Source organism: Actinoplanes rectilineatus (genome assembly GCF_000962825.1).
GTDB classification, from domain to species: Bacteria; Actinomycetota; Actinomycetes; order Mycobacteriales; family Micromonosporaceae; genus Actinoplanes; species Actinoplanes rectilineatus.
This window is the reverse complement of record NZ_JZKF01000035.1, coordinates 1-55729: the sequence shown is the minus strand read 5'-3', so window position 1 is coordinate 55729 and position 55729 is coordinate 1. Positions and strand designations below refer to the sequence as shown.

At 71.7% G+C, this 55729-nt stretch carries 53 protein-coding genes and 1 pseudogene; 22 read left to right on the top strand and 32 right to left on the bottom strand.

What is annotated here, in order from left to right; translation table 11 throughout:
• Nucleotides 1–410: 410 nt before the first annotated feature.
• The gene (locus WH85_RS25040) at nucleotides 411–737 is read right to left on the bottom strand and encodes a TraR/DksA family transcriptional regulator (RefSeq protein ID WP_045744469.1); all 327 of its coding nucleotides are present in this window, start codon (nucleotides 735–737) and stop codon (nucleotides 411–413) included.
• Between the two features lie 349 nt (nucleotides 738–1086).
• Between WH85_RS25040 and WH85_RS25035 the strand changes: the two genes are divergently transcribed.
• The 4 genes from WH85_RS25035 to WH85_RS25020 all read left to right on the top strand — a co-directional run bounded on the left by WH85_RS25035 (nucleotide 1087) and on the right by WH85_RS25020 (nucleotide 5427).
• On the top strand, nucleotides 1087–1743 hold the full coding sequence (locus WH85_RS25035) for an HAD family hydrolase (RefSeq protein ID WP_052720783.1): 657 nt from the start codon (nucleotides 1087–1089) through the stop codon (nucleotides 1741–1743).
• A gap of 638 nt (nucleotides 1744–2381) precedes the next feature.
• Nucleotides 2382–2585 (top strand): transcription antiterminator/RNA stability regulator CspE, encoded by a 204-nt coding sequence (gene cspE, locus WH85_RS25030; RefSeq protein ID WP_045744435.1) that lies wholly within the window; start codon nucleotides 2382–2384, stop codon nucleotides 2583–2585.
• A gap of 478 nt (nucleotides 2586–3063) precedes the next feature.
• Entirely contained in the window at nucleotides 3064–3456 is a 393-nt protein-coding gene (locus WH85_RS25025) for a hypothetical protein (RefSeq protein WP_052720779.1), read from the top strand.
• A gap of 210 nt (nucleotides 3457–3666) precedes the next feature.
• Nucleotides 3667–5427, top strand: coding sequence for a proline--tRNA ligase (locus tag WH85_RS25020; RefSeq protein ID WP_045744434.1), 1761 nt, complete (start codon nucleotides 3667–3669; stop codon nucleotides 5425–5427).
• Here the strand turns inward: WH85_RS25020 and WH85_RS25015 are convergent, their stop codons facing one another.
• Nucleotides 5428–5814, bottom strand: coding sequence for a winged helix-turn-helix transcriptional regulator (locus WH85_RS25015; RefSeq protein ID WP_045744433.1), 387 nt, complete (start codon nucleotides 5812–5814; stop codon nucleotides 5428–5430).
• A 109-nt stretch (nucleotides 5815–5923) separates the two neighbouring features.
• Here WH85_RS25015 and WH85_RS25010 point away from each other — a divergent pair, with 109 nt between their 5' ends.
• A complete protein-coding gene (locus tag WH85_RS25010; protein ID WP_045744432.1) occupies nucleotides 5924–6754 on the top strand; it encodes an enoyl-CoA hydratase/isomerase family protein in 831 nt (276 codons plus the stop codon).
• Here WH85_RS25010 and WH85_RS25005 read toward each other — a convergent pair.
• The 6 genes from WH85_RS25005 to WH85_RS24980 all read right to left on the bottom strand — a co-directional run bounded on the left by WH85_RS25005 (nucleotide 6745) and on the right by WH85_RS24980 (nucleotide 13700).
• Entirely contained in the window at nucleotides 6745–7728 is a 984-nt protein-coding gene (locus WH85_RS25005; protein ID WP_157411204.1) for a Clp protease N-terminal domain-containing protein, read from the bottom strand. The two genes, WH85_RS25010 and WH85_RS25005, sit on opposite strands and share 10 nt — an antisense overlap.
• A 79-nt stretch (nucleotides 7729–7807) precedes the next feature.
• Nucleotides 7808–8965, bottom strand: a complete 1158-nt coding sequence (locus WH85_RS25000; protein WP_045744430.1) for a cytochrome P450 family protein — start codon at nucleotides 8963–8965, stop codon at nucleotides 7808–7810.
• Nucleotides 8966–9190: 225 nt separating this feature from the next.
• Nucleotides 9191–10561 carry a GH1 family beta-glucosidase gene (locus WH85_RS24995; protein WP_045744429.1) on the bottom strand — a complete coding sequence of 457 codons (1371 nt, stop codon included), beginning with the start codon at nucleotides 10559–10561 and terminating at the stop codon, nucleotides 9191–9193.
• Nucleotides 10558–11337 carry a carbohydrate ABC transporter permease gene (locus tag WH85_RS24990; protein ID WP_245674083.1) on the bottom strand — a complete coding sequence of 260 codons (780 nt, stop codon included), beginning with the start codon at nucleotides 11335–11337 and terminating at the stop codon, nucleotides 10558–10560. The genes WH85_RS24995 and WH85_RS24990 overlap by 4 nt, the downstream gene beginning before the upstream one ends.
• 122 nt (nucleotides 11338–11459) lie before the next feature.
• Entirely contained in the window at nucleotides 11460–12371 is a 912-nt protein-coding gene (locus tag WH85_RS24985; RefSeq protein ID WP_045744427.1) for a carbohydrate ABC transporter permease, read from the bottom strand.
• A 63-nt stretch (nucleotides 12372–12434) separates the two neighbouring features.
• Nucleotides 12435–13700, bottom strand: coding sequence for an ABC transporter substrate-binding protein (locus WH85_RS24980; protein WP_045744426.1), 1266 nt, complete (start codon nucleotides 13698–13700; stop codon nucleotides 12435–12437).
• A 205-nt stretch (nucleotides 13701–13905) separates the two neighbouring features.
• On the opposite strand from WH85_RS24980, the gene WH85_RS24975 reads away from it, so the two are divergent.
• Both WH85_RS24975 and WH85_RS24970 read left to right on the top strand, forming a co-directional pair.
• Nucleotides 13906–14901 carry a LacI family DNA-binding transcriptional regulator gene (locus WH85_RS24975; RefSeq protein WP_245674080.1) on the top strand — a complete coding sequence of 332 codons (996 nt, stop codon included), beginning with the start codon at nucleotides 13906–13908 and terminating at the stop codon, nucleotides 14899–14901.
• Between the two features lie 26 nt (nucleotides 14902–14927).
• Entirely contained in the window at nucleotides 14928–16301 is a 1374-nt protein-coding gene (locus tag WH85_RS24970; protein ID WP_052720778.1) for a S28 family serine protease, read from the top strand.
• Between the two features lie 45 nt (nucleotides 16302–16346).
• Here the strand turns inward: WH85_RS24970 and WH85_RS24965 are convergent, their stop codons facing one another.
• Together WH85_RS24965 and WH85_RS24960 are read right to left on the bottom strand one after the other, a co-directional pair.
• Complete coding sequence (locus tag WH85_RS24965) at nucleotides 16347–17363, bottom strand: hypothetical protein (RefSeq protein ID WP_045744424.1); 1017 nt, start codon at nucleotides 17361–17363, stop codon at nucleotides 16347–16349.
• A gap of 61 nt (nucleotides 17364–17424) precedes the next feature.
• The gene (locus WH85_RS24960) at nucleotides 17425–18711 is read right to left on the bottom strand and encodes an MFS transporter (protein ID WP_045744423.1); all 1287 of its coding nucleotides are present in this window, start codon (nucleotides 18709–18711) and stop codon (nucleotides 17425–17427) included.
• A gap of 122 nt (nucleotides 18712–18833) precedes the next feature.
• Between WH85_RS24960 and WH85_RS24955 the strand changes: the two genes are divergently transcribed.
• Nucleotides 18834–19448 (top strand): 5-oxoprolinase subunit B family protein, encoded by a 615-nt coding sequence (locus WH85_RS24955; protein WP_045744422.1) that lies wholly within the window; start codon nucleotides 18834–18836, stop codon nucleotides 19446–19448.
• A gap of 38 nt (nucleotides 19449–19486) precedes the next feature.
• Nucleotides 19487–20353, top strand: a complete 867-nt coding sequence (locus WH85_RS24950; protein WP_052720782.1) for a 5-oxoprolinase subunit C family protein — start codon at nucleotides 19487–19489, stop codon at nucleotides 20351–20353.
• Between the two features lie 216 nt (nucleotides 20354–20569).
• Here WH85_RS24950 and WH85_RS24945 read toward each other — a convergent pair whose 3' ends face one another.
• Complete coding sequence (locus tag WH85_RS24945) at nucleotides 20570–21259, bottom strand: GntR family transcriptional regulator (RefSeq protein ID WP_045744420.1); 690 nt, start codon at nucleotides 21257–21259, stop codon at nucleotides 20570–20572.
• A gap of 18 nt (nucleotides 21260–21277) precedes the next feature.
• Nucleotides 21278–21604, bottom strand: a complete 327-nt coding sequence (locus tag WH85_RS24940) for a hypothetical protein (protein ID WP_157411203.1) — start codon at nucleotides 21602–21604, stop codon at nucleotides 21278–21280.
• 196 nt (nucleotides 21605–21800) lie between these two features.
• On the opposite strand from WH85_RS24940, the gene WH85_RS24935 reads away from it, so the two are divergent.
• The gene (locus WH85_RS24935; RefSeq protein WP_245674079.1) at nucleotides 21801–24056 is read left to right on the top strand and encodes a putative bifunctional diguanylate cyclase/phosphodiesterase; all 2256 of its coding nucleotides are present in this window, start codon (nucleotides 21801–21803) and stop codon (nucleotides 24054–24056) included.
• A gap of 3 nt (nucleotides 24057–24059) precedes the next feature.
• Here the strand turns inward: WH85_RS24935 and WH85_RS24930 are convergent, their stop codons facing one another.
• Nucleotides 24060–25016 carry a serine hydrolase gene (locus WH85_RS24930; RefSeq protein ID WP_245674078.1) on the bottom strand — a complete coding sequence of 319 codons (957 nt, stop codon included), beginning with the start codon at nucleotides 25014–25016 and terminating at the stop codon, nucleotides 24060–24062.
• A 215-nt stretch (nucleotides 25017–25231) separates the two neighbouring features.
• Here WH85_RS24930 and WH85_RS24925 point away from each other — a divergent pair, with 215 nt between their 5' ends.
• Nucleotides 25232–25810 carry a DUF4232 domain-containing protein gene (locus tag WH85_RS24925; protein WP_045744417.1) on the top strand — a complete coding sequence of 193 codons (579 nt, stop codon included), beginning with the start codon at nucleotides 25232–25234 and terminating at the stop codon, nucleotides 25808–25810.
• On the opposite strand, the gene WH85_RS48990 is transcribed toward WH85_RS24925, so the two are convergent.
• The gene (locus WH85_RS48990) at nucleotides 25746–25994 is read right to left on the bottom strand and encodes a hypothetical protein (RefSeq protein ID WP_083449241.1); all 249 of its coding nucleotides are present in this window, start codon (nucleotides 25992–25994) and stop codon (nucleotides 25746–25748) included. The two genes, WH85_RS24925 and WH85_RS48990, sit on opposite strands and share 65 nt — an antisense overlap.
• A 504-nt stretch (nucleotides 25995–26498) precedes the next feature.
• Here WH85_RS48990 and WH85_RS24920 point away from each other — a divergent pair.
• From WH85_RS24920 to WH85_RS24910, 3 genes are all read left to right on the top strand, one after another.
• The gene (locus WH85_RS24920; RefSeq protein ID WP_045744416.1) at nucleotides 26499–27158 is read left to right on the top strand and encodes a response regulator transcription factor; all 660 of its coding nucleotides are present in this window, start codon (nucleotides 26499–26501) and stop codon (nucleotides 27156–27158) included.
• Between the two features lie 3 nt (nucleotides 27159–27161).
• Nucleotides 27162–28208: a sensor histidine kinase gene (locus tag WH85_RS24915; RefSeq protein ID WP_045744415.1), complete on the top strand. Its 1047-nt coding sequence runs from the start codon at nucleotides 27162–27164 to the stop codon at nucleotides 28206–28208.
• A 77-nt stretch (nucleotides 28209–28285) separates the two neighbouring features.
• Nucleotides 28286–29497: a mannosyltransferase family protein gene (locus WH85_RS24910; protein WP_045744414.1), complete on the top strand. Its 1212-nt coding sequence runs from the start codon at nucleotides 28286–28288 to the stop codon at nucleotides 29495–29497.
• Nucleotides 29498–29652: 155 nt separating this feature from the next.
• Here the strand turns inward: WH85_RS24910 and WH85_RS24905 are convergent, their stop codons facing one another.
• Nucleotides 29653–30465, bottom strand: coding sequence for a Rossmann-fold NAD(P)-binding domain-containing protein (locus tag WH85_RS24905; RefSeq protein ID WP_045744413.1), 813 nt, complete (start codon nucleotides 30463–30465; stop codon nucleotides 29653–29655).
• Complete coding sequence (locus WH85_RS24900; protein WP_045744412.1) at nucleotides 30462–31439, bottom strand: NADP-dependent oxidoreductase; 978 nt, start codon at nucleotides 31437–31439, stop codon at nucleotides 30462–30464. Before WH85_RS24900 ends, WH85_RS24905 begins: the two co-directional genes overlap by 4 nt.
• Before the next feature lie 71 nt (nucleotides 31440–31510).
• Between WH85_RS24900 and WH85_RS24895 the strand changes: the two genes are divergently transcribed.
• Nucleotides 31511–32494, top strand: a complete 984-nt coding sequence (locus WH85_RS24895; RefSeq protein ID WP_045744411.1) for a GlxA family transcriptional regulator — start codon at nucleotides 31511–31513, stop codon at nucleotides 32492–32494.
• A gap of 143 nt (nucleotides 32495–32637) precedes the next feature.
• On the opposite strand, the gene WH85_RS24890 is transcribed toward WH85_RS24895, so the two are convergent.
• Nucleotides 32638–33528: an AraC family transcriptional regulator gene (locus WH85_RS24890; RefSeq protein ID WP_045744410.1), complete on the bottom strand. Its 891-nt coding sequence runs from the start codon at nucleotides 33526–33528 to the stop codon at nucleotides 32638–32640.
• Between the two features lie 115 nt (nucleotides 33529–33643).
• Here WH85_RS24890 and WH85_RS24885 point away from each other — a divergent pair, with 115 nt between their 5' ends.
• The 3 genes from WH85_RS24885 (at nucleotide 33644) to WH85_RS47390 (ending at nucleotide 36552) form a co-directional block, all read left to right on the top strand.
• Nucleotides 33644–34807, top strand: a complete 1164-nt coding sequence (locus WH85_RS24885) for an alpha/beta hydrolase fold domain-containing protein (protein WP_245674077.1) — start codon at nucleotides 33644–33646, stop codon at nucleotides 34805–34807.
• Nucleotides 34798–35556 carry an SDR family NAD(P)-dependent oxidoreductase gene (locus WH85_RS24880; RefSeq protein WP_045744409.1) on the top strand — a complete coding sequence of 253 codons (759 nt, stop codon included), beginning with the start codon at nucleotides 34798–34800 and terminating at the stop codon, nucleotides 35554–35556. Before WH85_RS24885 ends, WH85_RS24880 begins: the two co-directional genes overlap by 10 nt.
• 144 nt (nucleotides 35557–35700) lie before the next feature.
• Entirely contained in the window at nucleotides 35701–36552 is an 852-nt protein-coding gene (locus WH85_RS47390; protein WP_052720777.1) for a hypothetical protein, read from the top strand.
• 46 nt (nucleotides 36553–36598) lie between these two features.
• On the opposite strand, the gene WH85_RS24870 is transcribed toward WH85_RS47390, so the two are convergent.
• The 7 genes from WH85_RS24870 to WH85_RS24840 all read right to left on the bottom strand — a co-directional run bounded on the left by WH85_RS24870 (nucleotide 36599) and on the right by WH85_RS24840 (nucleotide 45267).
• Nucleotides 36599–37450, bottom strand: a complete 852-nt coding sequence (locus WH85_RS24870) for an LLM class flavin-dependent oxidoreductase (protein ID WP_045744408.1) — start codon at nucleotides 37448–37450, stop codon at nucleotides 36599–36601.
• 44 nt (nucleotides 37451–37494) lie between these two features.
• Nucleotides 37495–38913: an FAD-dependent monooxygenase gene (locus tag WH85_RS24865; RefSeq protein ID WP_211275436.1), complete on the bottom strand. Its 1419-nt coding sequence runs from the start codon at nucleotides 38911–38913 to the stop codon at nucleotides 37495–37497.
• 247 nt (nucleotides 38914–39160) lie between these two features.
• On the bottom strand, nucleotides 39161–40693 hold the full coding sequence (locus WH85_RS24860) for a class I adenylate-forming enzyme family protein (protein WP_045744406.1): 1533 nt from the start codon (nucleotides 40691–40693) through the stop codon (nucleotides 39161–39163).
• A complete protein-coding gene (locus WH85_RS24855; RefSeq protein WP_045744405.1) occupies nucleotides 40690–42030 on the bottom strand; it encodes a protoporphyrinogen/coproporphyrinogen oxidase in 1341 nt (446 codons plus the stop codon). The genes WH85_RS24860 and WH85_RS24855 overlap by 4 nt, the downstream gene beginning before the upstream one ends.
• Entirely contained in the window at nucleotides 42027–42965 is a 939-nt protein-coding gene (locus tag WH85_RS24850) for a UbiA family prenyltransferase (RefSeq protein WP_045744404.1), read from the bottom strand. The genes WH85_RS24855 and WH85_RS24850 overlap by 4 nt, the downstream gene beginning before the upstream one ends.
• The gene (locus tag WH85_RS24845; RefSeq protein WP_045744403.1) at nucleotides 42962–44095 is read right to left on the bottom strand and encodes a DegT/DnrJ/EryC1/StrS family aminotransferase; all 1134 of its coding nucleotides are present in this window, start codon (nucleotides 44093–44095) and stop codon (nucleotides 42962–42964) included. Before WH85_RS24845 ends, WH85_RS24850 begins: the two co-directional genes overlap by 4 nt.
• Entirely contained in the window at nucleotides 44092–45267 is a 1176-nt protein-coding gene (locus WH85_RS24840) for a DegT/DnrJ/EryC1/StrS family aminotransferase (protein ID WP_045744402.1), read from the bottom strand. Before WH85_RS24840 ends, WH85_RS24845 begins: the two co-directional genes overlap by 4 nt.
• A 134-nt stretch (nucleotides 45268–45401) precedes the next feature.
• Here WH85_RS24840 and WH85_RS24835 point away from each other — a divergent pair, with 134 nt between their 5' ends.
• On the top strand, nucleotides 45402–45938 hold the full coding sequence (locus WH85_RS24835; RefSeq protein ID WP_045744401.1) for an EF-hand domain-containing protein: 537 nt from the start codon (nucleotides 45402–45404) through the stop codon (nucleotides 45936–45938).
• A gap of 39 nt (nucleotides 45939–45977) precedes the next feature.
• On the opposite strand, the gene WH85_RS24830 is transcribed toward WH85_RS24835, so the two are convergent.
• From WH85_RS24830 to WH85_RS24800, 7 genes are read right to left on the bottom strand one after another with little or no spacing between them, the layout of a single operon-like run.
• Nucleotides 45978–47282, bottom strand: coding sequence for an NAD(P)/FAD-dependent oxidoreductase (locus WH85_RS24830; protein WP_045744400.1), 1305 nt, complete (start codon nucleotides 47280–47282; stop codon nucleotides 45978–45980).
• Nucleotides 47282–47689 carry a DUF6917 domain-containing protein gene (locus WH85_RS24825; protein WP_045744399.1) on the bottom strand — a complete coding sequence of 136 codons (408 nt, stop codon included), beginning with the start codon at nucleotides 47687–47689 and terminating at the stop codon, nucleotides 47282–47284. Before WH85_RS24825 ends, WH85_RS24830 begins: the two co-directional genes overlap by 1 nt.
• Nucleotides 47686–48594 (bottom strand): Gfo/Idh/MocA family protein, encoded by a 909-nt coding sequence (locus WH85_RS24820; protein ID WP_045744398.1) that lies wholly within the window; start codon nucleotides 48592–48594, stop codon nucleotides 47686–47688. The genes WH85_RS24825 and WH85_RS24820 overlap by 4 nt, the downstream gene beginning before the upstream one ends.
• The gene (locus WH85_RS24815) at nucleotides 48591–49691 is read right to left on the bottom strand and encodes an Ldh family oxidoreductase (RefSeq protein WP_045744397.1); all 1101 of its coding nucleotides are present in this window, start codon (nucleotides 49689–49691) and stop codon (nucleotides 48591–48593) included. The genes WH85_RS24820 and WH85_RS24815 overlap by 4 nt, the downstream gene beginning before the upstream one ends.
• Nucleotides 49688–50920: a M20/M25/M40 family metallo-hydrolase gene (locus tag WH85_RS24810; RefSeq protein ID WP_045744462.1), complete on the bottom strand. Its 1233-nt coding sequence runs from the start codon at nucleotides 50918–50920 to the stop codon at nucleotides 49688–49690. Before WH85_RS24810 ends, WH85_RS24815 begins: the two co-directional genes overlap by 4 nt.
• Nucleotides 50911–51744, bottom strand: coding sequence for a sugar phosphate isomerase/epimerase family protein (locus WH85_RS24805; RefSeq protein ID WP_045744396.1), 834 nt, complete (start codon nucleotides 51742–51744; stop codon nucleotides 50911–50913). Before WH85_RS24805 ends, WH85_RS24810 begins: the two co-directional genes overlap by 10 nt.
• Complete coding sequence (locus WH85_RS24800) at nucleotides 51741–52877, bottom strand: Gfo/Idh/MocA family oxidoreductase (protein WP_052720775.1); 1137 nt, start codon at nucleotides 52875–52877, stop codon at nucleotides 51741–51743. The genes WH85_RS24805 and WH85_RS24800 overlap by 4 nt, the downstream gene beginning before the upstream one ends.
• Before the next feature lie 95 nt (nucleotides 52878–52972).
• Here WH85_RS24800 and WH85_RS24795 point away from each other — a divergent pair, with 95 nt between their 5' ends.
• Entirely contained in the window at nucleotides 52973–53440 is a 468-nt protein-coding gene (locus WH85_RS24795) for a carboxymuconolactone decarboxylase family protein (protein WP_045744395.1), read from the top strand.
• Here WH85_RS24795 and WH85_RS47385 read toward each other — a convergent pair.
• The gene (locus WH85_RS47385) at nucleotides 53418–54377 is read right to left on the bottom strand and encodes a class I SAM-dependent methyltransferase (protein WP_083449237.1); all 960 of its coding nucleotides are present in this window, start codon (nucleotides 54375–54377) and stop codon (nucleotides 53418–53420) included. The genes WH85_RS24795 and WH85_RS47385 overlap by 23 nt on opposite strands.
• Before the next feature lie 28 nt (nucleotides 54378–54405).
• Between WH85_RS47385 and WH85_RS24785 the strand changes: the two genes are divergently transcribed.
• Nucleotides 54406–55194 carry a DUF3050 domain-containing protein gene (locus WH85_RS24785; RefSeq protein ID WP_045744394.1) on the top strand — a complete coding sequence of 263 codons (789 nt, stop codon included), beginning with the start codon at nucleotides 54406–54408 and terminating at the stop codon, nucleotides 55192–55194.
• A pseudogene (locus WH85_RS53145) lies at nucleotides 55191–55729 on the top strand (hypothetical protein); the annotation flags it as partial. The gene WH85_RS24785 and the pseudogene WH85_RS53145, both read left to right, overlap by 4 nt.

The following is a 55729-nucleotide window of genomic DNA, read 5'->3' as shown; positions in this document are numbered from 1 at the left end:
CCTCGAGCGAGGACAGTCACGTTTACGGCGGAGCGGAACCGGTTAAAGCCGCCACCTCCCCCGTCTCCCCCCGGCCCACCTCACCCCGCCCCCGTCGTCGGCGGCGGCGGCGGATCGAACCCAGCCGTCATCGAAGGCTCGAACAGGCGCCTCGCCGAACCGTCCCCGACGGCTGAACCGACCCCGGCCGTCGCCCAGGGCTCGAACGGCGCACGTGGGCAACCCTGGACGACGGCCGAGCGGACCCAGCCGTCACCGAGGGCTCCAACAGGCACGCGGGAGAGCCATGGACGACGGCCGGGCGGACCCCGGCCGTCATTGGCGGCTCCAACAGGCACGCGGGAGAACCGTGGACGACGGCCGGGGGAACGTGTCCTGCGCCTACCCCCACATGGGTGGGCGGCCGTGAACTATGCGCAGCTCATGCAGTGACGCGCGAAGGGCCGGATCGCGAGCCGCTCCGCACCGACCGGCTGGGCACACCTCTCACAGATCCCGTAGGTCCCGGCGTCCACCCGCAGCTGCGCCTCGCCGACCTCGCCGATCCGCTCCCGGGCGGCGTGGAGCAGGGCCGTGAGCTGGGCACGCTCGAACCCGATCGTGGCACCTTCCGGATCGTGCTCGTCGTCGGCGTTGGAGTCCCGGGAAGCCGCGAACAGCCCCTCCAGGTCCCGTCGCAACGTGTCCGCCTCGGCCGCCGCCTCCGCCCGAAGCCGCACCAGCTCGTCCCGAACCATCCCCGCGCGATAACCGCCGCCTCTCTCCCCCACCCGCCGTCGTCCACAGCTGTCCAACACCCGTGTGGGAACCCTCAGCAACGGCCGGGTTCACTCAGCCGTCGCCCACGGCTCCCCCACGTGCCCACTGAAGCCCTCACCGACGGCCGGAACCACCCGGGCCGTCGCCCACGGTCGTCCCGCATGCACGTGGGCGCCCCCAGGAACGGCCGGAACCACCCAGCCGTCACCCACGGTCGTCCCGCATGCACGTGAGCACCCCCAGGAACGGCCGGGGAATGCAGCGGGGGAACGAGAGGACAGGGCTGCCGGCACCCCGGGGTGAGAGGCGGCACGGGAGACTGTGGAGGTGACGATCAAAGCTCTGCTCTTCGACTTCGACGGACTGCTGATGGACACCGAGACGACGCTGTTGGTGAGCTGGCAGTGGGAGTGGCGGCGGCACGGGCTGGAGCTGGACACGGCCGCGTTCTTCGCCGACCACGGTGGGGACGTCAACGAGGCGCGGTACCGGGATCTGGCGGCGGCGGTCGGGGCCGCCTACGACCAGGAGGCCAGCCATCAGCGGAGGTCGGACTACCGGGCCGGGCTGAACGCGGCCCTCGACCCGGCTCCGGGCGTCACCGCCTGGCTGGAGGACGCCGCCGAGTTGGGGTTGCGGCTGGCGGTGGCGAGCAGTTCACCGGTCACGCACGTCGGGGCGATGCTGGAACAGGCCGGCCTGCGGGAGCGGTTCGAGGTGCTGGCCACCGGGGACGAGACGGCCGCGCACAAGCCGGATCCGGAGGTCTACCTGCTGGCGTTGCGACGGCTCGGGGTGCCGGCGGAGGAGGCGGTGGCTTTCGAGGACACCGCGCACGGGGTGGCCGCGGCGAAGGCGGCCGGGCTGCGGTGCGTGGCGGTACCGAACGCCTACGCGGACCGGGACCGCTTCACCGCCGCGGACGTGCTGCTGACCAGCGCCGCCGATCTGCCCCTGTCGGCCCTCCTGGAGCAGCTGGACTGAACGGCGGCCTGCCGGACCGAACGGCAGCCCGCCTGGAGCAACTGGCGCCCCGCCGGAGCAGTGGGGCTGACTAAAACACGTTTCGCGGCCAGCGTCCGTGTGGTGAGGCGCCCAGCACGTCCGTAATCACCACACGCCACCACGGGCGTGGTGACTTGGTGCGCGCAGCGCGGCTGCAATCACCACACCCCACCACGGGTGTGGTGAATTCGGGTGTCCAGCGCGCCTGAAGTCACCACGCGGACGGGCTTCGGCACCCTGACCACGAAACGTGTCTGGCGGACCTGCCGGAGCAGCTGAAGTGGGGACGTGCGGGCCGCGGGCCGGGCACTGCTGTCGGTGGCGCGGGCGCGCGCACGCGTACCCCTGAAGTGGTGTTGATCTTGGGCTTGGCGGCGATCTCCAACCGGGTGGGGGACCCGGCAAAACTTCGTGCCTGATCGTCGTGACGGACCGTCGGACTGTGCTATCTTCGTTGCGTTGCAGTTTTGATTTCCTTGGACGATCTTGGCGCCTGATGGGTGATCTGAAACCCCGTCCTGGCGCTATTTTCGTTTGGCGTGTCGGTTCCGGCGCGGGTCATCAACGCAGCACTGAGAGTCCGCACGGTGCGGACTCCCACCTGCAAGGGAGCAGACATGACTACAGGTGTCGTGAAGTGGTTCAACGCTGACAAGGGCTTCGGCTTCATCACCCCCGACGACGGTGGCGCTGACGTCTTCGCCCACTTCTCCGCGATCCAGTCGTCGGGCTACCGCAGCCTCGACGAGAACCAGCGGGTGGAGTTCGACATCACCCAGGGCCAGAAGGGCCCGCAGGCGGAGAACATCCGCCCGCTCTGATCCATCTCGGCGGAACGGCGGTCCGGCTTTCGCAGCGGGCCGCCGTTCGGCTTTCCGGGACGGTGAGGTGACCCGTTCGCGGTTCGGCCCGCTGCCCGGCTTTCCGGGACGGTGAGCAGGCCCGCCGCGGTTCGGCTCACGGTCCCACAGCTCGGCCTCGACCGCCCCGCGCGACTTTCCGTCACGCGGGGCGGTCTGCGTTTTCCGGGCGTCGGCAGCGCAGCTCGTACATCCGCGCCGGTCACACCATGGCCGGCCGCGCCGACCCGTTCGCCGCCTTCGCCCTCGCGGCGGACTTTCACGAAGGCGCCACTGCGGGAGGACCCCTGAAAGGTTGAAATCGCCCCCGCCAAGTCCCACCGCTCCCCCGCGCGCCACGCCGTGGGACCACGATCTGCCGCCTGCCTCCGGGCCTCGACAGGAGCCTCCGGGACACTCGGAGGGTGGAATTCGGCGGCACGGAACGGGGACGAGACTGATGGGTGACGTTCTGCGGGACATCGAGGCGCTGGCGGCGCTGCTTCCGGCGGCACAGCGGGGTGCTCACGCGTACGCGAAGAAGATCGATCTCTTCTCCGGCAGTGACGAGGTGGCGGCGGCGCACCCCAGCGGGCGGGCCTATCTCGCGGCGGCCCGGCTGGCGCTGCTGCAGAGTGAGGCGGCCGAGGCCCTGCAGGAGATCCGGGACCGGGCGGTGGATCTGGACCCGGCGGCGCGGCGGCCGGACGACGCGCTGAGCTTGGAACTGGCCGACATCATGATCCGGCTGTTGGAGTTGTCGGAGTTCCTGGGTGTCGATCTGGGGGCGGCGCTGGTCGCGAAGACGGCGGATACGGTGGGCGGCTACCGGCACGGCGGTGTCCGGTTCTGATCCGCGGTGCCGCCGGAAAAATCGGATGCGCACCCCGATAGAGTTCATGGGGAGAACGCGGGAGGTGGTTGCGATGTGCGGTGTGATGCCGGGTCCGCGACCTATGCCGCCGGGAGCCCTTCCGCGACGCTGATCTCCGCCGCGCCGTCTGGGTGGTCCCGGCTTTACGCCGCTCATCCGATCGCGTCGCAAAGGGATTCAGTCATGAGGATGTCGAAGGCATTCGGCAGCACGTTGCACACCGCCCCGGGGCACTCCGAGTCGGAGGGGCATCAGCTTCTCCTGCGGGCGGCCATGGTGCGCCAGGTCGGCGCCGGGATCTTCTCCTATCTGCCGTTCGGGTGGCGCACCATCCGCAAGATCGAGGCGATTCTGCGGGCCGAGATGGAGCAGATCGGCGGGCAGGAGGTGTCGCTGCCGGTGGTCAATCCGGCCGACCTGTGGAAGGAGAGCGGGCGCTACGCCAAGATCGGGCCGGAGCTCGCCCGATTCACGGACCGGCGGGACCGGGACATGGTGCTGGCGATGACCCATGAGGAGGCGGCGACGACGCTCGCGCGGACCGAGATCGCCTCCTACCGGGATCTGCCGCGTGTGGTGTTCCAGCTGCAGACGAAGTTCCGCGATGATGCCCGGCCGCGGGCGGGGCTGATCCGGGTGCGCGAGTTCATCATGAAGGACGCGTACAGTTTCGCCGCCGACGAGGACGGGCTGGCGGAGCAGTATCGCGAGCAGTTCCGTGCGTACCACCGGATTTTTCGCCGTTGTGGGGTTCCGGTCCGGGCGGTGCTCTCCGACGTGGGCATGATGGGCGGCAGCATGGCCCACGAATTCATGTACCTGACGCCGATCGGCGAGGACACCCTGCTGCTGTGCGACGGCTGTGGTTTCGCGGCGAATCGTGAGGTGGCCTCGTTCCGTGAGCCGGTTCCGGTGGCGGGCGCGATCGCCGAGATCGAGGAGGTCGCCACGCCGGGCACGACGACGATCGATCAGTTGACCGCATTGCTGGGCGTCACGGCGGCGGAGACCGCGAAAATGGTCTTCCTGGCGGCCGAACGCGAAGACGCGGTGGAGTTCGTGGCGGTGGTGGTGCGCGGCGACCGGGAGGTCAACGAGACCAAGGTGGCCAATCTGGTGCGCGCGTCCGCATTGCGGCCGATGACCGAGGCCGAGATTCAGAGCATCGGAGCCGTTGCGGGGTACGGGTCGGCGATCGGTCTCCGGAACGCGACGGTCCTGGTCGACGACCTGGTCGCCGCGGCCGGCGGTCTCGTCTCGGGCGCGAACCGGGCCGGTTTTCACCTGCTCAACGTGAATGCGGGGCGCGATTTTCCGGGCGGGATCGTCGCGGATGTCACCGCGGCCCGGGCCGGCGACGGCTGCCCGTCGTGTGGGCAGGGGATGCGAACGGTCCGCGGGGTGGAGGCGGGCAACATCTTCAAGCTGGGCACCCGTTATTCGTCCGCGCTCAACGCGGTCTTCCTGGACGCGGCGGGTGAGCGGCGGCCGTTGACGATGGGCTGTTACGGGATCGGCGTGGGGCGGCTGCTGGCCTGCGCGGCCGAGGAGAACCGTGACGAGAAGGGGTTGCGGCTTCCGGCGGCGATCGCGCCGTATCACGTGTCGCTGGTGTTGCTGGATTCGGCGGATTCGGCGGCCGGGGTGCTGGCGCGGCGGTTCTACGACGATCTGTGGGCGGCCGGGGTGGAGGTTCTGTTCGACGATCGGGTGGAGCGGGCCGGGGTGAAGTTCGCGGACGCCGACCTGATCGGGTTGCCGTTGCGGATCACGCTGGGCAAGCGTGGTGTCGCCGACGGCACGGCGGAGGTTCGGGACCGGGTGACGGGTGAGGTCTCGGTGGTCGCCCTCGACGACGTGGTGGCGGTGGTGCGTGACCGGATCGCGGTGCTGCTGGCCGCACCGGACTCGCCGGCGCCGGTGGAGCTGCCGGACGAGTTGGCGGCCTGATCATCCGGGTCGTTCGTCGAAGGCCTGCTGGTGGCGCAGGATTTCCTCGCTGTGGCGGACCGTCCAGGAGTAGAGGTGGCCGAAGGGTTCGCGCAGGGACTCCCCCAGCGGCGTCAGCGAGTATTCGACGCCGACCGGGGAGGTCGGCAGCACCCGGCGTTCGATCATGCCGTTGCGTTCGAGGCGGCGCAGGGATTGGGTGAGGACGCGCTGGGTGACGCCGCCGAGGCGCCGTTTGATCTCGTTGAACCGGGCCGGGCGTTCGAGCACCGCCAGCACCATCATCGACCATTTGTCGGCGATCTGGTCGAGGATGGGCCGGCTGGGGCAGTCGGCGCTGAAGGCCGTGTCGGCGGCGGCCGCGCCGAGGCCGTAGGTATCCCTCATGATCCCTGGTTCTCCTGAAGTGCGTTCTTGCCGGTGCGGGCGTCGTCGCCCAGGCTAGGTATGCAAAGCAAACCTACATGCCTTGCGAATACCTGATCGGAGTACGACCATGCCCTACACCACTCTCCGGGTGACCACCGACGCCGGCGTCGCCACGATCGTCCTGGACAATCCGCCGGTCAACGCCCTGAGCCTGACGATGATGCGGGAGCTGCGGACCGCCCTGGACGAGCTGCGTGACGACCCGGCGACCCGGGTGATCGTATTCGAGAGCGCGGACCCGGAGTTCTTCATCGCGCACGTGGACATGGGCATCGCCGAACAGATGGACGACCTGCGGGCGCTGGCCGCATCGGCGCCGGCCGGGGCGAACGTGTTCCAGGCCGTCGGTGAGCTGCTGCGCCACCAGCCGCAGGTGACGATCGTCAAGCTGGCCGGGGTCGCCCGCGGCGGCGGGGCCGAGTTCGTCGCCGCCGCGGACATGACGTTCGCGGCGGCCGAGACCGCGGGCCTGGGCCAGATCGAGGCGCTGATGGGCATCGTCCCGGCCGGGGGCGGCACCCAGTACCTGAGTCGGCGCATGGGCCGCAGCCGGGCACTGGAGATCCTGCTGACCGGGGACCTGTTCGACGCCCGGACCGCGGCCGACTACGGGTGGATCAACCGGGCCCTGCCGGCGGCGGAGCTGGATGCCTACGTGGACCGGGTGGCCCGGGCCGTCGCGGCCCTTCCGGACGGGGTGGTCGACGGTGTGAAGAGCACCCTGCCGCCGGAGGATCTGACCGCCGGGTTCGCCCGGGAGGAGGCCGCCTGGGGTGCGCTGATCAGCAGCCCCGCGACGCAGCGTCTGATGGCGGACGCCGTGGTCGCGGGCGTACAGACGCGCGCCGGGGAACGGGATCTGGAGGGGCTGATGCGCAGGGTGAAAGCTCAGGCCTGAAGCGCGGCGAGGACGCGAGCGGAACGGTTGCCGGGGTGGGCCCGCAGGCGTTCGAGGAGGATGCGGGTGTTCTCCGGCCAGTCCGGGCCGGGGCGCAGCAGGTCCTCGGCCGGCACCTCGTCGGGCTGATCGCCGACGGTCACCGCGCGGACCTTCTCGTGGTCGACACCCTCGGCCAGGAGGTCCGCGCCACCGCCGAAGCGGTCCGCGGAGGCGGCGGCCATGTGCGGGTACGCGACCAACACCTCATGCGTGACCAGCAGCGCGAGCAGGAGGTCGTCGGTACGGGTCGACCGGCGCTGCTCGCGGGCCCGCTCGTCGGCCTCCAGCCGGGCCCACAGCACGGGCTGGTCGGCGTGGTTGGCCTCGCGGGCGAAAACGGACAGCAGCAGTTTGTCGCGCAGGCCCCGGCCGCGGTACCGGATCCGGCCGAGCAGTGCGTCGCGGGCCGGGCGCAGCGCGGGTGGCAGCCGGTCCGGCAGTTCCGGGATGCGGCCGCCGAGCACCGCCCGGCGCACCTGGTCCGGATCGGCCCGGCAGTCTCTGATCAGGGCGGAGGCGTCCGCGGCCGGGTCCTCGAGGAGCGCGGCGAGCAGCGTCATCCGGTTGTCGCCGGTGCCGGCGCGCAGGGCGGCGTCCGAGGCGTGCGACACCACGAGCACGTGGTCGACCGCATCCTTGACCGTCGGGAAGCCGTCGAAGGGGCCGTCGTTGCGCTCGGTCTCCGGGTCCCAGATCGGGCCGACACCCGGTTCGGCGGAGATCCGGCCGGGCGTGCGGAGGACGGCGAGCAGAGCACGCGGGGTGATGTCGAACGCGTCGAGCAGCGCGCCGGCCTCCTTGTCGCAGGCCACCGAGTACAGCAGGTGTCCGGTGCTGATCGGGCCGTTGGACAGTCCCCGTACCCGGGCCAGCGTGTTCGTCAGCCGATCACCGATGGTCAGCGCGTCCGTCATCGCTCTCTCCTCCGTCATCGCTCTCCTCCGTCGTGTTCGGACAAGACGATAGGGCCCGGGCGGACCGGAGGGCTTCTGCCCGGGGACTGAAAGGTGGCTATACCTCCGGGTAGAGGCGCACCGGCAGATCGATCAGGCCCCGCGCGCGGAACGACGGCCGCCAGCGCAGTTCACCGGCCGGAACAGCCAGGCTGAGGTCCGGGAAACGGCGGATCACCGCGCCGATCGCGATTTCCAGTTCGATCCGGGCGAGCGGCGCCGCGACGCAGTAATGAATGCCGTGGCCGAACGTCAGATGCCCACCCGCCCGGCCGGGCCGCACCTCGTCCGGGCCCGGAAAGGCGTCCGGGTCGCGGTTCGCGGCCCCGACCACCATCAGAACGGTCCGCCCGCGCGGAATCGTCACGCCGGAGACGTCCACGTCCTCGGTGGTGAACCGGCGCAGCAGCACGGTCGCCGGCGGTTCGAACCGCAACAGCTCCTCGACGAGCGGACCCAGGTCGCCGGTCCGGTCGACGTCGCGGGTGAGCAGGGTCAGGATGCCGGTGCCGATCGCGTGCACGGTGTTCTCGTAGCCGGCGAGCAGCAGCAGGAAAGCCAGCGACGTCAGTTCGTCCTCGCTGAGCCGGTCGCCCTCCTCCCGGGCCGCGATCAGTGCGGACAACAGGTCGCCGGCGGGTTCCGCGCGCTTGGCGGCGAGCAGCTGCTGCAGATAGGCGTGAATGGCGACGATCGCGCGCACGCCCGCCTTCGGATCGTCGTGCGGCGGGACGAGCATGACGTCGGTCCAGGAGCGGAATCGGTCACGGTCCTCATCGGGTACGCCGAGCAGGTCGCTGATCACCGCCACCGGCAGCGGGCCGGCGTAGCCGCGGATCAGGTCGGCCGGTTCGCCGGTGGGCAGCCGGTCGAGCAGTTCCTCGGCGGTCGTCGCGATCAGCGGGCGCAGGCTCTCGACGCGGCGCGGGGTGAACGCCTGCGACACCAGCCGCCGGATGCGGGTGTGGTGCGGCGGGTCCATGTTGAGCAGGTTGGCGTCGAGGGCGGGCGGCAGGGCGAAGCCGCGCCAGGTGCCGTCGCCGGTGGCCTTGTCGACCGACAGGCGCGGGTCGGCGAGCAGCGCGCGGACGTCGGCGTACCGGGTGACCAGCCAGACCGGCGAGCCGTCCGGAAGATTCACGGGTACGGCCGGAGCGGTGTCCCGGAGCTGCCCGAACATCGCATACGGGTCGGTGTGGAAATCGTCCGAGAACATGGAACAGAGCCTTTCCGGAGCACAAAGGAAGGCCGGGCATCCACGGGGGAAGATGCCCGGCCTTTCTGTGCAAATCGAACCACAGAACCCATCGATCGCGCTACCTGTGAGGCGGATTTCAGCGTCGCTTCTCATCGATGTCGCGTGCGGGAGATCGCCGCCTCGATCAGGTCGCGGTCGCCGGCGGTCCGGGAGGCTCAGGCCCGAGCCTCCCGGACCGCGGGATCAGGACCGGCCGGCGAGCTGCTCGCGCAACCAGTGGTAACTCGCGCGCGGGGTCCGCTCGCCGGTCGGGTAGTCGACGTGGACCAGGCCGAAGCGGGGGCCGTACCCGCGCGCCCACTCGAAGTTGTCCAGCAGCGACCAGTAGAAGTAGCCGCGCAGGTCCACCGGGGAGTCGGCGGTCGCGCGGGCCGCCGCGGCCAGGTGCTCGGTGATGAACCGGATCCGGTCCGGGTCGGCGTCCAGGCCCTCGCGCAGCTGGGCGACGCCGTTCTCGGTCACGTACACCGGTGGCAGGTTCGGGAAGCGGTCGGCCAGGCCGGTCAGGGTGTCGTACAGGCCGCGGGGTTCGATCGGCCAGCCCAGGTCGGTGACCGGCACGCCCTCGCGGGTCACCGAGCGGACACCGATGTCGATCGCGGTGCGGCGGGCCGGGTCGGGTTCGTCGTGCGGCACCGCGGCGGCGTGGATGCGGTAGTAGTAGTTGACGCCGAGGAAGTCCAGCGGGGCGCCGATCAGCGCCAGGTCACCGTCTCGGCGGAAGGACAGGTCGCTCACCCCGGCATACAGCTCGTCGTAGCCGTCCGGGTAGCCGCCGCCCAGCACCGGGTCGGTGAACTGCCGGTTCAGCATCAGGTCCATCCGGGCCGCGGCGGCGTGATCCGCCGGGGAGTCGGTGGCCGGGACGGCCGGGGACAGGTTCAGCGTGATTCCCACGCGTACCCCGGAATGCGCAGCCCGCAGAGCCGCCGCCGACAGTCCGTGGCCGACCAGCAGGTGGTGTGCGGCGGCCAGGGCGCCGTGTCCCTCGGTGGCGCCGGGCGCGTGCCGGCCCTCCCCGTAACCGACCATCGACGACACGTAGGGCTCGTTGAGAGTGATCCAGTCGCGGACCCGGTCGCCGAGGCGTTCGGCGACGACCGTGGTGTAGTCGGCGAAACGTTCCGCGGTGGCCCGGTTCCGCCAGCCGCCGCTGTCCTCGAGGGCCTGCGGCAGGTCCCAGTGGTAGAGCGTGACGAACGGGCGGATGCCCCGCTCGGCCAGCGCGTCGACGAGCCGGTCGTAGTAGTCCAGGCCGGCCTTGTTGACCTCGCCCTCGCCCGCGGCGATCACCCGGGGCCAGGCGATCGAGAACCGGTAGGCGTCGACGCCCAGGCCGGCGAGCAGGTCGACGTCGTCGCGCCAGCGGTGGTAGCTGTCGCAGGCCACCGCCCCGGACGTACCGTCGGCGACGGCGCCGGGCCGCGCGGTGAAGGTGTCCCAGATCGAGGCGCCGCGGCCGTCCTCGGCCACCCCTCCCTCGATCTGGTACGCCGCGGTGGCCGCGCCCCAGACGAATCCGGAGGGCACTTCAGGTAGTTCGGACATCGTCATCCCTTGATCGCTCCTTGCATGATGCCGCCGACGATCTGCCTGCCCAGCACCATGAAGATCACCAGGATCGGGAGGGTGGCGAGCAGGGTTCCGGTCAACGTCAGCGTGTAATCGGTGGTGTATCCGGCGGCCAGCGAGGAGAGCGCCACCTGCACGGTGGCGTTCTCCTGCAGCACCACCAGCGGCCAGAAGAAGTCGTTCCAGGCCTGCATGAAGGTGAACAGGCCGAGGACGGCCGCCGCCGGGCGCGCGATCGGCAGCACCACGTGCCAGTACAGCTTGAAGGTGCTGCAGCCGTCGATGCGGCCGGCTTCGAGGAGTTCGTCGGGGATGGCGCGGCCCAGGTACTGGGTCATGAAGAAGACACCGAAGGCGGTGACGAGACCGGGAACGATCACCGCGGCGAGCTGGTCGGTCCAGCCGAGGCGGGCCATCAGCAGGTAGAGCGGGATGATGCCGAGCTGGTGCGGGACCATCGAGGTGGCCACGGCCAGGGCGAGCAGGCCCTTGCGGCCACGGAAGCGCAGCTTGGCGAAGGCGAACCCGGCGAGCGTGGAGAAGAACACCACGGAAATGGTGATCGAACCGCTGACGATGAACGAGTTGAGCAGTGCCTTGGCGAACGCGGTGGTGGCGAAGACCCGGGCGATGTTGTCGAACAGATGACCGCCCGGGATCAGCACCGGGGGTACCGCGGTGACCGCGTCGCTGGTCTGCGACGACACCACCAGCGACCAGTAGAGCGGGAAGACCGAGCCGGCCAGGATCGCCAGCAGACCGGCGTAGGTCCAGACCGAGGCGCGGCGGGGATGGCCGAAGCCGCGGTGCCGGGCCGGTCGTCGCGGTGGCTGCGGCGCGACGCGCGCCGTCGTCTTCTCATCGAGTACGGTCACAGCGCTCACTCCTCGTCGGCGATGCGCCGGGTCAGCAGCAGGTTGACGATCGCGAACAGTGCGATGACCAGGCACAGTGTCCAGGCGATCGCCGAGGCGTATCCGAAGCGGAACTCGCGGAAGCCCTGCTCGTACATGAACAGCGCGATGGTCTGGAACTGCCGGTCGGAGCCGCCGGTGGGGGTTCCGGATCCGGCGAACAGCAGCGGTTCGGCGATGATCTGCAACCCGCCGATCGTGGAGATCACCGTGGTGAAGATGATCGTGGGCCGGAGCATCGGCACGGTGATCCGCCAGAACTGCTGGGTCTGCGACGCGCCGTCGAGGTCGGCGGCCTCGTAGAGGTCGTGCGGGATCGCCTGCATCGACGCCAGGTAGATCAGGGCGTTGTAGCCGGTCCAACGCCACATCACGATGATCGCGATGGCCAGGTGCGAGCTCCAGGTGTCGGCCTGCCAGTCGACCGGGCCGATGCCGACCACGCCGAGCAGCCAGTTGACCATGCCGAAGTCGCGGCCGAACATCTGGGCGAAGACGAGCGTCACCGCCACGATGGAGGTGATGTTCGGCAGCAGCACGCCCATCCGGAACGCGGTGCGGGTACGCAGCCGATGGTTGAGCAGGTGCGCGATCCACAGGGCGGCGAGCAGCTGCGGGACCGTGGAGAGCACCCAGATGCTCAGAGTGTTGCCGAGGGCGTTCCAGAAGTACGCATCGGTGAGCAGTTCGCGGTAGTTGCCCAGGCCGATCCACTGGTGGGCACCGGCGTCGATCAGATCCCAGTCGTTGAACGACACGTACCCGGTGTAGACCAGCGGGAACAGTCCGAACGCACCGAAGAGCAGGAAGAACGGCAGGATGTAGAGATAGGGCGAGCCCTTGTGATCCAGCCGGGCGAGCCGAGCAGAGGAGGACATCGTCGTTCCTTCGTCGTCGCCGGGCCGGCGGCCCCCGTGCACCGCCGGCCGGACGTGGTCGGACTACTTGGCGAGGCGCTCGACGTCGCTGACGGTCTGCGTCCAGGACTCCTCGGAGGTCTGCTTGCCCTGTTCGATGCGGACCAGGCCGTCACGGATGGTGGTCTGGATGTCACCGGTGCGCGGGCCCTGGTACTGCGGCTTCAGCTCCTTGGCGGCGGTGGTGAACAGCTTGCCGACCGGGGCGTCGTGGAAGAACGGATCCTTGTACTCGGCGATCTCCGGCTTGTCGTAGAGCGCCGGGATCGACGGGAGCAGACCCTGCGAGGTGAAGATCTTGGCCTGCTGCTCCGGCGCGGTCAGCCAGGCGGCGAGTTTCTTCGCCTCCTCGACGTGTTTTCCCTGGGCGGGCACGGTCAGGTACGAGCCGCCCCAGTTGCCGCCGCCACCGGGCACCGACGCGACGTCCCACTTGCCGGACGCGTCCTTGGACTGGTCCTTGATCTTGGCCATCATCCAGGCCGGGCAGGCGATGGTGGCGAACTGGCCCTTGGCGAAGCCGGCGTTCCACTCGGTGGAGCTGCCGATCAGCTTGGCCGACAGCCCGTCCTGGATCGCCCGGACGGACAGGTCCCACGCCTTGCGGACCTCCGGGTTGCTCGCGACGACGATGGTGCTGCCCTCGCTGTAGTAGCCGACCGGGGCCTGGCCGATCACCGCGTTGAACAGCTGGCCGCCGCCGTCGAAGAACGAGGTGCCGGCCGGGGCCTTCGCGGCGTACTTCCGGCCGGCCTCGAGGTACGCGTCCCAGCCGGACGCCCACAGCGCGGAGACCTGGTCACGTTCGGTCGGCAGGCCGGCCTGCTCGAAGAAGTCGCGCCGGTAGCAGATGGCCAGGCCGCCGACGTCGGTGCCGTATCCGATCTGCTTGCCGTCCGCGGTCAGCGACGCCTGCCACTTCCACGGCAGATACTCGGACTCGCGTTCGGTGCCCAGGTCGGTGAACTGCTTGCCGACCTCGCGCATCTGGGCGATGAAACCGGTGTCGACGCCCTCGATGTCGCCCGCCCCGCTGTTGGTGGCCAGGTGGGTGACCAGGTCGCGGTGGTGGTCGTTGTACGCGGCCGTGCTCTCCTTGATCTTGATGGAGGGGTTGGCCTGCTGATACTCCTCGTAGAGCGCCTTGTAGCCGAAGTTGCCGAACAGGTTCACGTTCAGGGTGACGGTGTCACCGTCGCTGCCGGAGCCGCCGCTGTCGCCGCAGGCAGTCAGCATGATCGCGGCGGCCGTGGCGGCCGCAAGGGCTCGTACCGTTCGGGACAAGCGCATGTCGGTTCTCCCCATCGGTGGATGTAACCGGTTCCATGAAACCGGTTACACAATCGAGTGCGAAAGAAGTTTGCCCCCATCGATGCCCCTCACGTCAAGTAACGAACTCGTAACGAGATCAACACATTGACCTCCGTAAGATGCAGCTGCTAGCGTGCTGAAACCGGTTACATAAAGGGCGTATGCGGTGTCGAGCATCAGAGAATTGGCACGCAGGTGCGGCGTCTCCGTCGCCACCGTCTCCCGGGTCTTCAACACCCCCGAGGTGGTCAGTCAACTCACCCGTCAGCACGTGCTCGCGATGGCCGCCGAGATCGGTTACCTGCCGAACGAGTCGGCCCGCACCCTCGCCACCAAGAAGTCCAACATGGTCGGCCTGGTCTGGGACACCGACCACCGCCGCCCCGGCTGGCGCCACCCGTTCCTGCAGGACATCCTGGTCGCCCTCAAGAGCGCACTCAGCGCCCAGGGACTGCACCTGCTCATGCTCGCCCCGGACCAGAGCGCCGGCCTCGACAGCCGGCAGCGCTTCCTGCGGGCGGTCCAGCGGCACAGCGTGGACGGCGTCGTGATCATCGACAACGGCAGCCGCGACCCGGCCGTCCTGGCCCTCGGCGACGCCGCGGTGCCGTGCGTCGCCCTCGACCTGCGGATCACCGGGCCCACCTGCACCTCGATCACCTCGGACAACGTCGGGGGCGCCCGGCTGGCCACTCAGCATCTGATCGAACGCGGTCACCACCGCATCGCCACCATCACCGGCCCGGCCCGCAACTGGCCCGCCGCCGAACGCCTGGCCGGATTCCGCTCGGCGCTCGACGAGGCCGGCATCGCCCTCGACGAGGCCGATGTGGTGGCCGGCGACTTCTACCTGGACAGTGGGTTCGCCGCGATGAACCGCCTGCTGGCCCGCGACCCCCGGCCTACCGCGGTGTTCGCCGCCGGCGACGAGATGGCGATCGGCGCGCTGCGGGCCCTGCACGCCGCCGGACTCCGGGCGCCGGACGACGTCGCCCTCGTCGGCTTCGACGACATCGAGATCGCGGCGCTGATCCCTCCCGGACTCACCACGATCACCCAGGACAAGACCGGGATCGGCACCGCCGCCGCCGAGGCGATCATGTCGATGCTGTCCGGCGACGCCCCCACTCCCGGGCCGACCACCCTGCCCACCACGCTCGTCGTCCGCGGGACCACGTAATCCATTTTTGTCGATATCTTGCTCGGGTGAGATCTCGCATCGTCGCCATCCTCGCCGCTCTGCTCGTGATCCTCTCCCCGGCCACCGTCGCGCACGCCGCCGCCGACCCCCTCCTCGACCAGCTGAAAGCCGTCCCCGGCCTCAGCGTCGTCTCGGAGACCTCCGGCACCGGATACCGGTTCTTCGTGCTGACCTACCGGCAGCCCGCCGACCACCGGCACCCCGGTCAGGGCGGCTTCGACCAGCGCCTGACCCTGCTGCACCGCGCCAGCGCCTCCCCCACCGTGCTCTACACCAACGGGTACGGCCTGGCCGCCAGCCCCCGCCCGTCCCAGACCGAGCCGGCCGCGCTGCTGGGCGCCAACCAGCTGTCGGTCGAACACCGGTTCTTCACCCCGTCCCGCCCGGCCCCGGCCGACTGGTCCGACCTGACCATCTGGCAGGAGGCCACCGACGAGCACCGGATCGTCAACGCGTTCCGCGACATCCTCACCGGCAGGTGGATCCAGACCGGTGGCAGCAAGGGCGGGATGACCTCGGTCTACCACCGGCGGTTCTACCCCGGGGACATCGACGGTACGGTCGCCTACGTCGCGCCGAACGACGTGGTCAACCCGGCCGACACCACGTACGACCGCTTCTTCGACACGGTCGGCACCGCGGACTGCCGGGCCGCACTCGACGACGCCCAGGCCGAGGCGCTGCGCCGCCGCGACCGGCTCGTCCCGCTGCTGGAAGCGGACGCCGCCGCCCAGGGCTGGACGTACGACCGGACCCTCGGCACCGCCGACCGGTCGTTCGAGCTGACCGTCCTGGACACGGTGTGGACGTTCTGGCAGTACAGCTCGCCCGCGGACTGCGCGTCCACGCCGGACGCGGCGACCGCCACCGACCAGGAGATCTACGACTGGATCGACGGCATCGCCGGCTGGAACTTCTACACCGACCAGGGCCTGGAGTTCTACTGGCCGTACTACTACGCGGCCGCCTCCCAGCTGGGCTGGCCGAGCCTGCGGTTCGAGCACCTGCGCGGCCTGCGGAAGTATCCCGGGTTGTACACCGCGAACTCGTCGCTGCCGCCCGGGCTGCGCCGGATCCACAACCCGGTGCCGATGCTCGACGTGGACCTGTGGGTGCGTACCGCCTCGTCGCAGATGATGTTCGTCTACGGCGAGTACGACCCGTGGAGCGCCGAGCAGTTCACCCCCAGCAAGCGGGACTCCGCGCTGTTCGTGGCCCCGGCCGCCAACCACGGCGCGAACATCGCCCGCCTGACCCCGGCCGACAACGCGACGGCCACCGCCACGCTGCGCCGCTGGGCCGGCGTGCCGTCGACCCTCGCCCCGGCGAAGACCGCCGACGTGCCGATCGACGACATGCTCGACCCCCGGCGACGGTGACCGTCCCCTCTGGTGCCGCCGCGCTCACCCGGCGGCACCAGAGGGTCAGCCGTTGAAGGCGTCCCAGGTGAATCCGGGATCACGGAACTCCCGCAGGGCCGCACGCTGCCGGCTGGCGATGCTCAGCTGCGTCCCCTCGAACGGGAACGTGATGGCGACCAGCCCGGGCGCCACGAAGATACGGGTCGGTTCCTCCGGGATGGGGGCCGGCGCCAACGGCACCGGCGTCAGCTTCCGCACGAATCGATCGCGCTGCTCCTCGGAGAGTTCGGCGTGGCCGGCGTACGGGGCTTCGAACACCGCCTCGGTCAGGGCGAACTGGAGCAGGAAGCCACTCAGGCGCTCGCGGTCCGGCAAGCCGTCGCCCCACACCCGCGGATCGTCCTCGCCCGGGTCGAACGATCGGCCCCAGACGCTTTGGTTCTCAGCCGCGAAGGGAACCCGCCCCCAGTCGTCGTAGTACAGCGCTCCCGGCGGGTCGACGCGATTGTGCGTCCCGTAGATCACCGGCCGACGGGCGGCCAGCTCGTAGAAGGCGAGCAACGGTTCCGGCAGCGGGACCGCTGACCGGACGGGTTCCGCCTCCTGCTCCGGGACGTCGGCGTACCAGCCGGTGAGGAACCGGCGCAGCGCCGCCGTCCGGTCCCGGGGCAGGTCGGTCAGCCAGTCGACGTCCGGCACCGGCTGCACCGCGGCCGGCCGGATCCGGTCCAGCACCGCGAAGGAGAGCGGCTGTTCGAGGACGAGGTCGTACCGGATCCCACCCCGGGAATGCACCTCCCCGAGGGGGACACAGCCCTCCGGCAGGCGCGCGAATCCGAGCCACGGAAGATCGAAGCGATGGAGCCAGTCCGGCACCGGGCCGGGGAATGGTCCGCTCAGTTCGATGCCGGTCCGGCTGTCCACCATGCTGCCGCCGGGGCGGTCCCCCGCGTCGACGATCAGCACGAAGGCGGCGTCGCCGCGCGCGTATGTCACCGGCCCCGCCTCGACCACCGCTGCGTTCGCCCCGGCCCGGCGCAGCGCCTCGTCGCCGGGGAGCACCGTCCACTCGTCAACCATCCGGTGATCATAGGAATGGTGACCGCGGGCGATGGACACGCCCGCGGTCACCACGGATTCGTCAGGCGGGCAGTGGGGTGGCGTCGGGGACCGGGGTCCGGGAGGTCTCCGGGGCGAAGGCCAGCGCCACCAGGGTCAGGCACAGTGCCCCCGCGACGTAGACCGAGACGGCGAAGGCGCTGCCGGTCGACGACACCAGCTGGATCGCGATGATCGGGGCGAGCGCGCCGCCGAAGATGCCGGCGATCTGGTAGCCCATCGAGGCGCCGGAGTAGCGCAGCCGGGTGGAGAACATCTCGGCGACGAACGCGGCCTGCGGACCGTACATGGCCGCGTGGGTGGCCAGCGCGACCACCACGGTCAGCACGATGACCAGCGTGTTCCCGGTGTCCAGCAGCGGGAAGAAGGCGAACGCCCACACCGCGGCGGCGACCGCCCCGGCCGCGTAGACCGGCCGCCGGCCCCACCGGTCGGAGAGCCCGCCGAACAGCGGAATCAGCAGCAGTTGCAGTCCGGAGGCGACCAGCACGCCGGTCAGGGCCACGGTCCGCGGCAGGCCGACGGTCCCGGTGACGTAGGTCAGCACGTACAGCGAAAAGGTGTAGAAGGCGACGTCGGTGCCGATCCGCGCGGCCATCGCGACCAGCAGGCCGCGCGGATGCCGGCGGATCACCTCGACGAGCGGGAGTTTCGCACGGCCACCCTCGGCAGCGACCTCAGCAAACGCCGGCGACTCCGTGACCGCGATCCGGATCCAGAGGCCCACCAGCACAAGCACGCCAGACAGCAGGAACGGAACACGCCATCCCCAGCTGAGAAAGGAACCCTCCGAAAGGGTTGCCGAGAGCACCCAGAGCACGCCGGAGGCGAGCAGGTTGCCCGCCGGGACGCCGACCTGCGGCCAGGAGGCGGACAGGCCACGACGCTCCGGGTGGCCGTGCTCGAGGGACATGACGACCGCGCCGCCCCACTCGCCGCCGAGGCCGAGGCCCTGCACGAAACGGAGCGTGACCAGCAGGATCGGTGCGGCCGCACCGATCGTCTCGTAGGTGGGTAGCAGTCCGATGAGGAAGGTGGCCCCGCCCATCAGGATCAGGGTGAAGACCAGGACGCCCTTGCGGCCGACCCGGTCGCCGAAGTGGCCGAAGACGATGCCGCCGAGCGGGCGGGCGACGAACCCGACCGCGTACGTGGTGAAGGCCAGCAGGGTGCCGGTGAGCGGCTCGAAGCCGGGGAAGAACAGTTTGCCGAAGACGAGGGCGGCGGCGGAGGCGTAGAGGAAGAAGTCGTACCACTCGAGGGATGTTCCGATGAGGCTGGCGAGGATGACGCGGCGACTGGCGGTCATGACTGGCTCCCTACGGGTGAACGTTGGGCTGCGTGGTGCCGTATGCCACACTCTAAAAATCGTTCAACAATCCGGCAATACCTCAATATGAAGAGTGTGTAACCCCGGGAGATCGGAGAGCCATGCGCGTACGCCGGGCCGGACCGTCGGCCGCCCTGCTCGAACTCGACGACGACGCCGCCGTGTTCGCCGCATACGACCTGCTCAGCGCGGCCCGGGCGGACGGCTCGCTGACCGCCACGGAGATCGTCCCGGCGGCCCGGACGATCCTGGTCGACGGCGTCGAGAATCCGGAAGAAGTCACGATGCTGCTGAGATCCGGCAAAACGAGCGCCCGGCAGGCCACCGCCCCCGGAACCGTGATCACGATTCCGGCCACCTACGACGGCGCGGACCTCGACGACGTGGCCCGGCTGTGGCACACCGACCGGTCCGGCGTCGTCGCGATCCACACCGGAACCACGTTCCGGGTGGCGTTCTGCGGATTCGCCCCCGGGTTCGCCTACCTGACCGGTCTTGATCAGGCGCACCACGTGCCGCGGCGGGCCACGCCCCGCACCCGGGTGCCGGCCGGCACCGTGGCACTCGCCGGCCCGTACAGCGGGATCTACCCGACCGCCTCTCCCGGCGGGTGGCAGTGCATCGGGCGTACCGCGGAGAAGCTCTTCGATCTTTCCCTTGATCCGCCCACACTGCTCACCCCCGGCACGATCGTTCGTTTCTGCGAGGAGCGGTGACCGCCCGGCTGGACGTGCTGCACAACGCCGGGCCGGACATGCTGCACACCGTCGGGTTGGAGGTGCTGCACGCCGGAGTCCGCACGACCGTGCAGGACCTGGGTCGGACCGGTTTCGCCCATCTCGGCGTGCCCCGGTCCGGTGCCGTCGACGCGGGCGCGCTGCGACTGGCGAACCGGCTGACCGGCAACCCGCCCGGCGCCGCCGGTCTGGAGATCCTGCTCGGCGGCGTACGGGTGCGGGCGACCCGCGCCGTCACCCTCGCGGTCACCGGGGCCCAGTGTCCGATCCGGATCGGCAGTCGGCCGGCCGATCCGGGCCTGCCGCTCGCCGTGCCCGCCGGCGCGGTCGTCACGATCGGCCGCGCGACCGCGGGACTGCGCGCCTACCTGGCCGTGGGCGGCGGAATCGCGGTGCCGCCGGTCCTCGGCAGCCGGTCCACCGACACCCTGTCCGGGCTCGGGCCCGATCCGGTACGCGACGGCGACCTGCTCCCGGTCGGCCCGGCGATCGGCCCGCCCCCGGGCGTGGACGTCGCGCCCTACCCGCCCCCGCCGCCGAACCTGCGGCTACGGGTGTGGCCGGGCCCCCGCGACGACTGGTTCACCCTGGCCGCGCGGGCCAGGCTGTTCGCCGCGGAATACCAGGTGTCGTCCGACACCGACCGGGTCGGCGCACGACTCACCGGCCCGCCCCTGGAGCGCGCGATCGACGGCGAACTCCCCAGCGAGGGCCTCGTCCTCGGCGCGATCCAGGTCCCGGCGGACGGCCGCCCCCTGATCTTCCTGGCCGACCACCCGACGACCGGCGGCTACCCGGTGATCGGCGTCGTCGACCCGGCCGACGTGGACCTGCTCGCCCAGGCGCGACCGGGAACACCCGTCCGGTTCACCGTGGTGGGGTGAGGGCCGGTCCGTGCTACCGTCCCGCGTTCATGATCAAATGCGGGAGAGACGATGTCTGAGCTGCAAGAACGATCACGGAGGCGATTCCGGTGAGACGCGCCGCCGGACACGTCTACTACGTCGGCGAGGAGGAGACCGGGCCTGGCGGCACTTCGACGGGCTGAGCCTCGGCGCGACCATCCTGGCGCTGAACGCGGGTGCCGGTGTGGCGATGACTCAGCCGGCGGCGGCGTAGGCGGCGAGCAACTGGGCCTCGGCGTCGTCGAAGTACCGCTGCAACGCCTCCTCGGCGGCCCGGGCGTCCCCCGCGGCCAGCAGGTCGGCCAGGGCGCGGTTGGCCGCCACGTACGGCTCGTGCAGCTGACGGGGGTCGGCCACCACCAGGAACACCAGGCGCAACTCGGCCAGCAGGGCACGGACCGCCTCGGCCACCCGGCGGCTGCCGGCCAGGTCGGCGATCGCCTGGTGGAACCGCATGTTGGCGGTGCCGACCGCGGGCCAGTCGCCACGCGCCGCCGCCTCGTCGGCCGCGTCGATCGCCGCACCGACCCGGGCCCGGTCCGCGGGCGACGCGGACGGCAGGTTGCGCAGCGCGCCGCACTCCAGGATCCGGCGGATCGCGTACAGGTCACGGATGTCGTCCTCGCTCAGCAGCCGCACGAACACCCCGCGGTTGAGCTGGTGCTCCAGCAGCCCCTCGTGGGACAGCAGCCGGAACGCCTCGCGCAGCGTGTTGCGGGAGATGCCCAGCGCCTCCCGCAGGTTCTCCTCGCTCAGCCGGGTGCCGGGAAGGAACACCCCCTCGGTGATCCGCTGCCGGAGGATGTCCGCCACCCGTTCAGCGGTGCTCCCCCGGTCGAGCAGCGCTCGATCGCCGGCCAGCCGGGCACCCCACTCCTCGATCACCGTTGAATCGTAGAACAATCAGGCGTTGAGGTCGGGACGGCCGGTCCGCGGGCGCACCACCCGTGCCTTCGCCCCGGCCCAGAACACCAGCGTCGTCGTCTTCCGGCCGTCGTCCTCGATCGTCACGTCGACCAGGCGCTCCCGGTAGTTGCGGTGCACGTACAGCACCTTCTGCAGGCGGGAGCCGACCACCAGCTCGTCGCCGACGTGCACCTTCGACACCGAATCCAGCAGGATGCTGTGCCCGACCACGTCCTCGGCGGCCACCGACGGCAGCGCGTCCATCCACTCCTGCCAGGGGTTGCGACCGTCGGGCGACGGCGGCGGATTCCAGATCACCGGCACGACGGCACCGCCGTCCGGACCGAGCACTCCCGCGATGAGCGGATCACGTTCAGGGCGGGCATGAAACTCCTCTCGTGCGGCTGCCAATGATGCCGCCGGGCAGAGCATGTATCGGCGGCTCGGGGCCGTGCCGTTAGGGGTGCGGGCCTGCGACCTCGGCTGCTCAGAACAGCCGCCGGCGTGCCGATGGAAGAACGTGACACCCCTGCTCGCGACCGGACGCGCCTCCCCCGAGCGCCACGCGCCGCCGAGTCAGGCCTCCCCGCCCCGGCGTGACGCCGCCCTGGCGTGGCGGTTCCTCACCGGGTCCGTACTGGTCGTGGTGGCGATCACCTTCGGCCCGGTGGTGGCCCGGGTGCCGTTGGGCATCGGCGCGAACGTCGCCGCGGTCATCGCCATCGGGTACGGCACCTTCCGGGTCGCCGACCGCGCCGACCGTACGCCATGGCGGTGGCTGTGGATCGCCAGTCTGCTGTTCCTGGCCGGTGCCAGCCTGCGTGTCACGGTCTCCGGCGCGGGCCGCCTGCCCGACATGCTGGTGATCCCCGGCTATCTCGCGGCCGCGTACGCCTTCGCCGGGATGCTGGTGCGCCGCCGGGCCGACCGCGACGACCCGGCCTGGATCGACGCCGTGCTGGTCGGAGTGACCTTCGCCTGCCTGGAGTGGACCTATCAGATAGCCCCGTCGTTCGGCGACGGCGATCCGCCACTGCTCACCGTCGTCACCGCGTTCCTGCCGGCCATCGACGTGGTGCTGCTGCTCCTGATCGGTCAGCAGTTCCTCTCCGGCGGTCTGCGCAGTCCCGCACTGTGGCTGCTGGTGCCGGGCATCGCCGGCCTGCTCACCGCGGACCTGATCGCCGCCACCCACCCCGGTCCGGCCGCCACCCTGTACGCCTCCACCTGCCTGATGACCGGCGCCGCCACCCTGCACCCGTCGATGCGCCAGCTCACCCGGCCGTCGCAGGCCCTGGTCCGCCGGCTGTCGCGCAAACGCATGGTGGGGCTCGGCTTCGTGCTGCTGGTACCGGTGATCGTCGCGACCGTCGAGCCGGCCGGCGGACCGCTGGACCAGAACGTCCGGGGCGTGCTCGTCGCCCTGCTCGTCGGGACGGTGCTGCTGCGAGTGGTCCGGTCCAACGACTCCCGTGCCCGCGCCGAGAACACCGTGCGCCGCCGGGCCACCCACGACGCGCTGACCGACCTGCCCAACCGGGAGCTGCTCAGCGACACGATCACCGCGTGGGGCGAGCGGGCCACCGCCGACCAGCAGGAGATCAGCCTGCTCTTCCTGGACCTCGACCGATTCAAGATGATCAACGACCACTGGGGGCACCAGGTCGGCGACGAACTGCTCTGCGCGGTCGCCGCCCGGCTCAGCGCCAACGTACGCGGCAGCGACCTGGTGTGCCGGATCGGCGGCGACGAGTTCGTCATCGCCCTGGCCAGCCCCTCGCACAGCATCCTCGCCGAGTCGGTCGCCACCCGGGCGCTCGGCCTGTTCACCGAGCCGTTCACGCTGTCGGTCGGCGACGTGGTCGTCTCCGCGTCGATCGGGGTGGCCAAGGCGGGCGGCGGCGCCGAGGCCGTCGAGCTGATCCGGGACGCGGACACCGCGATGTACAAGGCGAAGGATTCCGGGCGCAACGCGTACGCGTTGTTCGACACCTCGCTGCGCGACGAACTCCGTGACCGGATCACCCTGGAGCAGCAGTTGCGCGGTGCGCTCGCCCGGGGCGAGCTGTACGCCGCGTACCAGCCGATCGTCGACGTGGCCACCGGCGAGCTGGACGGCTTCGAGACGCTGATGCGCTGGGAGCATCCGCAGCTCGGCCTGGTGTCGCCGCTGCGGTTCATCCCGGTCGCCGAGGAGACCGGCCTGATCGTCGAGGCGGGCACCTGGCTGCTGCGCGAGTCCGCCGCCCAGCTCGCGGTCTGGCGGGCCGGCCGGCGACCCGGCGACCGCCCGCTGCACATCTCGGTCAACGTCTCGGTCCGCCAGCTGACGAACCGGGACCTGGTCGCGGTGGTCCAGGACATCCTCACCGAGACCGGCCTGCCACCGGGAGCGCTGTGGCTGGAGATCACCGAGTCCGGGGTGATGGAGGACATCGACACCGCCCTGGCCACCCTCGACGAGCTGCGGGAGCTCGGCGTCACGATGGCCATCGACGACTTCGGCACCGGCTATTCGTCGCTCAGCTATCTGAACCGGCTCCCGGTCGGCATCGTCAAACTCGACCGCTCGTTCATCAACGACGTCGGCCGGCACGGCGCGAACGAGTCGATCGTCCGCGCCGTGCTGGCCATGGCCGCGGCTCTCAACCTGCGCGTGGTCGCCGAGGGCGTGGAGACCGAACTCCAGCGCGACTGGCTCTGCGAGCAGGGCTGCGACCTGGCGCAGGGGTGGCTGTTCGGCAAACCCCTGCGCGCGTCGGAGACGGTGCTCTAGCGATCAGCCGCCGTGGTTCGGGTGGAACGGCTTGGGCAGAGTGCGGGGCAGCGTCGTCTCCGCGGTCCGCGCGGTGGCCGCCGCCGACGATCCGGGGACCGGCGGCAGGTTGTCGATCATCGTCCGGCCGATCACCGAGTGCGCCTGCACCGCCGGGTGGGTGGCGCCGTAGTTCTCGCCGTCACCCAGGCCCTCGGCGAACATCGCGTACGTCAGCAGCGGCACCCCGGTGGTGCTGAACATGATGCCCACCTCGTGCCGGGACTCGCCGAGGGTGTTGAAGTCGGCGCCGTACTTGGTGGCGACCCGCTCGCGCTCCCGCGACGACATCACCCGGCGCACCCCGTCGTGGTACCCGTTGATCCAGCGGGTGATGCTCAGCAGGAACTCGCACGACTCCGGCTTCAGCAGCGTCTTGGTGGCCAGCCGCCACAGCAGGTCGTGCATCTCGCGCGGGGTGGTGGTGCCCAGGTAGAACCGGTTCGGGTTGGCCACCGGCTCGACCCGGGTGTGCACGAAACCCTTGGCCGCCAGGATCTCGTTGAGCTCGACGGCCGGCACGACCCGGCCGCACATCCGGACCGCGGTGTTGTCCGAGACCAGCAGCATCGCGGTCAGGAAGTTCGCCACCGTGATCTGGTCGCCCCACACCCGGTGCAGGTGGTAGATCCCGGAACCGCCGAGGATGATGTCGGCCGGCAGGTCGAGCTTGGTCCCCAGGGTCAGCAGACCCCGGTCGATCTTGTCCATCACCGCGGTGGCGACGGCCAGCTTCTGCACGCTGTACCCGTACGTGACGTGGTCGGCGTCGTCCTCCAGGAACGGGGTGATCGTCCCGGTGGAGTCCACGGCCGCCATGTGGGTCCGCCAGAGACCACCGGCCTTCGCCTTCTCCGCCTGGTAGACCTCGGTGATCCGGGCCGTGCCACTGGTCGCTGCCTGTGCCGGGCTGCTGCTCATACCCACTCCCGCGGCCGCCGCCGCAGCGCCGAGACCGAGTGCCGAACGTCGGGACATACTGGTGGACATCGTTCTCCCTATATGGACGGACGGTGGACCACGCGGGACCGTACACCACCGCCGCCAGACACCCGCCGGATCCGGGGATACCGGCTTCGTGCCACCCCATCATCCCGCTCGACCGCCGGTTGCGCCGACACGGCAGGATCTTCCCCATGACACGCAAGCGGCCGCGCGCCTCGATGATCACCGTCCCGGTTCTGCTCGTCGCGGCCGTCGCCCTCGGATTCGTCGGCGGCGCCCGCGCCACCTCGGCGTCGGCCGAGGAGAGCACCCCCGAGGACACCACCGTCCCGGCCTGCCTCACCGAGGACCTGGGCGGCACGGTGACCGGTCAGCGCTCCGCGGAGTCCGGCGTCCGCGAGGCCCTGCTGCGTCTCACCAACACCTCCGGCCGCGCCTGCACCGTCCAGGGCAGCGTGGCGATCTCGCTGCTCACCCCGCCCGGCGAGGTCGTCGATGTGCCCACCAGCCGGCTCGGCCAGGACGACGGCGCGCTGATCACCCTCGCGCCGGAGGACAGCGCCTGGTCCCGTCTCCAGTGGGACCGCTGCGACGCGGACGCGAAGGGCTGCAGCGTCGGCGTGGCCCTGCAGTACGTCGCCGACGAGGCGTCGGCCGGTGAGGTCGCCGAGACGATCGCGGTGCCCGAGGCCGACGCGGCCGGCATCACGATGACGGCGCTGCGGGTCGGTGCGCTGACGCAGACCCGTCCCGCACCGGCCTCCCGGTAGCGGTCCGCGGCGGCTCCGCGACGATCACGATCTCGCGGGGCTGCTCCGCCCGGGACAACCGGGTGGTCAGCCACTCCTCCAGGCCGGCCGGGGTCAGTACGCTGCCCTGGCCCGCCGCCACGACGGTACGCAGCCGGTGGCCGAACGCGTCGTCCGGCACCGGTTCCACCAGCACGTCGGTCACGTCCGGATGCCCGGGCGTTCACGGCGGCCACCGGTCCGGCGTGGACGTTCTCCCCGCCCGAGACGATCATGTCGTCGAGGCGGCCGTCGACGAACAGCCGTCCGGCCGTGTCGAGACTCCCCCGATCGCCGGTGCCCATCCAGTGGCCCTTCCGGTGCCGGCCGCGGACCTGGATCTCACCGCCGGCCGGCGGCCGGCGCGGTGGCCGGGCCGCGACCGTGCCGCCGGCTCGCGAGCAGCAGCCGGGACGGCACAGTCCGGTCCCGGTGAGGACACGGACCGGCTCGGCCGCGTCGATCAGACGGACCCCACCACCTGCCGACACGATCCATCGGGCCGTTCTGGCGGGCCCCGCAGGATTTATCCGGGGGTTATCGCCCGCCCCCTACTGTTGTCGATCATGAAGGATCGGCCGGTACCGCCGGGTATGGTGGGATCTGCGCGGTCGTCGACCTCGATCCTTCCGGTGTCCGTCCGGTCCGATCGCGATCACAGGGATTGTTCATGCGTGTTCTTGTCGCCGACGACGAACGACTGTTCGCCGACCTCCTCGCCGCCGGTCTGCGGCGGCAGGCGATGGCGGTGGACGTCTGCTACGACGGCGACGCCGCCATCGAGCGCCTGGGCGTCAACTTCTACGACGTGGCGGTGCTGGACCGGGACATGCCCGGCAGCACCGGCGACGACGTCTGCCGGTGGATGCGGGCGCACGACAGCGCGGCCCGGGTGCTGCTGCTGACCGCGGCCGGCAGCGTGTACGACCGGGTGGAGGGCCTGCGCCTGGGCGCCGACGACTACCTCACCAAGCCGTTCGCGTTCGCCGAGCTGGTCGCCCGGCTGGAGGCGCTGGCCCGGCGGACCGCCCCCGCCCTGCCGCCGGTGCTGGAACGCGACGGCGTGGTGCTCGACGTCGGAGCCCGGACCGCGACCCGCAACGGCCGGGACCTCGACCTGACCGTCAAGGAGTTCAGCCTGCTCCGCGCGCTGATGCGGGCCCAGGGGCAGGCGGTCAGCGTGGAGGACCTGCTGGAACAGGTGTGGGACGAGAACATCGACCCGTTCACCAACGTCGTGCCGGTGACGGTCGGCAAACTGCGCCGTAAGCTCGGCGACCCGGCCGTGATCCACACCGTGCCCCGCGCCGGCTACCGGTTCGGGGCCTGACCGATGCACCTTCGCACCGTACGCGCGCGGCTCCTGCTGGTTATGCTGGTCGCGACCAGCGCAGTGATGGTGGTACACCGGTTCTGGTTCACTCTCTCCTGGTTCTCCTGGGGGGACGTCGAGATCTGCGGCGACGTCGTCTACGGGTTCTGCGGCACCGTGCAGCGCAACAGCCCGGTCACGTCGATCACCCTGTACCTGCTGGTCGTCGCGGTCATCCTGCTGCTGTACCGGCCGGTGAGCCGGTGGGTGCTGGCCCCGGTGCACGACCTGATCCCGCTGGTCGACCAGGCCGGCCCGCAGAACCTGGGTCTGCGCATTCCGGCCGGCCGACGCCGGGACCGGGAGGTGGCGGCACTCACCACCGCGATCAACGCCATGCTCACCCGGCTCGCCGCGGGCTACGAGGGGCAGCGCAGCTTCGCCGCCAACGCCTCCCACGAACTGCGGACCCCACTCGCCCTGCAACGCATGATCATCGAGGTCGGCATGGCCGAACCGCTCACCGCCGAGCAGTCCGCCCTGGTCACCGGCCAGCTCCTGCAGGCCAACGAGCGCAGCGAACGCATCATCGAGGGCCTGCTCACCCTGAGCCAGGCCGAGCAGGGCGTCGTCGCGCACACCCCGCAGCGTCTCGACGCGATCGCCGCGGACGTGGTCGAGGCACACCGCACCGGGGATGTCACCCTCACCAGCGAGGTACGGCCCAGCACGGTCGACGGTGACCGGGTGCTGCTGGAACGCCTGGTCGGCAACCTGGTCCACAACGCCGTCAAGTACAACCGGCCCGGCGGCACCGTCCACGTCACCGTCGAGGCGACGGGCACGCTCACCGTGACCAACACCGGACCGGTCGTCCCGGCCGCCGAGGTCGCCCGGCTCTTCGAACCGTTCACCCGCCTGCACGGCGACCGCATCGACCACACCGGCGGCAGCGGACTCGGCCTGGCGATCGTGCGGGCCGTCGTCCGCTCGCACGACGGCACCATCGACGCCGTACCGAACCCGGACGGTGGTCTGCGGATGACCGTCACGCTCCCACCCCGCTGATCCCGCTCGTCCCGTCCCGCGAGGCCCCCGGCCCGGCGGTCGATGCCGCGCGCCCTGATCCGTAAGGAAAGCCCCCGATGACCCTCATGTCGGCTCCACCCACCACCACCCCGATCGTCGTCCCGGCCCAGCGCGGCAGCACCGTCACGCTGCACCGGCCGTGGCGGGCCGCGCTGCTGGCCGCCCTGGCGGTGTGGTCGGCCACCACCGTCGCCCGGCTCGCGGTGAGCGCCCTGGCCTGGCTGCCCCGCGGCGGCGACGAGATCCCCGGCCTGACGAGCATCCTGCTCGGCTGGAACCGGTGGGACGCCGGGCACTACGTGCAGATCGCCGAGAGCGGCTATCACCTGGGACCGGGTTATCCGGCGTTCTATCCGCTCTACCCCCTGCTGATCCGGCTGTTCGACCCGCTACTGCCCGGCGGCGCCCTGATCAGCGCACTGGTGATCGCCAACGCGGCGGCGTTCGGCACGCTCGCGGTGCTGCACCGGCTGGCCGACCACGAGTTCGGTCCCCGGGCCGCCCAGCGGACCATCTGGTACCTGGCCGCGTTCCCGACCGGGTTCTTCCTCTTCATCGGCTACAACGAGTCGCTCTTCATCCTGCTCAGCCTGAGTGCGCTGTACGCCGCCCGCCGCGGCCACTGGTGGCTGGCCGGCGCCCTGGGCGGCCTGTCGTCGGGCGCCCGGCTGTTCGGTCTGCTGCTCGTGGTGCCGCTGGCGATCGAGTACCTCCGGCAGATCGGCTGGCGCCCACGCCGGATCCGCCCGGACGTGGCCGCCCTCGCCCTGGTCCCGGTCGGCCTGCTCAGTTACAGCGTCTACTGCCTGGTGGAGCTCGGCGATCCGCTCGCGTTCAGCGTCGCCCAGGACCAGTGGGGCCGGGAGTACACCGTCCCGGGCGGGGCGTTGCTGACCGCCTTCCAGCAGACCGGCGGGCACCGCCTGCTCGACCCGGTGACGATCGCCGCCCTGCTGGACGCGGGCACCGTGCTGGTCGCGATCGGACTGCTGGTCCTCTGCCTCGCCGGCCCGTACCGCTTCCGCCGGGACCAGGTCTACCTGGTGGTGCACGCCGCCCTCGCCTTCGCCGTGCTGACCACCACCGAGGTCGGCGGCCGGGCGATGATGTCGGCGTCGCGCTTCACCCTGGAGGCCGCCGCGGTCTTCCTGGTGCTGGCCCGGATCGGCGCGGGGCGGACCGCCGACCGGACGATCCTGGTGATCGGGATGGCCCTGCAGGCGGTCTTCCTGGCCACGTACATGGTCGGCGCCTTCATGGTCGCCTGACCGGGCCCGGCCGTCACGGTGTGCCGGTCCCGTTGTGCCGGGCGTCGGTGCCGCGGCTGCTCACCCAGCGGGACGGGCTCGGGGCGACCAGCGTCCGCCCGAGCCGCAGCAGCGCGGCGAGGGCGAAGACGCCGAGACCGGCGAGACCGTGCCGATCAGGCCGGGAGCTGGGAACGGTGACGCACGGCCCAGTCCCACAGCGTCCGCGCCGGCCGCCCGGTGACCTCCTCGACCACACCGGTCACCCGCTCCTGGCTGCCGGACGCGATGATCCGGTCGAGCCCGGCCATCCGGGCCGCCGCGGCCGCCGGCAGGAACGTCTCCAGGTAGGCCCGCAACTCCTCCGGCTCGACCGCGCGGTGCCGCAGCGGCACGCCGGTGACCTCGCTGATCACCGCGGCGACGTCCGTGTAGCTGACCGCCTCCGGACCGGTGAGCAGCCAGTCGGTGTTCGGCGGCGGACCGGTCAGCGCCCGGACCGCCACGTCGGCGATGTCGTCCACGTCGATCAGGGCCACCCGCGCGTCGCCGGTCGCGGTGATCAGCTCACCCCGGTCGGCGATGCTGCGGGCGTGCGGGTGCGCACCGACGAGGTTCTGCATGAACCAGGTCGGGCGCAGCACCGCCCACTCCGCGAACAACGTCGGCACCAGGGCGTGCACCCGGCCGAGACCGGGGCCGCCGGATTCCGCCGGGGCGACACTGAGCAGGACGATCCGGCGCACTCCCTGGCGGGCCGCCCGCTCCAGGAACGGCCCCATCACCCCGACCGGGTCCGGGTCGCCGACCGGCGCCACCAGATAGGCGCTGTCCACCCCGGACAGGGCATCATCGTGGGTGTCCGGTTCGTACCAGTCGAAACCGGTCAGGCTCCGGGAGGCGGCGACGACCTCACGGCCCTGCTCCCGCAGCCGTCCGGCGACCCGGCTGCCGGTCTTGCCGGCCGCGCCGACGACCAGGGTCCTCACGCCTCGTCGCCGCCGACCGACAGGACGATCTTCCCGCGGGTCCGGCCGGACGCCATCGCGACGTGCGCGTCGGCGACCTGCGCCAGCGGGAACACCCGCGCCACCTCGACCGTGACCGTGCCGTCGTCGATCAGGCCGGCGATGGTGGCCAGGGCGGTGCTGTCCGGTTCGACGAGGAAGAGCTTCACGCGTACCCCCAGAGCCTCTGCCGCGTCAGCGGCCTCCCGCGACGCCGCGCTGGGGACCGAGACGAGCAACCCACCGCGGCGCAGGGTCCTGACCGCCGGAAGGTCGCCGCCGACCAGGTCGATCACCACGTCGACGTCGCCGACCTGCTCGTCGAGCGGCTTGGTGGTGTAGTCGAGCACCTCGTCGGCGCCGAGGCCGGCCACCCACTCCTGGTTGCGCGGACCGGCCGCGGCGATCACATGCGCGCCCAGGTGCTTGGCGAACTGCACCGCGAAATGCCCCACCCCACCCGCCGCGGCGGTGATCAGGACACGCTGCGCGGGCTCGATCCGCACGGTGTCCACCAGCACCTGCCACGCGGTCAGGGCCGCCAGGGGTACGGCCGCAGCCTGCACGAAGTCCGTCGATCGGGGCATCGGGGTGAAGTGGCGGGCGGGGGCTGTCACGTATTCGGCGTAGGCGCCGGCCGCCCGTGGGAACCACGGCATGCCGTAGACCCGGTCGCCGGGGGCGAGCGTGGTCACGCCGTAGCCGACCGCCTCGACCACCCCGGCCACGTCCCAGCCGAGGATGAACGGCGGCTCGCCCAGCACCCCGGCCATGCCCATGCCCTCGCGGGTCTTCCAGTCCACCGGGTTGACGCCGGCGGCGTGCACCCGGACCAGCACCTCGGTCGGCAGCGGCGACGGGCGCTCGACAGTCTCCAGGGCGAGCACCTCCGGGCCGCCGAAGGAGTGCTGCCGGACCGCGGTCATCGTGTTCTCGTTCGTTCCCTCGTTCGTCATGATCAGTAGTTTTCTTCCTCGGCCGACCGCCGGACAGTGGCACGAAGGGCAATCAACGTAAGATTCGTGCCATGGTTCATCGTGTCGTCGTCCTCGCCCTGCCCGATGTCATGCCGTTCGATCTGGGCATCCCCGCCCGCGTCCTCAACGAGGCCCTGGACGCCGACGGCCGGCGCCTCTACGAGGTGACCACCTGCTCGCTCGGCGGCACACCCGTCCCGACGAACGCCGGGTTCCGCATCGACGTCGACCACGACGAGACCGCGCTGGCCACGGCGGACACCGTCGTGGTCGCCACCCAGGAACCGACGGCGCCGCTGCTCGCCTCGGGCACCGCCGACCCGGCCACGATGACGGCACTGTCCCTGATCCGGCCGGACACCCGGGTGATCAGCACCTGCACGTCGGCGTTCCTGCTCGCCGCGGCCGGCCTGCTCGACGGCCTGGCGGCGACCACCCACTGGGCGCTCGCCGATGACCTCGCCCGACTGTTCCCGCAGGTGGAGGTCCGGCCCGACGTGCTGTTCGTGGACGCCGGACGGGTGCTGACCTCGGCCGGCGCGGCCGCCGGCATCGACCTGTTCCTGCACGTGGTCCGGCTCGACCACGGCGCCCGGGTCGCCAACGACGCGGCCCGGCGCTGCGTGGCCGCCCCCTGGCGCGACGGCGGGCAGGCCCAGTTCATCCAGCGCCCGACCCCACCGGTGACGGCGGCCGGCACCGGCCCGACCCGCGAATGGGCGTCCCGCCACCTAGACCGGCCACTGACCATCGCCGACCTGGCCCGGCACGCGACGATGAGCAAGCGCACGTTCAGCCGGCACTTCGTGGCGGAGACCGGTGTGACACCGGTCCAGTGGCTGATCGCGCAGCGCATCGACCGCGCCCGCACCCTGCTGGAGACGAGCGACATGCCGGTCGAACGGATCGCCACCGAGGCGGGTTTCGGCAGCGCCACCCTGCTGCGGCAGCACCTGCACGCCACGCTGGGCGTGACCCCGCAGAGCTACCGCCGCACGTTCCGCGGCACCCCCGCCTCCCTGGTCACCACGTAGACGCCGACGACCTGGACGCCATCGTCCCACCGGCCCGGCGGCTCGCACGCCGATCGGCTGACGCCTCCGCCAGGTTCCGCAGGAGACCCGAAGATCGTCGACCACTCCGGAGGAGTTCGCGGAAACTCAACGGCCGTGGCGTCTTACCGCACAGCGTCGATGAGTCGGCCGGCCCTGGTGTCCTGGCTGGGGGCGACGCCGAACTGGCGGCGATACTCGCGGCTGAACTGGGACGGGCTCTCGTAGCCGACGCGGCGGCTCACGCCGGCCACGTCGGCCGGTGTCGCGGCCAGCATCAGGCGGGCCTGCTGCAACCGGATCTGCTTCTGGAACTGGATCGGGCTCATCGCGGTCACCGCCTGGAAGTGGCGATGGAATGCGGACACGCTCATCCCGGAAAGCTGGGCCAGATCAGCCACCCGGAACGCCGCCGCATAGTGCTCGCGGATCCACCGCACCGCCCGTGCCACCTGGGTCAGGCCGCTGTCCGCCAGACCGAACTGCCGGACCACGGCGCCCTGGTCTCCGGTGATCACCCGCCAGAGGATCTCCCGTTTGATCAGCGGCGCGAGTACCGCCGCGTCCCGCGGGCTGTCGAGCAGGCGAACCAGGCGCAGCACCGCGTCCAGCAGTTCGGGCGGGGCGTCGCTCACCGCGAGCGCCGACGGCGGGCCGGCCGGAGCCGGTGGCAGGTCTCCCGGGGCGGCCGCGAGTAGCAGCGCCGCGACCTCGGCCGGACGCAGGATCAGGCCGACCCCGAGGGCCGGCCGTTCCGGGGAGATGCCGAGGAATTCGCCGGTCACCGGCAGGTCGACGGAGGCCACGAGATACTGCTGCGCCCCGTACTCGTAAAGACGATCTCCCAAAGCCAGACGCTTCGTCCCCTGCGCGACCACCGCCAGCACCGTGCCGGTCATCGAGGGTGTCTCCGGCTCCTGGTCGGCGATCCGGGAGAGCAGCACGTCATCGATGTCAGTGGACTGGTCGTCGCGGGCGTGACGGGTGATGAGCGAGCGCAGCTCGTCGAGACTCATGGGCACCTCATGGCAGGATCAGGCAAGCATGGAGGAGCTTCATTCTAACGTTTTCGCTGTCAATGCTGATTCCATAGAGGAACCAAGTTACCCCGTTGAGAGGAGTGAGCGAGGAATGAGCATGGACAGCGGCTACGGATTCCACGCCACGGTGACCGCCCTGCCCGGCCACGGCGACGAGGTGGTGGCGCTGCTGAACGACGCGCCCGCCGTGCCCCATCCGGACTGTGTCACCTTCGTGGTCGACCGTTCGGACACCGACCCGGACACGATCCACGTCACCGAGGGCTGGACCAGCGAGGCGGCCCACCGCGCCTTCTTCGGCACCGCACCCGCGCAGGCCCTGGTCGCCGCGTTGCAGCCGCTGCTGCGGGTCACCACGCGCCCCAGCTACGATCCGGAACTCTCCACCCTGCTGGCCGGAATGCCGGCGATGCCGGACCTCACCGCCTCCTCCCTGGACATGATCCGCACGTTTGCGGACGCACCCCCGCCGGAGCGGCCCGTGGAGAACATCGGCGACACTTTGTCGATCATCAGGCCGGAGGGCGCTCCGGCCACGAACGCACCCTGCGTCTACTGGATCCACGGCGGCGGCATGGTGATGGGCAACCGCTGGTCCCAGATCGACATCCCTCTGGAGTGGCAGGACCGGCTCGGCGCCGTCGTCGTCACGGTCGATTACCGGCTCGCGCCCGAGTTCACCGGCACCACCGCCGCCGAGGACTGCCACCGGGGCCTGACCTGGATCGCCGAGCACGCCACCGAACTCGGTATCGACCCGGAGCGGATCATCGTGGCCGGCGCCAGCGCGGGCGGCGGGCTCGCGGCCGCCGTCACCCTGATGGCCCGCGACCGGAACGGACCGACCATCGCCGGCCAGATCCTGATCGGCCCGATGCTCGACCACCGCAACGACACCGTCTCGGCCCGGCAGTTCTCCGGCGTACCGGCCGTCTGGACCCGGGAGGCCAACGCCTTCGCCTGGCGGTCCCTTTCCTGGTACGAGTCACCGGCGCTCGCCGGTGACCTCGCCGGCCTGCCCGCCACCTACCTCGACTGCGGTTCGGCCGAGGTGTTCCGGGACGAGACGGTCACGTTCGCGAACCGGATCTGGACCGCCGGCGGCAGCGCCGAGTTGCACGTCTGGTCCGGCGGGTGCCACGGTTTCGACGCGCTCTTCCCTGACGCCGCTATCGCGGTGGCCGCGCGCCGGACCCGCGGCGACTGGCTGGCCCGTCTGCTGTCCGGCGACAAGGCGGTCCGATCATGCGGGTAGCTGTCATCACCGGTGCCAGCTCCGGGATCGGACAGAGCGCCGCCGTCCACATCGCCCGTCGCGACACCGGAGTCATCCTGACCTTTCGCGGTAATCCGGCCGGAGCCCGGGACACCGTCGCCACCATCGAGAAGGAGGGCGGCACCGCCGTGGCGCTGCCGCTCGATCTCGGGCAGTCCACATCGTTTCCGACCTTCCGCGACGCGCTGACCGCCACCCTCCGCTCGACGTGGCAGCGCGACGATTTCGACTTCCTGGTCAACAACGCGGGTGCCAGTGGTTCGGCACCGTTCCCGGAGACCACCGAGGCCATGTTCGACGACCTCCAGCGGGTGCTCCTGAAAGGCCCGTACTTCCTGACCCAGGCGCTCCTGCCGCTGCTCGCCGACGGCGGGGCGATCGTCAACGTGGCCAGCAACTCCGCGTCGTTCAGTGGGCTGGAGCCGGGCTACTCCGCCTACGGTTCACTGAAGGGTGCCCTGGTGGTCCTGACCAGGTATCTGGCCAAGGAGCTGAGCCCGCGTGGCATCCGGGTCAACGCTGTCTCGCCCGGCTCCACCCGGACCCGGATCGCCGACGACGCCTTCGAGCGATATCCCGAGGTCATCCCGGCTCTGGCGGCGAAGACCGCGCTGGGCCGGGTCGGCGAACCCGACGACATCGGTGCGGTGATCGCCACGCTGCTCACCCCGGACTGCGCGTGGGTGACCGCACAGGACATCGAGGTGTCCGGAGGTTACAACATCTAGTTCGTCACGGGATTGATCCGAAGACCACACAGCCACCGTATTGCCAGGGAAGAACTGCAGGCATGCGGAAGGATGGTCTCGTTCGTGAATCCGGCGTACTCGGATCATCCCACAGGAACCGACGAAACAGCGCGCCCCGAAGGAGTGACTGACCCGGATGAGCCCGGGCAGTATCGGCGGCAGCGTGTCGCATACCTGGACTCGGACGACAACTCGTGGTCCGGCTCCGGGCCGAACATGTACGCGAACGACTGGTCCACGAGCCGCAAACGCCGGCATCGGGCGCGGCGGTCGGGGCGTACGAAATCCGTCCTGATCGCGGTGAGCCTCCTCTCGGCCACCGTGGGCGGGTTCGTGGCCGTCGGCGGCACCGACCGCCTGACCGACATGCCGCTGATCATCGACGCTGCCTTCCTGCAGGGGCCGGACGACGCGGTCGAAGTTCCGCGGGCCCAGGCGGGCGTCGCCCCGCAGGTGAGCGCCTCGGCCAAGCCGTCCGCCGCCGCGGCGCCGTCCGGTTCCGCCAAGGCGACACCGAAGGCGTCCAAGTCGACCCGACCACCCGAGCCGATCGCCGGCCTCAACCAGACGCAGATGAACAACGCGGTGGTGATCGTCGAGGTCGCCCGCAAGCGGAAACTCCCCCGCCGGGCGATGCAGGTGGCGCTGATGACCGGTCTGCAGGAGTCCAGCCTGCGCAACCTGGCCAACACCACCATCCCGGCGTCCCTCAGGCGGCCGCACGAGGGGACCGGCGACGACTTCGACTCGCTCGGCGTCTTCCAGCAGCGCCCGAGTCAGGGGTGGGGCAGTGTCAAGGAGCTGATGAACCCGACGTACGCCGCGGACGTCTTCTACGACCGGCTGCTCAAGGTGGACGACTGGGAGGACAAGGACTTCGGCGAGGCGGCGCAGGCGGTGCAGCGGTCGGCGCTGCCGGACGCGTACGACAAGCACGAGGAGCGGGCCACCAAGCTCATCGACACCCTGCTGTGACCCGGGACCGGCCCACGGCGGACGCCGGGCCGGCCCCGGGATGGGATCAGAGGACGACCTCGGCGATCCGCTCGATCTCGTCGAGGTCGGTGGTGGCCGGGTTGATGATGAATTCGTCCGCGCCGTGATCCTCGTAGATCTTGACGGCGTCACGGATGGCCTGCGCACCACCGGTGACACCGGAGAGGACCAGGTCGAGGAACTCCGGCATGACCTTGTAGTACTCGTGGACGTTGGCCTTGGCCACCTCGAGGTCACCCATCGTGGCGTAGCCGATGCCGATCAGGCGGGGCTCGCCGGTGCGGCCGGCCTCCTTCCACGCGGCCCGCATCGCGTCGAAGGGCTGGGCGGCGTACGCGGCCGGGACCGAGCCGGCGACGTACCCCTCGCCGAGGCGGGCCGCCCGGGCGAAGGTGGCCGGCGCGTTGCCCCCGAAGATCAGCGGGATCTGCCGGGTGCCGGCGGGTACAGCCGGCTGGTCGCTGCCGGGCAGGTTCTTGCCCGCCCATACGTCCCGGTAGGTCTCCAGGTCGGCGTCGAAGCGTTTGCCGAGGCCCCGCGGTCCGCGGCCCTCGGCGACGAAGTCGTCGTCGCGCCCACCAAGCCCGATTCCCAGGGTGAGCCGTCCGCCGGACACGCCGTCGATGCCGGCCAGTTCCTTGGCGAGCAGGACGGCCGGCCAGACCGGGCCGAGCAGGACATTGGTGAACAGGCCGATGGTGCTGGTGGCGCCGGCGGCCGCGGCGAGGGCGACGGTGTCCATCACACCGGGGAAGGCGATACGGCCGACCGTGCCGAGCGACGAGAAGCCGGCCGCTTCGGCCCGGCGCGCCCACTCGGGGATGATCGCCGGGTCGACGTTCGCGATCTGGTTCGGGATACCGATTCCGATCTTCACAGCGCCTTCTTCCGTAGAGCTATTTGTTTCCTCAACGAAACAGCCTAGACAGCACTGTGGACTTCCGCTCGCCCGAACCAGTGGGCCAGATGAACATCCAGGGTCTGCTGCTCGGCACCGATCCAGGCCACGTGGCCGTCCGGGCGTACCAGAAGCGACGGGCCTGGGTCCCGGTCGCCGAGACGGTCGACCCGGTCCGACCAGGCACCGGCCGTCAGCGTGCCGGTCCGGTCCACGAGCAGCCCACGGCCCCGGTGCATCACCGGATGGAAGCGGCCGTCCGGGTCGGGCAGGCGACGGCCCAGCAGGTCGGGACCGGGACCGCAGTCGTAGCGGATGCCGATGCCGGTCATCCTCTCGAGCAGGTGACGGTTCACCTCGTCGAGGTCCATGAGTTCGGTGAACAGCCTGCGCAACGCCTCCGCCCCGGGGCCCGGGGAGAGCAGGGCGACCTGGGCACGGGTGGCGGCCAGCACCTCCGCGGCCACCGGGCGGCGCTCCGACTCGTAGGTGTCCAGCAGGGTGTCAGACGCCCGGCCGTGGACCTCGGCGGCCAGTTTCCACCCCAGGTTCACGGCATCCTGCAGCCCCAGGTTCAGGCCCTGGCCGCCGATCGGCGGGTGGATGTGCGCCGCGTCGCCGGCCAGCAGCACCCGCCCCACCCGATAACTGTCGGCCAGCCGGGTGGCGTCGCCGAACCGGGACGACCACCCGACGGCGTGGACGCCGAAGTCGGTACCGGCGACGGCCCGCAGATGCTCGCGGAAATCCTCGGCGGTGGGCGGCTCGCGGTGATCGCCGACCGGGACCTCGTGGATCAGCACCCGGTAGGCGCCCGCCCCGATCGGATCGAAGCCGAACCGTGGCCGGGACCTGCGGATCTCGGCCACCCGCGCGGCGATCCCGCCGGGGTCGAGGTCCGAGCGCACCTCACCCATCAGCGTGTCGAACCGGGCGGGTTCGCCGGGAAAACCGACACCCAGGATTTTGCGTACGCTGCTGCGCCCACCGTCACAGCCGACCAGATAGCGCGCCCGCACCCGGGAGCCGTCGGCCAACGCGACGGTCACCCCGTCCGGGTCCTGGTCGAATCCGGTCACCGCGGCGCCACGGCGGACCTCCGCGCCGAGCGTGATCGCGTGCTGTTCGAGCAGGTCGACGAGGACCGGCTGTCGCACGCCCAGGAGATAGCCGTGGGCGGTGTCCAGATGCGGCGGGGCGGGCTTGTCGATGGCGGCGAAGTAGGCACCGGCCGGGCGCTGCCGGCCGTGGGCGCGGATCCGGTCCAGCAGGCCGCGCATGGCGAGGATCTCGAGGCTGCGGATCTGCAGGCTGACGATCCGGGCCGCGGACACCGGCTCGGTGTCGCGTTCCAGGACGAGGACCCGCACATAGTGGAGTCTGAGCTCGGCGGCCAGCATCGTCCCGGCCGGACCGGCGCCGGCGATGATCACGTCGTACACAAGCATGGGTGTTGCCTTTCGGGAGTGCCTCTGGCGCTCCCGGCGACACCTACGTCGATCGCCCGGCCGTGACGGCAGGGGGAGCACCCACAGCGACAGCGTTCATGGGTCTCACCTCCTCGGGCCGTGTCACGGACGCCCGCACGTTACAAGCTCCCCGATCACCCCGGCAAGTCCTTTACCGCGGGTGCGACGCGCCGAGGACCACCACCTGGTCGAGGCGGCGGTCCCGGGCGAGCGTCCAGGCCTACGTCCAGCGGCCGCTGCCGTGGCCCGCGGCGAGACCGGCCAGCCGTCCGCGCAGTTCGAGACGGCGGACCTTGCCGGTGGCGGTACGCGGCATGTCGCCCTCCGGCAGCAGCACCGGACGGCCCAGCGGCGGCAGGTCGGCCACCGCCTCCGCCCAGGCGTCCTCGTCGAGGCGGCCGCTCGTGGTGGTCAGCACCGGCAGCGGCAGCCGTCCGGGGCTGCCGAGCAGCACGCACTCGGTCACCTCGGGCAGCCGGTCGTCGATCAGGTCCTCGATCTCCATGCAGCTCAGGCCGGGCGCGGTGTCCACCTCGCGGTCCAGCAGCCGGACCCCGCCGAGCCGGTCGACCAGGCCGATGTCGCCGGTGTGGAACCAGCGGCCGTCGACCTTGCTGTGCCAGCGTTCCTCCTCGGCCACGTACCCGAGGCAGCGGGCGCCGGTCCGGGCCAGGATCAGGCCGGGCTGACCGGCGGGCAGGTCGATCAGGGTCTCCGGGTCGACCACCTTGAGGCGGGTCCGGAACGGCACCGGCCAGCCCAGGTGCCGGGTGGTCGGGCGCAGCCGGCGGCGGTCGACGGACCGCCGCGTCATCACGCGCAGGGTGAGCGGTCCGGTCTCGGTCTGCCCCCAGCCCTGCAGCCACAGCGGGAACCGGCGGTGGCTGGCGGCCAGGTAGCCGCGGACGGTGCTCGGGTGCACCGCGTCGAACGTGCTGATGAACAGGCGGACGTCGCGGAACGGGCCGTGCCGGCGGGCGGCGGCGTCGTTCTGCCAGCGGACGTAGGTGGCGGGCAGGCACTCGACGATGGTCGGCCGGTGTTCGGTGAACAGCGGCAGGGCGGTACGCGGATCGTCGCCCGTCACGATCAGCAGTTTCCGCGGCCGGTGCCAGAGCGCGCTCGGCGTCCAGGTGACGGCCCGTCCGTGCGCGAACGAGATGGCGCTGGCCACCACGTCCTTACGGGTGGCGGTGAGCAGTGGCATCGGGCTGGCCTCGAAGTCGGCGAGCCGCCGGATCAGCGTGGCGGTCGAGTGCACCACCAGTTTGGGTACGCCGGTGGTGCCGGAGGTGTGGTTGACGATCAGCGGCGCGTCGTCGGGGCGCCGGTGCACCACCGGGTCGGCGCCGCTTCCCCGCAGGTCCCGCACCGCGACGGTGCGGCCGGTCCAGCCGGTGTCCGGTCCGGCGATCAGCAGGGCCGGGTCGAGGCGTTCCAGCAGGATCCGCAGCGCGGCGGCGGACAGGTGGTCGGAGAGCAGGGCGGGTACCGCGCCGATCCGGATGGCCGCGCAGGCCAGCAGCATGATGTCCCAGTGGTTAGGCTTGCAGACGGCCACGTGCTGGCCGGGGCGGACTCCGGCCGCGGCGATCCCGGCGGCCAGGTCGCGGACGAGTCCGGCCAGGTCCGGGATCGTGTACGCGGTGCCGCCGTCCGGTGCGACGTCGAAGGGTCGTTCGAGGTGGACGACGGTGGGTGAGTTCCGGTCGGCGAGGGTGTCGAACAGGGTGCCCAGGTCCAGTGGTTTCATCGGACGACCTCCGGGAGTGGTACGGAACGGCCGGCGCACAGCCGGCCGGCGGTGAGTTCGGCGGACCGGTGGGCGCCCTCGCTGCTGGGGCGTTGCAGGAGCCAGTCGCCGGCGTACTCGACGGTGCGCACCGGCCGGTCGAGGAACGCCGGCCGCAGGGCGAGCGCGGCCGGCGTGCATTCCGGCAGCGCGTACCGGAACCGGCTGACCACGGTGGCCAGCGTGGCGGCGCGCAGGCCGGGCAGGAACCGTGCGGCCTCGGTGGTGAGCAGGTCGGTGAGCTCGGTGTCGCCGGTGTCGAGCAGGTCACCGGCGACGCGGGGCGCGACGAGCATCGAGACCAGGCCCCTGCCGGGCGGCACCCGGCCGGGGTGCCGCAGGTGGTCGGCGAGCAGGCCGGTGAGCAGCGGGCTCTCCGCCTCGGGCACGGCGAGCATGTGCACCGGGGTGCGGCCGGCGGGGTGCACCGGCCGGTCCAGCAGGCAGGACAGCCGGATCGCCCGGGTGTAGGTCGCCGCGGCCAGGAACGGCAGGTCGTCCGGGTCCGGGTTGCGGTGCACCCGCAGGGCGAGGGGTGCCGGCAGGGCGATCACCACGGTCGTCGCCGTCCAGGTACGCGTCCCGACGCTCACCCGTGCCGTTCCGGCGTCGGTGACCACCTCGTGGACCGGCGCCCCGAGGTGGACGGGCAGCCGGTCGGCCATCCGGCGGGCCAGGGTGTCCATGCCGCCGGCGTAGGTCCGCCAGTGGCGTTGCCCGCCGACCGCGGCCAGGTTGGCCAGCAACGGCGCGGCCGCGCTGCGGTCGGCGTGCCAGCCGAACATGCCCGCGACCAGGGGCGCGAGCAGTCGGTCGACGAGTTCGCCGCCGTACCGCGCGGCCAGGTCGGCGACGGTCGCGGCGCCGACACCGGCGCGTTCCGGATGGTCCGGGTCGAGCCGGGCGGAGGGCCGGGCCAGGTCGGCGGCGAAGCGCAGCAGGGCGGCCCGGCCGCGCGCGGAGAGACCTCCGGCGTGCCGGGAGAACGGGTCGGCGAGTCCGGGGTAGGCGACTCCGTCGCGCCAGGTCGCGGCGACCCCCGGCATGCGCAGCACGTCGGTGCCGGGCCGCAGCCCGAACCGGTGGATGAGCCGCCAGGTGGCCGGGTAGCCGCGGCGGGACAGGAACTCGGCGCCGCGGTCCAGGGTCCAGCCGTCGCGGCGCAGCGTGGCCATCCGCCCGCCGACCACGGTCTCCGCCTCGAAGACCTGCACGTCCCGTCCGGCCCGGCGCAGCAGGTCGGCCACCGCGAGCCCGGCCGGTCCGGCGCCGACCACGGCGACGTCGATGTCGGTCACGGCAGGACCTCCCCGAGCAGAGCGGAAAGACCGATCAGGAACACACCCAGGCGATGGGTACGGATGCCGAGTCTGCGGGCGGCGAGACCATCACCGAGGACCAGCCCGATCCCGGTCTGTGCCCCGCGCAGCGCCAGTACCGGCGCGTAGACGACGGCCAGCAGCGGGGGTGAGATCCCGGTCAGCACGGCGCCGGCCAGCACCCCGGTCTCGAGCAGGACCACCAGCAGGATCACCAGCCGGTACGCCCGCGGCGTCACCATGGTCGCCAGGGTGCGGCGCCCGGCGGCCGCGTCACCGGCGGCGTCCCCGGCGTTCGCGTACAGGCCGAAGATCAGCGGACCGATGCCGAACAGCACGCCGAGCACCACCAGCCCGGCGGTGATCTGGCCGGTGACCAGCCCGTACGCGATCACCAGCACCCCGGCGCCGAAGCCGACCAGGGTCAGTTCCTGGCCGCCGCGGTAGCTGAACTTCGGTCCGGCCGAGTAGCCGAGGGCGAGCGCCGCGCACACCGCCATCAGCACGAGTGGCCCGGCCGGCCGTCCCGGGCTCAGCGCCCACGCGGCGGGCCAGCAGAGCAGTCCGGCGGCTGCGGACCGGATCGCGAAGGCGCGCGCCTGGTCGACGGTCAGTTCGCCGGTGAGCAGCGGTTTGCGGGCGAGTCGCCGGTTGGCCGCGTCGGACCGGTAGTTCGCGGCGTCGCTGCCGTCGGCGTACCCGGTGATGTCGTCGAGCGCGACGCCCGCGCCGAGCAGCGCGACCGTGCCGGCCAGGCAGAGCAGCAGCGTCACCAGGATCCGCGGGTCGGTCGCGGCCGGGCCGGGGAGCAGGGTCCAGGCCAGCGGCACGGCCAGGTAGTAGTCGAAGACGTCGAGTTTGGCGAGCCGCGCATAGGCGCCGACGGTGGGGCGTACCCCGGGAAAGACCGTCATGGCCGCACCGCCGCACCGTGCGGGACGAACGCGCGGACCGCGTCGGCGATGTGCCGGACCTGGTCGTCGGTGAGGTGCGGATAGATCGGCAGGGCCAGACAGCGCCGGGCGGCGGACTCCGCCGCCGGCCAGGTGGCCCGCCGCGGGACGGACGCGGAGAAGGCCCGCTGCCGGGGCAGGGCGACCGGGTAGTAGACGTGCGTGCCGACCCCGGCCGCCGCCAGGTGCGCGGCCAGGGCGTCGCGGTCGTCGGCGAGCAGGTTGTAGACGTAGTAGCAGCGCCCGTCGGCGGTGTCCGGCGGCGCCTGGATGCCCCGGCCGGCGAGGCCGGCGAACCGCCCGGTGTAGTAGCGGCCGATCGTGGCCCGGCGTTCCAGGCGGGCGGCCAGTCCGGGTAGCCGGTGCAGCTGGTACGCCGCCTGGATCTCGTCGAACCGGCTGTTCCATCCGATCCGGTGGTGCAGGAAACGGGTCACGCCGTCCTGGCCGTGGTTGCGCAGCTGCCGCAGGGTCCGGCCGAGTTCCGGGTCGCCGGTCACCACGACCGCGCCCTCCCCCGGCATGCCGAACGTCTTGACCTGCACGAACGAGTACAGTCCGGCGTCGCCCCAGAGCCCGGCCGGAACACCGCCGAGGCGGGCGCCCTGGGCGACCGCGGAGTCCTCGATCAGTTTCAGGCCGTGCCGGTCGGCGACCGCGCGCAGCCGTGGCATGTCGGCCATCACCGAGAACTGGTGTGCCGCGATCAGTACCGTGGTCCACCGGGTGATCGCGGCCTCGGCGGCGGCCGGGTCGAGGGTCAGGGTGACCGGGTCGATGTCGGCGAAGACCGGGGTGGCGCCGATCGCCATCACCGCGGCGGCCAGCGGTGCGCAGCCGAAGGCGGGCACCACGACGTCGTCGCCGGGTCCCGCGCCGAGGGCGTGCAGCAGCATGGTCAGCGCGGTGGTGCCGCTGCCGCAGGCCACCACGTCGGCGGCGCCGGTCTCGACGGCGAGCGCGGCCTCCAGCCGGGCGGTCCGCGGGCCGAGGATGAACTGCTGGTCCGGTTCGGCGCCGAGCTGCCGCAGCAGGTCGTCGAAGACCGGCCGGTCGTCGTCGAACAGGTCCGGCGGGAAGAACGGGATCATCGGGCACCGCCGGTGTAGAACGCGGCGATGTGCTCGCAGACCCGGTCCAGTTCGTCGTCGCCGAGGTCCGGGTGCAGCGGCAGGGCCAGCGCGTGCCGGCAGGCCGCCTCGGCGTGCGGGAACTCGCCGGGCCGGTGGCCGAGGTCGGCGAAGCAGGGCTGCAGGGGCAGCGGGCGCGGGTAGTAGACCTCGGTGCCGATGCCGGCGGCGGCCAGGTGCCGGGCCAGGGCGTCGCGGTCCTCGACCTCGATCAGATAGACGTAGAACACCGGTTCCTCGCCGTGTGCCGGTTCCGGCAGGCGGCGGACACCGGCAAGACCCGACAACCTTCTCGTGTACGCGTCCGCGAGCACCCGCCGTCGCGCGATGGCCGCGTCCAGGCTCGCCAGCTTGGCGTGCAGCACCGCGGCCTGGATGTCGTCCATCTTGGAGTTGTGACCCCAGTGCTCGCTGCCGGTGTTGATGGCGGCGAAGTCCGCCAGGGTCGGGCCGGGCCGCCCGTGGTGGCGCAGGGCGGTGACCCGCTCGGCGATCCGCGGGTCGTCGGTGAGGACCGCGCCGGCGTCGCCGATGGCGCCGAGCGTCTTGCTGGGGAAGAACGACAGCACGCCACCGGCGCCGAAGAGCCCGGCGTGCCGGCCCGCGCGGCGCATCCCGATCGCTTCGGCGCTGTCCTCGACCAGGGTGAGGCCGTGGCGTTCGGTGACGGCGGTGAGGGCGGCCAGGTCGGCGAGGCGGTGGAACATGTGCGCGGGCAGGACCATCCGGGTGTCCGGGGTGATCGCGGCCTCGGCGGCGTGCGGGTCGAGGGCGTACGCCGCCGGGTCGATGTCGGCGAAGCGGGGGCGGCCGCCGGCCAGGACCACGGCCGAGGCGGTGGCGACGAACCCGTACGCGGGGACCACCACCTCGTCGCCGTGGCGCAGTCCGGCGGCCCGCAGGAGCAGGACCAGGGCGTCGGTGCCGGAGTTGACGCCGATGGCGTAGCGGGCGCCGGTCCAGGCGGCGAGGGCGTGTTCGAAGTCGCGGACGCCGGTGCCGTGCGAGAACTTCCCGTCGGCGTAGACGCCGTCGAGGCGGGCGCTGATCGAGGGCCACGTCCGGGTGAACATCGCCGCCTGGGTGAAGAACGGGATGCGGGCGCTGCGCGCCGGTTCCTGCGTGACAGTCATGGCACGAACGTGACATACCGGAAAATTTGGTGCAATCCGACGCGCGCCGTTCATCCCGAATTTCAGCTACTTAGAGGAGTCATGGTGTAACTCTTTGTAAGCAATATCCCTTTCATCGAGGAAAGGCAGGAACCATGTCAGCGAACACCATTCAGCGTCAGCGGCTGGAACAGCGCTTCGAGCTGTGGGACGCCAACGGCGACGGCCAGGTCGACAAGTCCGACTACGAAGCCGAGGCCCGTCGCATCCTCTCCTCGTTCAGCGAGGCGGAGACCACCACCAAGGGCAAGGCCGTCCTGGACGCCTACCGCAACATGTGGACGATCGCGGCCAAGTCCGGCGGTATCGCCGAGACCGGTGCCCTGAACCCCGAGCAGTTCAACGCCGCCAGCGAGAAGTCCATGCTGGACCGCGGCGAGCAGGGCTTCGCCGAGGTGCTGCGCCCGTGCATCGCCGCGGTGGCGAACCTGGCCGACGAGGACGACGACGGTGAGGTCGACCGGGACGAGTTCGCCCGCTGGCTCAACGCCATCGGTGTCCCGAACGACCCGGCGCAGCTGTTCGAGCGGCTGGACAGCAACAAGAGCGGCACGCTGACGACCGACGAACTGGTCCAGGCGGTCCGTGACTACCACGAGGGCAAGCTCGACGTCCCGCTGCTCGGACGCTGAGAACCGCGCGGTGTGCCCCTGGTGCAGGGGCACACCGCGTCACCTGCTCATCAGCGCCGCCAGCGCACGGACCAGCATCCGCGGGGTGGCCAGCAGACTCGGATGCGCGCGCAGACCGGTCACCCGCAGGAAGTCCCGGGAGATCTCCGGATCGCGCATCGCCCCCAGCCGCACCAGCTCCCCCAGGGTGCGCACCAGCAGCCAGTCCCGCGGGCGGTCCCCGGTGACATGACGCAGCCGCAGATCCTGGGTCGCCGTCGCCTGCCACGCCACGTCGGTCACCACCCGCAGACAACCCAGATAGCGGGTGGCCGGGCGGGCCGGGTCGGGACCCGACGCCAGCCAGGAGTCCAGCGCCGAGGCGTGCAACGCGGCCGCCGTCATGCCCTGCCCGTACACCGGGTTGAACGAGGCCACCGCGTCACCGATCGGCAGCACCCCGGACGGCAGACCCGGATGACGATGCCAGTCCCGGCGTACCTGCCCCGGGAAGTGATAGGTGTGCACCGGCCCGAGCAGGTTCTCGCGCCGGCACACCCGCCGGAAGTACGGCGACGACTCCCGCGCGGCCCGGGCCAGGAAGTCGTCCGCGCAGGGCCGCGGCCGGTCGTCGCCGAACCCGCTCATCATCACGCCCCAGCGGCCACCCTCGTAGGCGGCGATCGAACCCACCCCCGGCCTGCGGTGGGCCGCCGACCGGGCATGGTTCACCAGGTGCAGGCCGTCCATCTCGTCCCCGGCCCGGGTGAAGTACGCCGTCGAGTACCCCAGATCCAGCCGGATCCGCTGCTTGGGCACCACACCGCGGCCGGCCCGCTGCAACCACCGGTCCAGCCCGCCGGACCGCCCGGTCGCGTCCACCACCAGACAGACGCCGTCCAGGCACTCCCCCGACGACGTGCGCACCCCGGTCACCCGGTCGCCGGCCAGCAGCAGACCGGCCACCCGGTCCGGCAGCACCCGGATCCCGGTGTCGGCGAGCACCCGCCGCCGCACCACGTCCTCCAGCATCGGCCGGCTCACCCCGAGCAGCGTCTCGGTGCCGTCCCCGGGGAACGCCCGGCCGTCGATCGCCAGCACCGCGGTCCGGCCCACCCCACACGGCGTCGCCCCGGCCCCCGCCAGTTCCGCGCCGATCCCGGGCAGCCAGCGCTCCAGCAGCTCACCGCCCATCCGCAGCAGCACGTGCAGCTGCGGGCCCTGCGGGACGCCGGACCGGATCCCGCCGTCCGGATAACCCGGGTCCGGCTCGATCAGCAGCACCTCGCGTACCCCGTGCCGGCGCAGCACGTGGGCGGCCAGCAGACCGCCCATGCCCCCACCGGCGACGATCACCCGGTCCATCACGACCCCCTCGCCTGTCGGAAACTGATCGCCGCCTCCGGGGTCAGGCCCAGCTCCGGCCCGGTGACCGGGGTGTCCCGGCGGATCAGGATGTTGTAGTGGTTCGGGAAGTGGCAGGCGTCGAACCCGAGCACCGTGCCGATCACCCGGTCACCGGCCAGCACCTCGTCGCCGCGGTCCAGCACCCCGGCCGTGGTGACCTCGGCGAACCCGAGGAAGCTGACCCGGTCCATCCGCGGATCGGTGTACTCGTGGTCGGTGGTGAGCAACTCGTGCACCTCACCCCGGCGGACACAGCGGCTGGCGTACGACTCCAGGGTCATCCCCCTGTCGTCGCGGCGGTGGGTGAGAACCTTGACGAGCACCGCCTCGACGACCCGTTTCGGGCCGTCCTCGTGCGGGTTCACCGGGCCGCCGCCAGTTCCGCGCCGTACACCGCGTCGACCAGGCGCAGTGCCGACAGCCCGGCATCGGTCAGGTCCGGATTCTTGACGAGATCAGAGACGATGCCCTCGTATTCGTGCCAGAGCGACTCCTTGAACCCGGGGTGGCCCGCCAGCAGATCCACCACGTGGCGGCCCCCGCCGGCCAGGTCGAGTTCCACCACCTTGTGCTCCCCCGGATACGCCCAGTCCAGCTCGACCCGCGCCGGAATCACCCGCCCGTCCGGGGACAGCGCCTCCAACCGGATGTCGGCCCGCCGGTCGACCCCCTCCGCGTCCCGTTCGACCGTCGCGCCGAGCAGCCGGACCGCACCGTCCCCGGAGCAGAACCGGACCAGGTCGAACGCGTTCGGCCCGTTGTCCGCCACGCAACCGCCACCGCAGCGCCGCGGATCGAGGTACCAGGCGTCCTCGCCGACGTGCTCCTCGATCCGTTCCCGGTAACGCACGGTGATCCCGGTGATCCCGGACGGCAGGTCCCGCAGTCCGGCGTTGTACCGCCGGTGGAACGCGGTCATCAGCACCCCGCCGCTCGCCTGGGCCTGCCGGTGCAGTCGTTCACCGTCGGCCAGGCGTACCGCCAGCGGCTTCTCCACGCACACCGCGAGGCCCGCGGCCAGGGCGTCGCCCGCGATCACGGCGTGGCTGTCGTTCGGCGTGGTGATCACCAGCGCGTCCACCCGGCCGGAGGCGATCAGTTCCTCGTGCCGGGTGCACCGGTGCCGGACACCCCGGTAGTCGGCGAACCGGCTCGGGTCCCGGTCGCAGACCGCGACCAGTTCGGCGTCCCGGCTGCGGTCCAGCGCCGCCCGGTAGTAGCGGGCGATCACCCCCAGTCCGACCAGGCCGACCCGCAGCGGCCGGCTCACCGGACCACCGGCCGGACACCCTCGGCCCGGGCCACCTCGTCCAGCTCGTCGACCAGCCCGGCCGGCATCGGCACCCCGCCGGCCCGCCGGTACGCGGCCCGCTCCCCCTCCAGCCAGCCCGGGTAGCGGACCGGGTCGGTCCCGGCCGGCGGGCAGTCGATCAGGCTGTCGAACAGGGCCGTCGCGTCGGCCGCCACCGCCGCCGGGTCACGCAGCGCGTCCGGGGCGATGGCCACCGCCAGCAGGCCGATGTCGTCGTCGCGTCCGCGGTCCCCGGCGACCGCCGCCGCGTCCGGGCCGCGGCCCGATCCGGACACCAGCGCGGCCAGGATCTCCACCGCCAGCCCCAGGCCGAACCCCTTGAAACCGCCGGTCTGCGCGCCGCCGCCGAGCCACTGCAGGTGCGCCTCGCCGCGGTCGAACGCCCCCGGGTCGGTGACCGGCTGGCCGCCGTCGGTGCACAGCCATCCGGCCGGGATGCTGTGACCGGCCCGCTGCGCCGCCCGGATCCGGCCGGTCGGCACCACCGACGTGCTCATGTCCAGGACGAACGGGTGCCGGCCGACCGCCGGGGCGGCCACGCTGAGCGGGTTGGTGCCCAGCATCGGCACCGCGCCGCCGGGCGGGCGCACGATCCGCTGCCGTCCGCAGTTGGAGGCCAGGATCCCGACCATGCCCCGCTCGGCGGCCCGCCGGGCGTGCCGTCCCGCGCAGCCCACGTGGGTCAGGCCGCGGACCGAGACCAGGCCGACACCGAGGATGGCGGCCCGGTCGGCGGCCAGGTCCATCGCCTCACCGGCGACCGACAGGCCCAGGGCACGGTCCGCGTCCATCAGCACGGCCGCGCCACAGTCCGAGACGATCCGCGGCTCGGAGCCGGCCACCACCCGGCCGTCAGCGAACAGCGGCAGGTAGAGCCGGGTCAGGTTGACCACGCCGTGCGAGGTCATGCCGGTCAGGTCGCCGTAGCACAGGGCGTCGGCGGCGCGGTGCGCCCGATGGACCGGGACGCCCCGGCCGGTGAACACCGCGGTCACGAAGGTCAGCAGGTCGTCGTGCGCGACCAGGACCGTACGGTCGTCCACAGTCTGTGTCATGGGATTGCTCCTTCGAAGGCGTGCAGCACGCGGGTGACCGTCGCGGCGTAGGCGTCCAGGTCGGACAGGTCGGCGAATTCGTCGTCGCTGTGGGCACGGTTCGCGGCCAGGTCACCGGGGCCGAGGATCACCGTGGAGGTGCCGCTGCTCATCCAGATGGCGTCGCAGGTGAACGCCGGCTCGCCGGCCGGCCAGGCGGGGACGTCGGCGGCGGCGAGCAGCCCGTCCAGGAACGGGTCCTCGGCCGCTGCCAGGGTCGGCAGATCGCGTTTCAGCCACCGGACCGTGGTGATCGCCGTAGCGTCCCGAGCCGTGAGTATCATTCCGGGAATTTCTTCAAATATGCTGATGAAAAGCTCCAGGCCCGCCGCCACCTCCCGCTCGACGGCGGCCACCCCGGCGACACCCGACGCCGCGTCCGGATAGGGAAGGTTCAGCAGCAGGTCGCCGCCGCCGTAGACCCGGTTGTGCCGATCACCGGTGTGCAGGCCGGCGACGCAGAGACCGGGCACGGTCCGGGCCAGATGCTGCGCCAGGAACCCGAGCAGCACGGTGGCGTTGTGCCCGTCACCCGGCCGGTCATCGACGCTGTCCTCGCCGGCCACCCGGATCCGGGCCGTCGCCGCAGCCGTCGACGACCGCAGCGCGCGTCCGCCGGTCGGTTCGCAGAAGACGTTGAGACGCCCGGTCCACCCGGCCTCCACGAGCGGGCGGGTGCCGATCACGCCCAGCGCGCCGCCCTCCTCCCCGGCGACCACCTGCACCAGCACCCCGAATCCGCTGCCCAGGCCGCCCACCGTCGACCGGGCGGCGCGCAGACCGGCCAGCAACGCCACCGCCGGGCCCTTCGCGTCGATCGCGCCGCGACCGGAGAACCTCCGCCCGTCGAACCCGGCCGGCCACACCCCGGCGACGGTGTCCAGGTGCACGTTGAACATCACCGTCCGCTCGGCCGGCATTTCTGGGCCGAGTCGCAGCACCAGGCTGGGCTGCCCGGCGAGGTATCCCGGATCGGCGAGCGCCGCACGGACCGGCGCGGGCAGCGGACCGGTCAGCTCGGCCGGCGCCGGCGCGCGATGGTGCACCGGGACCAGGCCGGCCTCGGCGGCGGCGGACACGTACCGGTCCAGCGCCCGGGTCATCCGGGACGGGCCGCCCTCCAGCGGACTGACGGTCGGGATGTCCAGCAGTTCCAGCAGCAGACGCTTGTCGCCGGAGGTCAACGACACGGCACGGCCTCCCGGCACAGCTCGGCCAGCGCCCGCCCGGCGGCCACGAAACCGGCGGCCAGTTCGGCGTCCGGCACGCTCTGCGCGCGATGCGGGCGCATCCCGACGTGCGGCTCCAGGGACAACACCCCGGCATAGCCGTGGTCCCGCAGCGTGCGCAGGCATCCGGCCACGTCGGCGTCACCCTCACCCGGTTTCGTGTACGTGCACCCGCGGGCGTCCCGGGCCGCATCCTTGACGTGGACGTGCACCACCCACGGCAGGATCTCGCCGAGAAGGTCGCGCGCGCGGTAGCCGTACTCGATGCCGTTGCCCATGTCGAACAGCAGCCGCAGGCCGGGCACTGCCCGGAGCAGCTCGCGCATCCGGTCCGGGTCCTTCGCGGCCCAGCCTGTGCAGTTCTCGTGGACCAGGGTGACGCCGGCCTCGCCCGCGCGCTCGGACAGCTCCCGCAGCCGCCGCCGGGCCAGGACACCCCACTCCGCGTCGCTCACCTGCCCGGCCTGCCAGGACATCACCCGCAGGTACGGCGTACCGAGGCGCCCGCACCGCGGCAGCAGACGCGCCAGCTCGTCCCGGTCCAGGGTGAAGTCCCCGTCGACCGGCCGCGCCCAGTTGCCGATCCGCGACGCCACGCAGGGCACCGTGATCCCGTCGGTCGCCAGCCGGCCGGCGATCCGGTCGAACGCCCGGTCGTCCAGGTCGGCGATCGCGGTCCCGTCCACGGTCCGCAGTTCCAGCTCCCGCCAGCCCAGCGTGTCGAGCGCGGCGAGCTGGGCGTCCAGTCCTCGGCCGGCCTCGTCACCGATCCCACCCGGCCTCACCGGACCGCCTCGCGCAGCCCGGCCGGCATTCCAGCGCCCGTTCCGGCCTGTGGTCCGGCGCCCGTTCCGGCCTGTGGTCCGGCGCCCGTTCCGGCCTGTGGTCCGGCCTGTGGTCCGGCGCGCGTTCCGGCCTGCAGCCCGGCGCGCATTCCGGCTCGGCGTTTCGCCTCCGCCAGCAGGCGCACGACCTCGGCGTTGACCGCGAGCCGGAACGCCACGCCGGCGATGTCCCGTCCGGCCGACGTGGCGAAGTGCCGGTACGCGTCGGCGAGGCACGCGCTCATCGCGTCGTCCGCGAACGTCACCCGGGTCCGCCGCCGCCCGTCGTCGACGACCAGCTGCGCGTGGTGGTCGGCTTCACTGCACGGGTACCAGCCGGTCAGCTTGCCGCCGGTGAACCGGGCGTGCACCCGCCGTTCCCGGATCGGCGCGGTCAGGTCCGAGTCGATCCGGGTCCGCACCCCACCGGCGTGCGCCAGGGTCATCCAGGCCGCGCCGAGTCGCGGGGCGAGACCGTCCTCGGTCCGCAGGTCGTCCCAGCCGGCGTTGCGGACCCGGCCGGCCCCTGCCAGCCAGAGCGCGACGCCGAGCGCGTGCGGCGCCTCCACGTCGAAGGCGGTCGGGTGCTCCCGGTCCCGCAGGCCCCGGGCGAACCGGGGTTTGTGCTGGCGGAACGCGAGCGAGGTGAGCCGGCCCAGTTCACCGTCGGCGACGATCTTCTCGATCCGGGTGGTGAGCGCGCTGTCCAGCCACTGGCTCACCGGCACCACGCAGAGCCGGTGTTCGCGGATCACGGCGAGCAGCGCGTCCAGTTCGTCCTCGTCGGCGGCCAGTGGCTTCTCGACGATCAGGCGACGGAACCCGTACGCGGCCAGGGTGGCGGCGATCTCGGCCCGGTCGGTGGGCGGGGTGCACAGGTGCACCACGGTGGTGGCCGCGTCCGCCCGGGACGCGGCCTCGGCGACCGAGGTGACCCGGGTCAGACCGGGCAGGTCGGCGCCCGGGTCGAGGTGCGGGTCCAGGCCGAGGACCGGATCGCCGGGTGCCCGGATCGCGGCGGGGAGCCGGTGCAGGGCGGGCAGGTGCAGCCCGCTCCCGGCCCGGCCGAGCCCGACGATCAGCGAGGCCGGCATCAGTCGGCCGGGGTTGGTGTCGCAGGGTGACTCACGTCGGCAACTATGTCCATAATCGTCCACAATCTGGACAAAACCCGTGAAAGGTCAGCAAAATGACGGAACTCGACATTGCCGCCATCACCCCGGAGACGTACCGGGCGATGTACGCCTTCACCGCCACCGCCGCCGACGGCCTCGACGGACGGATCGCCGCCCTGGTCAAGGTGCGGGTGTCCCAGCTCAACGGCTGCTCGTACTGCGTGGACCTGCACGTGCGGGAGGCCCAGGCACTGGGCGTGGACGACCGGGCACTGCACGGACTGGCAGCTTGGCGGCGTACCCCCGCATTCGAGGAGCGGGAGCGCGCCGCCCTGACCCTGGCGGAAGCGGTGACCACGGCCGTCGGCGAAGCCGGCGTGCCGGAGAGGGCGATGACCGCGGCCGGCGAGTGGTTCCAGCCCACCGAACTCGCCCAGCTGCTCTGGACGATCGCCGCGGTCAACGCCTGGAACCGCATCGCCTCGGCCACCGGCCTGACGCCCTCGCCCGCCGCCGTGATCAGTCAGGCTTCCGCGCACTGACGCCGATCATCGCCCTCGGCACGCCGACGTCGGCCATGGCTCTCGGCACGCCGACGTCGGCCACCACCTTCCGCGCACTGACGTCGGCCATGGCTCTCGGCACGCCGACGTCGGCCACCACCTTCCGCGCACTGACGCTGATCATCACCTGGGAGAGCCAGACGTTGCCCGGGTCGGCGAGCGCCACCAGGGCGGCGTCCACGTCGGCGGCCGTCGCGTAACCGCTCCCGAGCATCGCCGGGCGCAGGTGCCGCAGCCAGAGGACGTACCACTGCGCGGCCGGCGTGCCACCCCGCACCACGTGCGCGTTGCCGCGCGCCTGGATGTCGGACAGCCCCGCCGCGCCGGCCAGTTCGAGATTGCGCAGGCCGCAGCTGCGGTCGTAGCCGGCGTCGGCCATCACCCGGTAGGCGGCCTCCTTGACCCGGCTCAGGAACCCCGCCTCCCCCTCCTGCGGATGACTGAACAGCGATGCGACGTCGGTATCCTCGATCAGCAGGACACCGCCCGGCCGCAGGGCGCGGGCCATCGCCGCGACGACCCGGCGGCGCTGCGGCAGGTGCTGCAGGACCAGACGGGCATGCACCAGGTCGAACCGGTCCGCCGGCAACGGATCGGCCGCGAGGTCGTGCCGGCACACCTCGACGCTCGGACCGTCCGGATCGGACTCCCGGTCGAGCGCGGCGGCGAGGCGCTCCGGGTACAGGTCGGTGGCGACCACCCGGCCGGCGGGGCCGACCATCCCGGCCAGGGCGCGGGCCACCGAACCCCGGCCGGCGCCGAGTTCCAGACAGGTCCATCCGGGGGCGACGCCGATCTCGGCGAGTCGCCCGATCGTGATGCCGTCCCAGAGCTGTTCCCCCAGCGCGAGACGGACGTCCTCGTCGGGAAAGTCGGTATCGAAGACATAACCAGGATCCACAGTGCTATAAGGCATGTGAGCGTTTTATCCGAAATGAGGGTTTATGTCGAGATACCACTGGGCTCTCACGCATCCGGGAATCAGCCGGATCCGCGCCGCCGTCCAACCCGTCCGCGCCCAGGTGACCGCCCACCCCATCTACCACCGTCTCACCACCAGGTCAGCGGTCGCCGCCTTCGCCGAACAGCACGTCTACGCCGTCTGGGACTTCATGTCCCTGCTCAAGAGCCTGCAGATCGACCTCACCGGGGTACGCCTGCCGTGGCGCCCCCAAGGCAGCCCGGTCGTCCGACGGCTGATCAACGACATCGTGCTGGCCGAGGAGAGCGACGAGATCAACGGCGAGTACCTCAGCCACTTCGAGTTGTACCGGCGCGCCATGACCGGGCTCGGCGCGGACACCGGCCCCCTCGACAGGTTCATCGCGGCCCTCGACGAGGGCGTCTACGTACCCGAAGCCTTGCACCTGGCAGCCGTACCACCCGCCGCCACCGACTTCGTCACCGACACCTGGCAGATGATCCACGACCTGCCGGTGCACTCCCGGGCAGCCGTCTTCGCCTTCGGCCGCGAAGACCTCATCCCCGACATGTTCGCCGACCTGCTAGCCACGGACGCCGACCCGCGCACCGCGGACTTCCGCACCTACCTGTCCCGCCACGTCGAACTCGACGAGGAACACCACACCCCGATGGCCATGCAGATGCTCGTCGACCTGTGCGCCGACGACGACAAGCGCTGGCGCGAATGCGCCGACGCGGCACAACGGGCATTGCACGCCCGGCTCCGCCTCTGGAACGCGATCCTGCCCACGCTGGGAGACCCGAAATGACCTTCCTCCGGTACGCCACGACGCTACTCACCGCGGTCCTGCTGTTCCCGCAGCCGACCCCGGCCCAGGCAGCCCCAACAACGTCACCGGCGACGACGGCAGCCGCACCGGCAGGGCCGACACCCACGCCAACGGTCTTCTTCACCCGACCCACACCGACCGCGAAGCCCAAGCCGACGCACACCCAGACGCACACCCAGAAGCCCGAACCCACTCCCCCGGCTTCCCCAGCTTCCCCAGCCTCCCCGACCTCCCTGCACTCCCCGGCTTCCCCGACCTCCCTGGCCTCCCTGGCCTCCCTGGCCTCCCCAGCCTCCCTGGCCTCCCCAGCCTCCCTGGCTTCCCCGACTTCCCCGGCCCCGCGGGCACCCCATCCGGCGGCCGCCACCGGCAGGGTCACCGTCTTCGCCACCGAACTGACAGCGGTCAAGGTCTACGACAGCCCCACCGGCTGCACCCGCCTGGGAATGGCCTCCCACGTCCTGGTCAATTTGACCGACCGTCCCGTAAAGGTCCACGCCGACCCGTTCTGTAC

Excerpts from the sequence above, each read along its gene's own strand:
- WH85_RS24795 (WP_045744395.1), top strand. The coding sequence starts at position 52,973 with ATGACGGAACTCGACATTGCCGCCATCACCCCGGAGACGTACCGGGCG.
- WH85_RS24955 (WP_045744422.1), top strand. The coding sequence starts at position 18,834 with ATGCGCGTACGCCGGGCCGGACCGTCGGCCGCCCTGCTCGAACTCGAC.
- WH85_RS24995 (WP_045744429.1), bottom strand. The coding sequence starts at position 10,561 with ATGACGATGTCCGAACTACCTGAAGTGCCCTCCGGATTCGTCTGGGGC.
- WH85_RS24815 (WP_045744397.1), bottom strand. The coding sequence starts at position 49,691 with ATGACACAGACTGTGGACGACCGTACGGTCCTGGTCGCGCACGACGAC.
- WH85_RS25020 (WP_045744434.1), top strand. The coding sequence starts at position 3,667 with ATGTCGAAGGCATTCGGCAGCACGTTGCACACCGCCCCGGGGCACTCC.
- WH85_RS24860 (WP_045744406.1), bottom strand. The coding sequence starts at position 40,693 with ATGAAACCACTGGACCTGGGCACCCTGTTCGACACCCTCGCCGACCGG.
- WH85_RS24830 (WP_045744400.1), bottom strand. The coding sequence starts at position 47,282 with ATGGACCGGGTGATCGTCGCCGGTGGGGGCATGGGCGGTCTGCTGGCC.
- WH85_RS24980 (WP_045744426.1), bottom strand. The coding sequence starts at position 13,700 with ATGCGCTTGTCCCGAACGGTACGAGCCCTTGCGGCCGCCACGGCCGCC.
- WH85_RS47385 (WP_083449237.1), bottom strand. The coding sequence starts at position 54,377 with ATGCCTTATAGCACTGTGGATCCTGGTTATGTCTTCGATACCGACTTT.
- WH85_RS24800 (WP_052720775.1), bottom strand. The coding sequence starts at position 52,877 with ATGCCGGCCTCGCTGATCGTCGGGCTCGGCCGGGCCGGGAGCGGGCTG.
- WH85_RS24915 (WP_045744415.1), top strand. The coding sequence starts at position 27,162 with ATGCACCTTCGCACCGTACGCGCGCGGCTCCTGCTGGTTATGCTGGTC.
- WH85_RS24950 (WP_052720782.1), top strand. The coding sequence starts at position 19,487 with ATGCTGCACACCGTCGGGTTGGAGGTGCTGCACGCCGGAGTCCGCACG.
- WH85_RS25025 (WP_052720779.1), top strand. The coding sequence starts at position 3,064 with ATGGGTGACGTTCTGCGGGACATCGAGGCGCTGGCGGCGCTGCTTCCG.
- WH85_RS25005 (WP_157411204.1), bottom strand. The coding sequence starts at position 7,728 with ATGACGGAGGAGAGAGCGATGACGGACGCGCTGACCATCGGTGATCGG.
- WH85_RS24890 (WP_045744410.1), bottom strand. The coding sequence starts at position 33,528 with ATGAGTCTCGACGAGCTGCGCTCGCTCATCACCCGTCACGCCCGCGAC.
- WH85_RS25015 (WP_045744433.1), bottom strand. The coding sequence starts at position 5,814 with ATGAGGGATACCTACGGCCTCGGCGCGGCCGCCGCCGACACGGCCTTC.
- WH85_RS24835 (WP_045744401.1), top strand. The coding sequence starts at position 45,402 with ATGTCAGCGAACACCATTCAGCGTCAGCGGCTGGAACAGCGCTTCGAG.
- WH85_RS24885 (WP_245674077.1), top strand. The coding sequence starts at position 33,644 with ATGAGCATGGACAGCGGCTACGGATTCCACGCCACGGTGACCGCCCTG.
- WH85_RS24910 (WP_045744414.1), top strand. The coding sequence starts at position 28,286 with ATGACCCTCATGTCGGCTCCACCCACCACCACCCCGATCGTCGTCCCG.
- WH85_RS25000 (WP_045744430.1), bottom strand. The coding sequence starts at position 8,965 with ATGTTCTCGGACGATTTCCACACCGACCCGTATGCGATGTTCGGGCAG.
- WH85_RS24900 (WP_045744412.1), bottom strand. The coding sequence starts at position 31,439 with ATGACGAACGAGGGAACGAACGAGAACACGATGACCGCGGTCCGGCAG.
- WH85_RS24925 (WP_045744417.1), top strand. The coding sequence starts at position 25,232 with ATGACACGCAAGCGGCCGCGCGCCTCGATGATCACCGTCCCGGTTCTG.
- WH85_RS24960 (WP_045744423.1), bottom strand. The coding sequence starts at position 18,711 with ATGACCGCCAGTCGCCGCGTCATCCTCGCCAGCCTCATCGGAACATCC.
- WH85_RS25040 (WP_045744469.1), bottom strand. The coding sequence starts at position 737 with ATGGTTCGGGACGAGCTGGTGCGGCTTCGGGCGGAGGCGGCGGCCGAG.
- WH85_RS24895 (WP_045744411.1), top strand. The coding sequence starts at position 31,511 with ATGGTTCATCGTGTCGTCGTCCTCGCCCTGCCCGATGTCATGCCGTTC.
- WH85_RS24920 (WP_045744416.1), top strand. The coding sequence starts at position 26,499 with ATGCGTGTTCTTGTCGCCGACGACGAACGACTGTTCGCCGACCTCCTC.
- WH85_RS24785 (WP_045744394.1), top strand. The coding sequence starts at position 54,406 with ATGTCGAGATACCACTGGGCTCTCACGCATCCGGGAATCAGCCGGATC.
- WH85_RS24850 (WP_045744404.1), bottom strand. The coding sequence starts at position 42,965 with ATGACGGTCTTTCCCGGGGTACGCCCCACCGTCGGCGCCTATGCGCGG.
- WH85_RS24985 (WP_045744427.1), bottom strand. The coding sequence starts at position 12,371 with ATGTCCTCCTCTGCTCGGCTCGCCCGGCTGGATCACAAGGGCTCGCCC.
- WH85_RS24930 (WP_245674078.1), bottom strand. The coding sequence starts at position 25,016 with ATGAGCAGCAGCCCGGCACAGGCAGCGACCAGTGGCACGGCCCGGATC.
- WH85_RS24965 (WP_045744424.1), bottom strand. The coding sequence starts at position 17,363 with ATGGTTGACGAGTGGACGGTGCTCCCCGGCGACGAGGCGCTGCGCCGG.
- WH85_RS24880 (WP_045744409.1), top strand. The coding sequence starts at position 34,798 with ATGCGGGTAGCTGTCATCACCGGTGCCAGCTCCGGGATCGGACAGAGC.
- WH85_RS24840 (WP_045744402.1), bottom strand. The coding sequence starts at position 45,267 with ATGACTGTCACGCAGGAACCGGCGCGCAGCGCCCGCATCCCGTTCTTC.
- WH85_RS24845 (WP_045744403.1), bottom strand. The coding sequence starts at position 44,095 with ATGATCCCGTTCTTCCCGCCGGACCTGTTCGACGACGACCGGCCGGTC.
- WH85_RS25010 (WP_045744432.1), top strand. The coding sequence starts at position 5,924 with ATGCCCTACACCACTCTCCGGGTGACCACCGACGCCGGCGTCGCCACG.
- cspE (WP_045744435.1), top strand. The coding sequence starts at position 2,382 with ATGACTACAGGTGTCGTGAAGTGGTTCAACGCTGACAAGGGCTTCGGC.